Annotated in this window: 50 protein-coding genes and 2 pseudogenes (1 of these 52 cut by a window edge); 24 read left to right on the top strand and 28 right to left on the bottom strand. The window is 59.2% G+C overall.

The features are described from left to right. Together ACTJJN_RS10145 and ACTJJN_RS10140 are read left to right on the top strand one after the other, a co-directional pair. Nucleotides 1-38, top strand: partial view of a heavy metal response regulator transcription factor gene (locus ACTJJN_RS10145; RefSeq protein WP_003253457.1) — the 3' end only. 637 nt of this gene lie to the left of the window's left edge; the window shows 38 of its 675 coding nt (coding positions 638-675); its start codon lies beyond the left edge, outside the window; it ends in the stop codon at nt 36-38. Beyond that, complete coding sequence (locus ACTJJN_RS10140; RefSeq protein ID WP_011953107.1) at nt 35-1453, top strand: heavy metal sensor histidine kinase; 1419 nt, start codon at nt 35-37, stop codon at nt 1451-1453. Before ACTJJN_RS10145 ends, ACTJJN_RS10140 begins: the two co-directional genes overlap by 4 nt. A gap of 57 nt (nt 1454-1510) precedes the next feature. On the opposite strand, the gene ACTJJN_RS10135 is transcribed toward ACTJJN_RS10140, so the two are convergent. Beyond that, on the bottom strand, nt 1511-2098 hold the full coding sequence (locus tag ACTJJN_RS10135) for a hypothetical protein (protein WP_010951442.1): 588 nt from the start codon (nt 2096-2098) through the stop codon (nt 1511-1513). Nucleotides 2099-2364: 266 nt separating this feature from the next. On the opposite strand from ACTJJN_RS10135, the gene ACTJJN_RS10130 reads away from it, so the two are divergent. Then, a complete protein-coding gene (locus ACTJJN_RS10130; protein ID WP_010951443.1) occupies nt 2365-2586 on the top strand; it encodes a hypothetical protein in 222 nt (73 codons plus the stop codon). Nucleotides 2587-2668: 82 nt separating this feature from the next. Here the strand turns inward: ACTJJN_RS10130 and ACTJJN_RS10125 are convergent, their stop codons facing one another. From ACTJJN_RS10125 to ACTJJN_RS10115, 3 genes are read right to left on the bottom strand one after another with little or no spacing between them, the layout of a single operon-like run. Continuing rightward, nucleotides 2669-4123: a phospholipid carrier-dependent glycosyltransferase gene (locus tag ACTJJN_RS10125; RefSeq protein WP_010951444.1), complete on the bottom strand. Its 1455-nt coding sequence runs from the start codon at nt 4121-4123 to the stop codon at nt 2669-2671. Further along, on the bottom strand, nt 4117-5100 hold the full coding sequence (locus tag ACTJJN_RS10120) for a glycosyltransferase family 2 protein (RefSeq protein ID WP_010951445.1): 984 nt from the start codon (nt 5098-5100) through the stop codon (nt 4117-4119). The genes ACTJJN_RS10125 and ACTJJN_RS10120 overlap by 7 nt, the downstream gene beginning before the upstream one ends. Then, a complete protein-coding gene (locus ACTJJN_RS10115) occupies nt 5066-5485 on the bottom strand; it encodes a GtrA family protein (protein ID WP_010951446.1) in 420 nt (139 codons plus the stop codon). The genes ACTJJN_RS10120 and ACTJJN_RS10115 overlap by 35 nt, the downstream gene beginning before the upstream one ends. 257 nt (nt 5486-5742) lie before the next feature. Here ACTJJN_RS10115 and ACTJJN_RS10110 point away from each other — a divergent pair, with 257 nt between their 5' ends. From ACTJJN_RS10110 to ACTJJN_RS10095, 4 genes are all read left to right on the top strand, one after another. Then, the gene (locus tag ACTJJN_RS10110) at nt 5743-6711 is read left to right on the top strand and encodes a LysR family transcriptional regulator (RefSeq protein ID WP_011953108.1); all 969 of its coding nucleotides are present in this window, start codon (nt 5743-5745) and stop codon (nt 6709-6711) included. A gap of 210 nt (nt 6712-6921) precedes the next feature. Next, on the top strand, nt 6922-8229 hold the full coding sequence (locus ACTJJN_RS10105) for an OprO/OprP family phosphate-selective porin (protein WP_009395904.1): 1308 nt from the start codon (nt 6922-6924) through the stop codon (nt 8227-8229). Nucleotides 8230-8527: 298 nt separating this feature from the next. Beyond that, the gene (locus tag ACTJJN_RS10100) at nt 8528-9553 is read left to right on the top strand and encodes a hypothetical protein (protein ID WP_011953109.1); all 1026 of its coding nucleotides are present in this window, start codon (nt 8528-8530) and stop codon (nt 9551-9553) included. 127 nt (nt 9554-9680) lie between these two features. Further along, nucleotides 9681-9905 (top strand): hypothetical protein, encoded by a 225-nt coding sequence (locus tag ACTJJN_RS10095; RefSeq protein WP_010951451.1) that lies wholly within the window; start codon nt 9681-9683, stop codon nt 9903-9905. A 52-nt stretch (nt 9906-9957) separates the two neighbouring features. Here the strand turns inward: ACTJJN_RS10095 and ACTJJN_RS10090 are convergent, their stop codons facing one another. The 5 genes from ACTJJN_RS10090 to ACTJJN_RS10070 form a co-directional block, all read right to left on the bottom strand. Beyond that, the gene (locus ACTJJN_RS10090; RefSeq protein ID WP_010951452.1) at nt 9958-11955 is read right to left on the bottom strand and encodes a heavy metal translocating P-type ATPase; all 1998 of its coding nucleotides are present in this window, start codon (nt 11953-11955) and stop codon (nt 9958-9960) included. Nucleotides 11956-12157: 202 nt separating this feature from the next. Then, on the bottom strand, nt 12158-12481 hold the full coding sequence (locus ACTJJN_RS10085) for a DUF2790 domain-containing protein (RefSeq protein WP_003253432.1): 324 nt from the start codon (nt 12479-12481) through the stop codon (nt 12158-12160). A 162-nt stretch (nt 12482-12643) separates the two neighbouring features. After that, nucleotides 12644-15805: a CusA/CzcA family heavy metal efflux RND transporter gene (locus ACTJJN_RS10080; RefSeq protein ID WP_010951454.1), complete on the bottom strand. Its 3162-nt coding sequence runs from the start codon at nt 15803-15805 to the stop codon at nt 12644-12646. A 24-nt stretch (nt 15806-15829) separates the two neighbouring features. Further along, nucleotides 15830-17080, bottom strand: a complete 1251-nt coding sequence (locus tag ACTJJN_RS10075; protein WP_010951455.1) for an efflux RND transporter periplasmic adaptor subunit — start codon at nt 17078-17080, stop codon at nt 15830-15832. 68 nt (nt 17081-17148) lie between these two features. Next, nucleotides 17149-18420, bottom strand: a complete 1272-nt coding sequence (locus ACTJJN_RS10070) for a TolC family protein (protein WP_010951456.1) — start codon at nt 18418-18420, stop codon at nt 17149-17151. A gap of 403 nt (nt 18421-18823) precedes the next feature. Here ACTJJN_RS10070 and ACTJJN_RS10065 point away from each other — a divergent pair, with 403 nt between their 5' ends. The 3 genes from ACTJJN_RS10065 to ACTJJN_RS10055 all read left to right on the top strand — a co-directional run bounded on the left by ACTJJN_RS10065 (nt 18824) and on the right by ACTJJN_RS10055 (nt 21771). Further along, on the top strand, nt 18824-20167 hold the full coding sequence (locus ACTJJN_RS10065) for an OprD family porin (RefSeq protein WP_003253422.1): 1344 nt from the start codon (nt 18824-18826) through the stop codon (nt 20165-20167). A gap of 488 nt (nt 20168-20655) precedes the next feature. Further along, on the top strand, nt 20656-21330 hold the full coding sequence (locus ACTJJN_RS10060) for a heavy metal response regulator transcription factor (protein ID WP_003253420.1): 675 nt from the start codon (nt 20656-20658) through the stop codon (nt 21328-21330). Nucleotides 21331-21447: 117 nt separating this feature from the next. Then, on the top strand, nt 21448-21771 hold the full coding sequence (locus ACTJJN_RS10055) for a hypothetical protein (RefSeq protein WP_010951457.1): 324 nt from the start codon (nt 21448-21450) through the stop codon (nt 21769-21771). A gap of 101 nt (nt 21772-21872) precedes the next feature. On the opposite strand, the gene ACTJJN_RS10050 is transcribed toward ACTJJN_RS10055, so the two are convergent. The 5 genes and pseudogenes from ACTJJN_RS10050 to ACTJJN_RS10030 all read right to left on the bottom strand — a co-directional run bounded on the left by ACTJJN_RS10050 (nt 21873) and on the right by ACTJJN_RS10030 (nt 27040). Continuing rightward, on the bottom strand, nt 21873-22400 hold the full coding sequence (locus tag ACTJJN_RS10050) for a hypothetical protein (protein ID WP_012269855.1): 528 nt from the start codon (nt 22398-22400) through the stop codon (nt 21873-21875). A 925-nt stretch (nt 22401-23325) separates the two neighbouring features. Next, nucleotides 23326-23988: a hypothetical protein gene (locus ACTJJN_RS10045; RefSeq protein WP_226342902.1), complete on the bottom strand. Its 663-nt coding sequence runs from the start codon at nt 23986-23988 to the stop codon at nt 23326-23328. Then, nucleotides 23985-24470 carry a hypothetical protein gene (locus tag ACTJJN_RS10040; RefSeq protein ID WP_440781219.1) on the bottom strand — a complete coding sequence of 162 codons (486 nt, stop codon included), beginning with the start codon at nt 24468-24470 and terminating at the stop codon, nt 23985-23987. Before ACTJJN_RS10040 ends, ACTJJN_RS10045 begins: the two co-directional genes overlap by 4 nt. A 738-nt stretch (nt 24471-25208) precedes the next feature. After that, nucleotides 25209-25616: pseudogene (locus tag ACTJJN_RS10035) on the bottom strand (RcnB family protein). 131 nt (nt 25617-25747) lie between these two features. Further along, nucleotides 25748-27040 (bottom strand): sigma-54 interaction domain-containing protein, encoded by a 1293-nt coding sequence (locus tag ACTJJN_RS10030; RefSeq protein WP_003253147.1) that lies wholly within the window; start codon nt 27038-27040, stop codon nt 25748-25750. Nucleotides 27041-27262: 222 nt separating this feature from the next. Here ACTJJN_RS10030 and ACTJJN_RS10025 point away from each other — a divergent pair, with 222 nt between their 5' ends. From ACTJJN_RS10025 to ACTJJN_RS10015, 3 genes are read left to right on the top strand one after another with little or no spacing between them, the layout of a single operon-like run. Next, nucleotides 27263-28147, top strand: coding sequence for an MBL fold metallo-hydrolase (locus tag ACTJJN_RS10025; RefSeq protein WP_003253146.1), 885 nt, complete (start codon nt 27263-27265; stop codon nt 28145-28147). Between the two features lie 40 nt (nt 28148-28187). After that, nucleotides 28188-29456: an NAD(P)/FAD-dependent oxidoreductase gene (locus ACTJJN_RS10020; RefSeq protein WP_088512646.1), complete on the top strand. Its 1269-nt coding sequence runs from the start codon at nt 28188-28190 to the stop codon at nt 29454-29456. Then, a complete protein-coding gene (locus tag ACTJJN_RS10015; protein WP_014589206.1) occupies nt 29453-30271 on the top strand; it encodes a sulfite exporter TauE/SafE family protein in 819 nt (272 codons plus the stop codon). The genes ACTJJN_RS10020 and ACTJJN_RS10015 overlap by 4 nt, the downstream gene beginning before the upstream one ends. Here ACTJJN_RS10015 and ACTJJN_RS10010 read toward each other — a convergent pair. Further along, the gene (locus tag ACTJJN_RS10010) at nt 30260-31147 is read right to left on the bottom strand and encodes a LysR family transcriptional regulator (protein ID WP_088512647.1); all 888 of its coding nucleotides are present in this window, start codon (nt 31145-31147) and stop codon (nt 30260-30262) included. The genes ACTJJN_RS10015 and ACTJJN_RS10010 overlap by 12 nt on opposite strands. A gap of 234 nt (nt 31148-31381) precedes the next feature. Here ACTJJN_RS10010 and ACTJJN_RS10005 point away from each other — a divergent pair, with 234 nt between their 5' ends. Further along, nucleotides 31382-33028 (top strand): GMC family oxidoreductase, encoded by a 1647-nt coding sequence (locus tag ACTJJN_RS10005; protein WP_088512648.1) that lies wholly within the window; start codon nt 31382-31384, stop codon nt 33026-33028. Between the two features lie 97 nt (nt 33029-33125). Beyond that, the gene (locus ACTJJN_RS10000; protein ID WP_011953118.1) at nt 33126-34745 is read left to right on the top strand and encodes an MFS transporter; all 1620 of its coding nucleotides are present in this window, start codon (nt 33126-33128) and stop codon (nt 34743-34745) included. A gap of 174 nt (nt 34746-34919) precedes the next feature. On the opposite strand, the gene ACTJJN_RS09995 is transcribed toward ACTJJN_RS10000, so the two are convergent. Genes ACTJJN_RS09995 through glyQ form a run of 4 tightly spaced genes read right to left on the bottom strand, consistent with a single transcriptional unit; the run spans nt 34920 to nt 39281 of the window. Further along, complete coding sequence (locus ACTJJN_RS09995; RefSeq protein WP_010951467.1) at nt 34920-35705, bottom strand: lysophospholipid acyltransferase family protein; 786 nt, start codon at nt 35703-35705, stop codon at nt 34920-34922. A 46-nt stretch (nt 35706-35751) separates the two neighbouring features. Beyond that, nucleotides 35752-36279, bottom strand: coding sequence for a D-glycero-beta-D-manno-heptose 1,7-bisphosphate 7-phosphatase (gene gmhB / locus ACTJJN_RS09990; RefSeq protein WP_003253129.1), 528 nt, complete (start codon nt 36277-36279; stop codon nt 35752-35754). Between the two features lie 3 nt (nt 36280-36282). Beyond that, the gene (glyS, locus tag ACTJJN_RS09985) at nt 36283-38337 is read right to left on the bottom strand and encodes a glycine--tRNA ligase subunit beta (protein ID WP_088512650.1); all 2055 of its coding nucleotides are present in this window, start codon (nt 38335-38337) and stop codon (nt 36283-36285) included. Beyond that, nucleotides 38334-39281 carry a glycine--tRNA ligase subunit alpha gene (gene glyQ, locus ACTJJN_RS09980; protein WP_003253126.1) on the bottom strand — a complete coding sequence of 316 codons (948 nt, stop codon included), beginning with the start codon at nt 39279-39281 and terminating at the stop codon, nt 38334-38336. The genes glyS and glyQ overlap by 4 nt, the downstream gene beginning before the upstream one ends. Nucleotides 39282-39364: 83 nt before the next feature. Here glyQ and ACTJJN_RS09975 point away from each other — a divergent pair, with 83 nt between their 5' ends. Next, a complete protein-coding gene (locus tag ACTJJN_RS09975) occupies nt 39365-39916 on the top strand; it encodes a DNA-3-methyladenine glycosylase I (protein ID WP_003253123.1) in 552 nt (183 codons plus the stop codon). 41 nt (nt 39917-39957) lie between these two features. Then, the gene (locus ACTJJN_RS09970) at nt 39958-40845 is read left to right on the top strand and encodes a lysophospholipid acyltransferase (RefSeq protein ID WP_003253121.1); all 888 of its coding nucleotides are present in this window, start codon (nt 39958-39960) and stop codon (nt 40843-40845) included. A gap of 54 nt (nt 40846-40899) precedes the next feature. Here the strand turns inward: ACTJJN_RS09970 and ACTJJN_RS09965 are convergent, their stop codons facing one another. Genes ACTJJN_RS09965 through def form a run of 5 tightly spaced genes read right to left on the bottom strand, consistent with a single transcriptional unit; the run spans nt 40900 to nt 45429 of the window. After that, nucleotides 40900-41214: a tetratricopeptide repeat protein gene (locus ACTJJN_RS09965; protein ID WP_003253119.1), complete on the bottom strand. Its 315-nt coding sequence runs from the start codon at nt 41212-41214 to the stop codon at nt 40900-40902. 11 nt (nt 41215-41225) lie between these two features. Next, entirely contained in the window at nt 41226-42599 is a 1374-nt protein-coding gene (trkA, locus tag ACTJJN_RS09960) for a Trk system potassium transporter TrkA (RefSeq protein WP_003253117.1), read from the bottom strand. Between the two features lie 23 nt (nt 42600-42622). After that, nucleotides 42623-43933 carry a 16S rRNA (cytosine(967)-C(5))-methyltransferase RsmB gene (gene rsmB / locus ACTJJN_RS09955; protein WP_324737271.1) on the bottom strand — a complete coding sequence of 437 codons (1311 nt, stop codon included), beginning with the start codon at nt 43931-43933 and terminating at the stop codon, nt 42623-42625. Then, complete coding sequence (gene fmt, locus ACTJJN_RS09950) at nt 43930-44862, bottom strand: methionyl-tRNA formyltransferase (RefSeq protein ID WP_003253113.1); 933 nt, start codon at nt 44860-44862, stop codon at nt 43930-43932. Before fmt ends, rsmB begins: the two co-directional genes overlap by 4 nt. 60 nt (nt 44863-44922) lie before the next feature. Next, nucleotides 44923-45429, bottom strand: coding sequence for a peptide deformylase (gene def, locus ACTJJN_RS09945; RefSeq protein ID WP_003253111.1), 507 nt, complete (start codon nt 45427-45429; stop codon nt 44923-44925). A 206-nt stretch (nt 45430-45635) separates the two neighbouring features. Between def and dprA the strand changes: the two genes are divergently transcribed. The 3 genes from dprA (at nt 45636) to ACTJJN_RS09930 (ending at nt 48030) form a co-directional block, all read left to right on the top strand. Next, on the top strand, nt 45636-46733 hold the full coding sequence (dprA, locus tag ACTJJN_RS09940) for a DNA-processing protein DprA (RefSeq protein WP_011953121.1): 1098 nt from the start codon (nt 45636-45638) through the stop codon (nt 46731-46733). A gap of 42 nt (nt 46734-46775) precedes the next feature. Further along, entirely contained in the window at nt 46776-47333 is a 558-nt protein-coding gene (locus ACTJJN_RS09935; RefSeq protein ID WP_003253107.1) for an L-threonylcarbamoyladenylate synthase, read from the top strand. Nucleotides 47334-47712: 379 nt separating this feature from the next. Further along, a complete protein-coding gene (locus tag ACTJJN_RS09930) occupies nt 47713-48030 on the top strand; it encodes a hypothetical protein (protein WP_011953123.1) in 318 nt (105 codons plus the stop codon). Between the two features lie 126 nt (nt 48031-48156). Here the strand turns inward: ACTJJN_RS09930 and ACTJJN_RS09925 are convergent, their stop codons facing one another. Continuing rightward, nucleotides 48157-49134 (bottom strand): NADPH:quinone reductase, encoded by a 978-nt coding sequence (locus ACTJJN_RS09925; protein WP_011953124.1) that lies wholly within the window; start codon nt 49132-49134, stop codon nt 48157-48159. Between the two features lie 134 nt (nt 49135-49268). Between ACTJJN_RS09925 and hemF the strand changes: the two genes are divergently transcribed. After that, on the top strand, nt 49269-50180 hold the full coding sequence (hemF, locus tag ACTJJN_RS09920) for an oxygen-dependent coproporphyrinogen oxidase (RefSeq protein WP_011953125.1): 912 nt from the start codon (nt 49269-49271) through the stop codon (nt 50178-50180). Between the two features lie 25 nt (nt 50181-50205). Then, a complete protein-coding gene (gene aroE / locus ACTJJN_RS09915; protein ID WP_440781218.1) occupies nt 50206-51030 on the top strand; it encodes a shikimate dehydrogenase in 825 nt (274 codons plus the stop codon). Nucleotides 51031-51097: 67 nt separating this feature from the next. On the opposite strand, the gene ACTJJN_RS09910 is transcribed toward aroE, so the two are convergent. From ACTJJN_RS09910 to betC, 3 genes are all read right to left on the bottom strand, one after another. Beyond that, on the bottom strand, nt 51098-52663 hold the full coding sequence (locus ACTJJN_RS09910; RefSeq protein ID WP_440781217.1) for a SulP family inorganic anion transporter: 1566 nt from the start codon (nt 52661-52663) through the stop codon (nt 51098-51100). A gap of 144 nt (nt 52664-52807) precedes the next feature. Further along, complete coding sequence (choX, locus tag ACTJJN_RS09905) at nt 52808-53731, bottom strand: choline ABC transporter substrate-binding protein (RefSeq protein WP_014754947.1); 924 nt, start codon at nt 53729-53731, stop codon at nt 52808-52810. Between the two features lie 14 nt (nt 53732-53745). Next, nucleotides 53746-55263, bottom strand: a complete 1518-nt coding sequence (gene betC / locus ACTJJN_RS09900) for a choline-sulfatase (RefSeq protein WP_011953129.1) — start codon at nt 55261-55263, stop codon at nt 53746-53748. Between the two features lie 108 nt (nt 55264-55371). On the opposite strand from betC, the gene ACTJJN_RS09895 reads away from it, so the two are divergent. Further along, on the top strand, nt 55372-56271 hold the full coding sequence (locus tag ACTJJN_RS09895) for a choline sulfate utilization transcriptional regulator (protein WP_014754949.1): 900 nt from the start codon (nt 55372-55374) through the stop codon (nt 56269-56271). Nucleotides 56272-56348: 77 nt separating this feature from the next. Then, a pseudogene (locus ACTJJN_RS09890) lies at nt 56349-56483 on the top strand (choline sulfate utilization transcriptional regulator); the annotation flags it as partial. Nucleotides 56484-56530: the final 47 nt, after the last annotated feature.

Here is a 56530-nt window from a genome sequence, read left to right as displayed (position 1 = left end):
TTCGTGGCGTTGGGTACGTTTTTGAGGAACGCGCATGAGGCCATTCAGCCTGGCTGCAAAGCTGGGGTTAAAAGTTGGGTTGATGAGCGCAGCGTTGCTGCTTCTGTTCGCCACCTTTGGCTATCTGATGGTAGGCAAGGCTCTGGAAAGAAATGCCAGAGCAGACCTGGAAGTAAAGATGGCGGGGATGGCTCACAACCTGTCCACCATCCCGGACATCTCCGGCGTCAACGCGGATGCGCATCAGCTTGTCGATTTGGTCATGGGCCACAACAACCTGTATGTGAGCATATTCGATACCTCACAGAATCAGACTCCCCTGCTCTCGATTGGCTCGAAACAGGTCAATCTGGAGGTGCACAAGTTTCAGCCGGCGGCCCAGCCCAAAGAGCACGAATGGCGTGATACGCAGGACCGTCCTCTGCTGAGTGCTTCTCGAATCATGCGTTTGGGCGATGGAACAGAGGTCAGCGTCTATATGACCATGGACCAGTCATCCAGTGAGGCGCTGCTCGATGCGTTGCTGACCTGGGCCTTGATGATGTCCCCCGTCATCCTCGCACTGATCTTGGCCATTGGCTGGTGGACTGTGCGCAGAGGCCTGCTACCACTGACCAAGTTCCTCAAGATCGCCTCGAAAATCTCAACCGAGAGCCTCGACCATCGCCTTCCAACTGATGGGATGCCGGCAGAACTCAAAATGCTCGCCGACGGCATCAACATCATGCTGGCTCGCCTGGATGATGGGGTTCAGCAGCTCTCGCAGTTTTCTGACGACCTTGCTCACGAACTTCGAGCACCGCTTTCCAACCTGATGGGCAAGGCCCAGGTTGCCTTGACCAGAGAACGATCGCTTTCCGAGTACCGGGAGGTTCTGGAGTCGTGCACAGAAGAGCTGGACCGCATGAGCCGCATGGTTTCCGACATGCTGTTCTTGGCCCAGGTCAGTCATCCAGCATCAATGGTGGAGTTCGAATCCGTCTCCTTGGTCGACGAGGTTCAGCGAGTGTGCGAGCTCTTCAGCATTTCAGCAGAAGAAGGCGAGATTCAGCTGCAGATCTCCGGCAGTGATGACGTGGTGCGCGGGAATCGCCTGATGGTTCAACGTGCCGTCTCGAATCTGGTCTCGAACGCGATCCGTTACTGCCCTCGCGGCCGCACGGTCTACGTTAAGGTGCAGCATAGTGCGAGCGGTACGACGTTGAGTGTCGGCAACCCCGGCCGTGGTATTGCCAAGGAACACCACGCGCACTTGTTTGAGCGGTTCTACCGTGTGGACAAGAGCCGAGCACGGAGCGAAGGCGGTACCGGTCTTGGCTTGGCCATTGTGCAGTCGATCATGAGTCTGCACCAGGGATCGGCGAGCGTGGAGGTGACCGAAGAAAACTTCACCTGGTTCCACCTTCACTTTCCGGAAGCCCAGCAAATGCAGCCGGCAATGACCGCCGCTTAAATTGCGCAGACACGATTAGGCCCGTCAATCGACGGGCCTTTTGTTTGCCTCAATGCATCAGTGCCGAAGGACCACAGGGTCCATGGGCGACCGCAGAATCACCGACTTAATAATCTTCTGTTCGTCAGGATTGGCGTTTTTCCACAGGTGTGAGAAGTACTGAGCATTCACTTTCTCTTGAGCACTTACGCTGCCGGCGGCATCGATCAGGCGCATGGTCGAGTAGACACAGATCAGCGCCAGAATGAAGAACGCCGTGGCGACCACCATCACATAACGCTTGGCCAGCACCGGTGCCCGCTTGAGCTCCTGGATAGAGGCGTCCGCCGCCTTTGTCGCTGCTGTAAGCTCCGAGATCAGTGGCTGGATGGCGGTGTCGACTCCGCGGCATGCAGCTGAATACGCTGATGCAGCGGCGCGCAAGGCAACCTCCTCCGCGTTCGACCAAGCCTTCTCCGCCTTTCGCACCTCCTCCTGAATCTGCCGGCCGACAGCGTCCACCTGCTCCACCAGTTCGTTCGACCTCTCCAGAACAGCGCTGGAGGTGCGCGTCTGCGAGGTCAGCTCATCGAGCTGGACAGTGAGTTTTTCAGTGCAGCGGCGAAAGTCACCGATAGCAACTGCCCAGGGCTCTATGTCATTCATGGCTATCTCCTAGGGCGGCCAACAACGCCGCGCTGAATTAACGCGCTAGATATCAAAATTGTAATTTAAGAGAAAATTCGAAGTCGCCCTCGACAGTGCCGAGATAGACATGATCCTTCCAGATTTGAAGATTTAACGCATCCTATCTGCAGCCAAAATTACGGAATTGTAATTATTGACTCACCTTGTCGTTAGCTTCGCGTTCCTAAACTACAAACCAACAAAGGCCGCTAATCAGGTTGGCCTAGTATGAACCGAGGTTCACAATGAAATTTGTCAAATCTATCGCTATTGGCAGCCTGCTGCTGGGTCTCATGGGTACCGCTTACGCTGAAGGCGGCTTCGAGCGAACGAAACAGTTCAACGAGAACTTCCGAACCGAACAGGCTCGCCTATGGAGCGATGACTCTTCGGACCAGAACAAACAACAAGTCGCTCAAGAGCAAAAGAAAGAAAGCAAGGATGGTAAGGAACAAGCCGACAATTAATCGGCGGTTAAATAGGACTTCAAATGACGAAAGAAATCGACAAAAAAGCCAGGGTAAAACCTGGCTTTTTTGTGCTTGGAATTTAGCCTTCGTTCTTGCGAGGCGTTTCCGCATTGCTTTCTCCGGCCAGACCCTCGGCACCTTGTGCGGGGCGTTTCCAATGGCACAGCAGGAGCTGGCTGGCGTTCGCTTCGGTGATCGATGTGCAAGCTAGATCAGCGGGCAGACCATCCTTGCTGTCTCGCAAGCGCCTGGACAGATAGAACGAGCCATCCCGCGGCCACTTGGCAGGATCCTTGATGTTCTCGGACTTCCCGCTGCTGTAAAACTCCGACGAGTATGAGCGGCGGCCAGGATAGATCAGGGGAGCGGAATGAGCAGACTGCACATTGAGCCAGGCTTGAACCACATCCCGCTGATTCTGAGGGCGCTCCTCTAGTACCCCGGCGTAGATGATGCCCGCACCGATGATTGGCAACACCAATGCGCTCGCAGCGGCAGCCCAGGTGGTCTTCGGGCCAACTTCGCTGACCCGTGCAGACAGCAGCAATGCCCACGCTGGCAGCGCGGGTAGCAGGTAGGTCCACAGAATGTTGCCTGCAAATGTGAAGAAGACCGGTGTCGCCAAGGCCCACAGCCAGAGGTAGGCTTTGAAGCGCTGCATCGATCCACGCTTGCGGATCAACAGTGGTAGAAACAAGGCCCATGGCAGTAGCGACAATCCGAGCTGGATCCAGATGCTGCCGTACGGCTTGGCATGAGCACTACCATAGAGGTCCCCTGCCCAGTTACTGACGACGTAGCGGCTCCAGTGCTCACCAACGAAGAAGTACTCCATGAAGCCGGGCGTTTTCATCTCGGCCGCGACATACCATGGCACGGATATACCGAACATGAGTACAAGGCCGCTAATCCAGGGAAGCCTCAGTACCCGTCCCCATTCCTTGTAGATAACGAACCAGGCGAATGCCGGCGCCCCCATAAGCACCAGGGTCAGCGGCCCTTTGGCAAGCAAGCCCAGCCCGAGACCTGCGAACATCAGGTAGGCATCCGCCTTGCTGGCGCACTTCATCCAACGCCAGAAACCGTAGCTGGCCAGCAGAATCGAGAACGACAAAACAGGGTCAGTCAGCACAACACCGCTGGAGACCAGGCCAAGTGTGGTGCTGGAAAAAATAATGGCAGCCCAGATGCCGGCGTTACGAGAAATCTGCTGCGTGCCGAGTTTGATGATGATGAAACAGCTTGCCAGGTGGAGTAGCCACGCTGGGAAGCGCGCAGCGAACTCGTTAACGCCGAAGACCGTCATGCTCGCGGCCTGGGTCCAGAAGGACAACGGAGGCTTGCCCCAGAACGGTACCCCGTAGTCGAACATGGGCGTGATCCAGTCATTCAACTCGACCATCTTGCGAGCCATTTCAGCGTAACGGGCCTCAGATGTGTCCATCAGCGGGTAGATGCCCAGCCCCACCAAACGCAATAGCAAAATCGAACCCAGGACCCACCACAGCGTCCTCTCGTTCTTCAGGTTCAGCATTTCTTACCCTCGATCGAAGCCATCGAAGGGTGGAGTGACACGGGATCTGCCTTGTTGCTGTGCTTCAGGAAATAGAGAGGCCGGCGCTTCACTTCCGCGAGTGTCACGCCCAGGTACTCCCCCACCATGGCGACACCGACGCACATGAATGAAGCCATTCCGACGATCAGGTGATGGATGTCGAAACTGCCTGCCACAAGCGACGCAAGCATGTAGCAGATGCTGGAGACGAAAAGACCGAAACTGATGAGGCTGAAAATGCGCAGTGGTTTGCGAGAGAAGCTGACGATGCTCTCGATGGCCAGATTGAACAGGCCAGCTGCATTCCATTTGGTGCTCCCGGCATGGCGAACAGTGCGATTGTAGGGCAGTTCGATGGTACGAAAGCCTACCCAGCCGATCATGCCTTTGAGAATCCTGGAGCGTTCATCCAGGGCCCGCAGGGCTGCCAGCGGCGCAGGCCCAATCAATCGGAAATCGCTGACATCGGCCGGCATGTCCACCTTCTCCACCAGGCGCTGCATGACCCAGTAGTAAGCCCGGGCACTCATGCGCTTGAACCACGAATCACCGATTCTCAGGTTGCGCTGCATGTTCACCACGTCGTAGCCGCGTTGCCAGTAGTCCACCATGGCCGCGATGAGCTCTGGTGGATCCTGCAGGTCGACATCAATGAAGATCAGCGCACTGCCACGGGCATGGTCTATCCCGGCGCTCAGTGCAGCCTCTTTGCCGAAGTTGCGACTCAGGGACAGGCAACGTACAGATGACCCATCCTGATAGTGGCGAAGAATGTCGGCCGTCCGGTCATTACTGCCGTCGTCGACATAGAGGATTTCGCAGGAGACGGGTAAGCGCTTCACCACGCGGGTGATTCGCTGGTGGAACTCGGGGATGGTTTCCTCTTCCTGGAAGCAAGGGACCACGATGGTTAACAAGGGATCAGGGCGCTCGGGAAAGCGATGTAATGTCTGCATGATTGAATGTCCAAAAACGATGTGCAATGAATCCAAGTGCAGTGAGGCTTAAGGTCACTACGACTTGGGAGATGAGCGGTGACAGATTCGACTTGATGAGGAACCACATACCCACGCCATTGCCGAAGTTTGTGGTTAACGCGACCAGTGCAAACCTGACAGGCTGAAACTTACGAGAGCCATCTGCCACAAAACAGAGCGCCCTATTTCCAATGAAGCTCGCGATTGCGCCAACCATGCCGCCACAGATACTGGCCAGTAACGGAGTAACGAATTCTGTCGTAACCAGCAATAGGAACACCGCATAATGGACTCCCGTTGCTATGAAGCCGATCCCCAGATAACGAATCAGTAAGGTAGTAAGAGGTGGGGTTTGATTTTCCATGCCCAAAGCCTATGGAGGCAAAGGTGAAAAAATAGTGAACTAAATGTAAATGCGTAATTAGCCGAATCTATATATGGTAAGTAACAAGTCGGCGCACTAGGCTAGCACGCTACAATATCAGAGGGATTGCCTGAAAATTACGCTTTCGAAATAAAAGCCTTCCGATAACGCATGCATGACCCGTGGATTACAATGTTGACAAGATAAGGAAACACCGGGTGGCATTGAGATAGATTCCCCGAATTAAGGGGGACCTAATGGTTACACAAAATGAAACATATACAAGCAGCGTTGTTCCTTACAGCCCTGACATATTGGATGATTTGCCAATTGATGATCAGCTGGCCGTAGAGTTTTTCGCAACAGCACGTTGTGCCAGTTTCAAACAGGCTGCCCGAGGGCTCAATGTGCCAGTGGTAGGCCTGCGGAAACGCTTGGAGAAACTGGAAGAGCACATTGGTGCTCCCGTGTTTGTCTACAAACACAACAAGCTTGCCCTGACCCGCACAGGCGAGAGGGTCAGCCATTACCTGTGCCAGCTCTTCGGCCCAGACGGCCTTGGCAAGTCCGGTGAAAAGGAAGTCCCCAGGCTTACCATCGCGATCACAGAGCCAGTGCTGAACGACATCGTAAACCGCGATCTAGTCGCCTACGTGCGTGATCATGCCGAAATGCAGCTGGAAATCCATTCAGAATGCACAACGCAGATGCTTTCTGAGTGTGAAGTCGATGTGGGTATCGCTTTGGTGAGCCCAGATGATAAAGGCGCGCTTGATCGCCATCCTACGTATAGGTTTGAAAGGCTTGGCCGGATTGGGCACGCCCTGTTCATTTCCAGCCGCTATTCAAGAAGCGTCACCCTTCCAGTGGAGAGCTTGGATTTGCACAACTTCATGCTCGTTGTCCCTTGGGATGAAGAGATCTTGGCGGGCTCACGAAAGTGGGCATCGATAATGGCTGAGCATCAGGGCGGTACCACTCGGGTCAAGAGCTACAACCTATCACGAGGCCTTGTCGTTGGCGGTGCGTGTATTGGAGTGCTGCCCGACTACAGCCGAAAACTGGAGAGAAATATCCTACCCGTGCCGGGTTTCCTGGACGACCTGGAGGAGAAAGATGTCTATCTTGTTATCAAAACGAAGCTTGTCCGCAATCCGCAGGTTTTGGAAATTCGAAGATTGATCAAGAAGAGCTTCTTTGATAAGAAGGACTGGCTTGTTCGGTAACAGTTTTGTTAGGTTTCAAACTCCTCCGTTAACACTACAGAAACACAACTGTCATATTCGCTTGCAACCTAGTCAGAGTGCTTAGAACAAAGGCATCTTGTTACAGCGGGTGACAACCGTGGCCTGCTCCCATCTGCAAGATAAATTTAGGCCGGCGCAGGGCGAAATATAACGTCGGTAGCTAAGCACTTAACATACGAGAGGCAAGCAATGATCCGTTCTTCGAACATGCGGGAAAAGCTGTTGGCTGCCGCAATAATAGGCACATTTTCCTCGCAAGCATTCTCCGGAACAGTAACCACTGACGGAGCTGACATCGTTCTGAAGACCAAGGGCGGTCTTGAAGTATCGACTTCTGACAAGGAATTCAGTTTCAAACTGGGCGGCCGAGTTCAGGCCGACTACGGCCGTTTCGATGGTGTCTTCACCAAGAATGGCGATACCGCTGACGCAGGCTACTTCCGTCGCGCCTACCTTGAGCTCGGTGGCGTGCTGTACCGCGACTGGAAGTATCAGCTCAACTACGACCTTTCCCGCAACACGGGCAACGACTCCGACGGCTACTTCGACGAAGCCAGCCTGACCTACACGGGTTTCAAGCCGGTGCAACTGCGCTTTGGCCGTTTCTACACCGACTTCGGTCTTGAGAAAGCCACCAGTTCGAAGTGGACCACCGCCATGGAGCGGAACCTCTCGTACGACCTGGCGGACTGGATCAACGACAACGCCGGCATGGGTGTTCAAGCCACCAGCACCATCGCTGACATGGCTTATGTTTCCGGTAGCGTTTTCAGCGAAACCAATAACAACTCGGATGGCGACAGCACCAAGCGCTACAACGTACGTGGCGTGTTCGCACCGCTGCACAGTGATGGCAACGTCCTGCACGTCGGTGCTCAGTACGCTTACCGCGACCTCAAAAACAGTGCGGTCGATACCCGGATTCGTTCGCGTCTGGGCGTCCGCGGTGTAGATACCAATGGCGGCGGCGATGCCGGCACCAACGGCAACCGCATGCTGTTTGGCGGTGCTGCTGCACAAGATGGCCTGTGGAAGGACGACTCGGTCTGGGGTCTCGAAGGTGCCTGGGCCACCGGCCCGTTCTCGGTTCAAGCGGAATACCTTCGCCGCAAGCTGAAAGCTGACCAGGCCAACAACGACATGAAGGCCTCCGGTTACTACGCCCAGATGGCTTACACCCTGACCGGCGAGCCGCGTATCTACAAGCTCGATGGTGCCAAGTTCGACACTATCAAACCAGAGAACAAGGAACTGGGGGCCTGGGAAGTCTTCTACCGCTTTGACGATATCAAGGTCGAAGACGGCAACCTGGTCACCGCGGCGGACCAATCGAACGAGCGCAAGGCCAAGAGCCACACGGTGGGTGTGAACTGGTACGTCAACGAGGCGGTGAAAGTCAGTGCCAACTACATCAACGTGCGCACCGACAACAACGAGAACACCGTGGGCGACGACAGCGGCAATGCCATCGTGACCCGCCTGCAATACGTCTTCTGATCCCTCTCATCAGTCTGACGTGAGAAAGCCGGAAGCGCTCAACGTGCTTCCGGCTTTCCTGTTTCTGGAGGTGATCAAGCATGGAGCGCCCTCCTCCTACCTGCTTTCGCTTACCGATGACCGCTCTTGCCAAAGCTCGGCGAATCTGATGTGATTGCCGCGTCGGGCTTTGCATGGTGGCCGTGCAAGCAAATCAAACCTGACTCCTATTCATGATTGAACCTGATTCGACGTCCAGCTTCGCGTCTAACGGCCCTACAAGCGCAGCTACCCCAACGTCGCTCATTAGGGGATAGTCATGTCTGCAAAAAAGCTGCTTCAACCTCTCGCTGCTCAGCTGCACGCCTCGTTCTCGGCTTCTGGCCGCCCGTACTCTCATCTGCACCTCCACCAGCTGTTCCACGCGGCCATCGGCTCCGTTGCACCGCAAGTTGCCATCCAAGACAAGCTGCCAATTCAGGTCTGTCGTGACAACGAGACACGGCAGTACAACCTCTACGCGGCGGTCGAGCGGGCGAAAACGTGCTTAGGATTGACCGATCTTCAAGCAGTCGGTGTGGCTGAAGAAGTCATTGAGGTGCTACGAACTGCGGGAATCGGCGTGAACCAGGTTCGCCTGCTCCTTGACCCCTCCTTCAGCTCGAAGACTCGCAAAAAGGCCTTCAAGGCTCTCTGCAAGAACCTGGATCTGAACGAGCTAGGCGATCGCTTCGTCCCCAAGACTGCCACGTTGGCCATCGCTGCTGGTATTGCGCCGCCTCCCAAAATGTCGTGGAAGGATCGCTTCGCCCTGGCTGCAAATTCCCCCATGCGGGGGCCAAGCGAGCTCATCAGCATGGTCAACCGGGATGAGTGTTATCTGTGGGTATTCCCACCGACTGACCATCATGCGACGGCTCCAGCGACGCATGACCGTTTCTTTGGTGAAAAGACCCACCCGAGCGCAGAAATGGGCATGGGGTTCAGCATCATCGATTCCGGCTGGACCCGCCCCAAGTACCCGCTATCCAGGCAGTCACAAGAGACCTTCATCCAGTATTCGCTTTCTGCGCCGATGTGGTCCTGGCGCGCACAAAGTGACACCTGGCGCCTGGGAAACATCCTGCGTTCAAGAATCCTTGACGGGGCTCCTTGGCATAACGAGCCTCTGAGTGACGTGCTTCCGAGCGGCCTTAAATCCCTGCCCCGGATCTATGGGTGCGAAACCTGCCGAACGCTGTTCATTGAGAATCACAGCGACTACCCGGATGTACCCACTCAGTGCCAATGCGGTGAGGCGAGCAGCACGGGTGACCAAAACGAGTCATCTGCTCTCAATAGCTGATTTTCCTTACGGTGGCGGGCTGAGCCCCCCGTTAGGGATTGGCTATGGGAGCGGGATTCGCTCACCCCAAACCTGAAGGCGCCGCCACCTAACCGAGCGATATGAGCTGAATGCTCGCGGAGTAGATATGCAAAAGAGTAAAAACAAACAGGACACCCTGGCGGCGATCAATGCGCTTGTCGAGATTGCGTATGATCAGGGATTTGCGGACGGACACGGAGTCGGCAATCAAGTCGGTTTCGTAGCCGGTGTCATGAGCCTCAAAGCTGCATTGGCCTGCGGCTTACGGCATGGCTCACCTGAGTGCGGAAAGGCCCTTGAAAGCCTCAAGCGCATCGGGATCGACGAGTGAGAGAAAAGTACGGGTCATTTCCCTGCTTAGCTTCATGATTGAAGCTCAGGGATCAGGTGCTTCTGCGGTAGGCCAACAGGCGCAAGGCGTTGAAGACGACCAACAGTGTGGAGCCCTCATGGATCGCAACAGCGGCACCAATGCTCAAGCCCATGATGGTGGACGGAACCAGGATGGCCACAATCCCCAAGCTGACGAACAGATTCTGGTGGATGATCGATCGCGTGTGACGGCTCAGCCCCACCGCAAATGGGAGTTGCCTGATGTCGTCAGCCATAAGCGCGATATCAGCCGTTTCCAGGGCAACATCAGATCCAGCAGCCCCCATTGCGATACCAACGCTCGAACTGGCCATGGCAGGGGCATCATTGACGCCGTCACCCACCATGGCCACCTTGGCGCTAAGGCGCAGGTTTTTGATGGCCTTGACCTTGTCTTCCGGCATCAGGTCTCCCCACGCTTCATCTAAGCCAACTTGTTTGGCTACAGCCTCTGCAACGCGGTTGTGGTCTCCAGAAATCATGACCATGCGTTCGATGCCCATCTCTCTAAGCTTCTGGAGTGCCTCTTTGGCCCCCTCCCGGGGTGTGTCCAATAGCCCGATAGCGCCCAGATCCTTGTCAGCACGCCGTACCACCATGGTGGTACGGCCTGACTGACGTAGACGCTCCGCAGCCTCCAGGGCTGCCTTGCTGAGTGCGGGAATACCATTGGTACCGAACATCTCGACCTTGCCAATCCAGACGAACTGCCCATCAAGCTCAGCACGCACGCCGCGGCCAATCATGTTGCTCATGTTCTTGGCTTGGAATCGGCGCCGTGTGCCAATCATCTCTTCACCGTCACGCACAATTGCCGCAGCCAGCGGATGGTCGCTCATCGACTCCACAGCGATGGCGACGTTTAGCAGATCCTCGATCTGCGTGCCGCCTATGGGTATTACATCGGTGATACGTGGGCGCCCTTCGGTCAGGGTACCGGTCTTGTCGAATGCCATGGCATTCAATGATCCAAGCTCTTCAAGTGGCGCACCGCCCTTGATCAGCACGCCACCTCGGGCTGCCCTGGCGATGCCAGAGAGAATGGCGCTTGGTGTAGCGATCGCGAGCGCGCAGGGGCTGGCTGCAACCAGTACGGCCATCGCCCGGTAGAACGAGTCACGGAACGGCTCGTCAAGGAAAATGCCGGCAAATAGCAGCCCGACTACCAGCAGTAAAACCAACGGGACGAATATGCGTTGGAAGCGGTCCGTGAATCGCTGGGTCGGTGACTTCCTGACTTCGGCTTCACTGACCATCTTGATGACCCGCGCCAAGGTACTCTCCGTAGAGCGCCGTGTTACCTCAACCTCGATGAGCGTTTCGCCATTGATGGTACCGGCGAAGACTTTCGAGGCTGCATCCACTGCATCTGGCTTGCTGCGTGCGAGTTCGGCATCAGGAACAGGTTGCTTGTCCACGGGGACGCTCTCACCGGTTACTGGCGCCTGGTTGATACTTGAGGAGCCTACGACTACAAAACCATCGGCCGGCAGGCGGTCATTGGGGCGCACGATGACAACGTCACCGGGAACCAGCAGCTCCACGGGCATCTCCACCGTGCCATTTGCTCTGCGTACGATCGCGGTGGCTGGTGCGAGCTTGGACAGTGCCTCAATCGCTTTCTTGGCCCGCCCCATCGCGTAGCTTTCAAGGGAATGCCCCAGACTGAACAGGAACAGCAGCAGAGCCCCCTCCGCCCAGGCGCCGATGCTCGCGGCACCGACTGCGGCGAGAAGCATCAGCGAGTCGATCTCGAAGCGTTTCTGACGGATGTTGGTAACCGCTTCCTTAGTGGTGAACCATCCACCGAACACGTAGGCCGACACGTACAGAATCAGAGGCAGACGATCAATCAGGCCAAGTTTTCCTGCGAGAGCTCCGGCACCCAGGAGAGCACCACAGATCAGCGCGAAAATCAGCTCTGTGTTCATTCCAAAAATGCCGCCATGCTCATGGCTATGACCTTCATGCCCGGCTTGGTCATCAGGGCGTTCAAGCAAACTCTTCATAACTCGTCCCTTCTGGGGTCAAGGCTTCCAATTGCCCTCTGCAGTTGGGGAGCCGTCTCTGTTGGTTGGCTAAGATCTATTGCACGGTTTGCCCGAGCCCAGGCGTTAACATTTCGAAGCTATGGGGTATCGGGCGTAATAAAAAATGCCAGGCACTGCCTGGCATTTATGAATTCTCTAATTGTTCTGTTCAAATCGTTTACTACTTGTTGTTGATGCATTGCGAATACATCGAGTAACGAACAGTCTTGAGCGTGCCCTGGGAGTCCTCGAAGGTCATCAACCGTGGATAGACCTGGCAGGTACGGGGGTCCTGCGACTGACGTACGAATTTCGCAACGTCTATCTTCATGCCATATTTGTAATCCTGAATCTCTGGCATTGGCTTGCCATTTTTCTCCGCGTACTTGGCCACTGCGGTCTGGTGTTCCTTGGTGTATTGAAGCTGCTTGCTCTCGGAGAAAGTGTTGGCCTGCGAAGCCACCGAGAAAACAACAAGTGCAGCAGCGATAATTAGCTTTTTCATAAAACCCTCTCAATTTCAAAACTTCTCGGGCGTAACCTTAGCAATGCATAGGCATCACCGGCATGACGAGAAACTTACAATTTTGAAAGGTAAGTGCATCTACTTCACTTTAAACAAAAAAGCCCACAACACGTGTTGTGGGCTTCTCTTTAGCGGAGGCTGTTAGCTAACCACTTCGGCCTCGTCGCCGTCTTCATCCTTGCGGTGTGCCCAGTGATACAGGGCAGGCAGTACCAGCAAGGTCAGTGCGGTGGAGGACAGGATCCCGCCAATCACCACCGTCGCCAATGGCCGCTGAACTTCGGCACCGGTGCCGGTGGCCAAAGCCATCGGGATGAAGCCCAGGGACGCTACCAAGGCTGTCATCAGAACAGGTCGCAGACGGGTCAATGCACCTTCATCGACTGCCTGTCTGAGCGTTCGTCCCTCCTCCCTTAGCCCGCGGATGAAGGCAATCATCACCAGGCCGTTCAGTACTGCAACGCCGGACAGTGCAATGAAGCCGACACCTGCCGAGATCGACAGTGGGATGTCCCGCAGCCACAACGCCACAACACCACCGGTGAGTGCGAATGGAATACCGGTGAAGACCAGCATGCCGTCCTTCAGGTTGTTGAACATCAGGAACAACAAGGTCATGACCAGCAGCAAGGCGACTGGAACAACGATCTGCAGGCGTTTGGCAGCCGACTGCAGCTGCTCGAACTGGCCCCCCCAAGTCGTCCAGTAGCCCGCAGGGATTTGCACCTTCTTGTCCAGCGATGCGGTCGCCTCCTCAACGAAGGACCCCAGATCGCGGCCTCGAACGTTGGCGCTGACGATAACCAGACGTTTGCCGTTCTCGCGGCTGATTTGGTTCGGGCCCAGTTGCAGGTCCAGATTGGCGACCTGGGACAGCGGGATGAAGCCGATCTGATTGGCACCCTGTGCCGCATTGGCAGGTACCGGGATCAGCAAGCTGGACATACCCGCTACGTCGGTGCGAACGGTCTCTGGTAGGCGTACTACCATGTCGAACCGACGGTCGCCCTCATACAGCGTGCCGGCCTGACGGCCACCCACGGCGATAGCGATCGAGTTCTGAACATCCGCGATGTTCAGGCCGTAGCGTGCTGCTTTTTCGCGGTCAATGTTGATGGTCAGCACCGGCAGGCCGGATGTCTGCTCAACTTTCACTTCCGATGAGCCCGGGACCGCTTTGAGCGCTGCCGCGATCTTGTTGGCGGTGTTGTTGAGCACGTCCATGTCATCGCCGAAGACTTTCACAGCGACGTCACTACGCACGCCCGAAATCAGCTCGTTGAAACGCAGTTGGATTGGCTGCGACAACTCGTAGTTGCTTCCTGGAACACCCGCTGCGGCCTTCTGCACTTCAGCAATCAGCTCATCACGAGGCTTCTTCGGGTTAGGCCACTGATCCTGAGGCTTGAGCATGATGTAGGCGTCAGAGGCGTTCGGCGGCATCGGGTCAGATGCAATTTCTGCGGTACCCGAGCGTGCGAACATCCGCTCAACTTCAGGCACCTGCGCAATCACCGCTTTCTCCAGACGCTGCTGCATCTCGACAGATTGAGTGAGGCTCGTTCCAGGCACACGCATGGCCTGCATCGCAAAGTCACCCTCACTGAGGCTTGGGATGAACTCGCTACCCATACGACTTGCCAGCAAACCACTGAGCACGACCAAGGCTACTGCGGCCGAGAAAGCGATGTTCCGATGTCCCAGCACCCATTGCAGAACCGGTTCATAGCGCAGTCGAGCTGTGCGCATGACCACGCCTTCCTCTTCCTTCACCTTGCCAGTGACGAACATGGCAATAGCTGCAGGAACAAAGGTAACGGACAGGACCATTGCACCCAGCAGCGCCATCACAACGGTGAAGGCCATCGGGTGGAACATTTTGCCTTCGACGCCGGTGAGGGCGAAGATCGGCAGGTACACCACCATGATGATCAGCTGACCGAAGATCAGCGGCCGGCGAGCTTCTCGCGCCGCGGCAAAGACCTCGTGGAAGCGTTCGGTTTTGGTGAGCATGCGGCCATGCTTATGTTGCGCATGAGCCAGTCGACGGATCGCGTTTTCTACAATAACCACGGCACCGTCGACGATGATGCCGAAGTCGAGTGCCCCCAAACTCATTAAGTTGGCACTGACCTTGTTGTTGAACATGCCTGTGAAGGTGAACAGCATGGACAGCGGAATCACCATCGCGGTGATCAGAGCCGCACGGATGTTGCCGAGGAACAGGAACAGAATGGCGATAACCAGGATCGCGCCTTCCACCAGGTTCTTCTTCACCGTCGCGATGGCTTTTTCAACCAGGTTGGTACGGTCGTAAACAGTCACAGCCACCACGCCCTTTGGCAGGGTGCGGTTGATGTCCGCCAATTTGGCGGCGACAGCTTGAGATACGGTGCGGCTGTTTTCACCAATCAGCATGAACACGGTACCGAGCACGACTTCGCGGCCGTTCTCAGTAGCAGCACCTGTACGGAGCTCTTTACCGATGCTGACGTCAGCAACGCTGCTGATGCGAATCGGTGCACCATCCACACTGGTGATCACGATGTTGGCGATGTCTTCGATATTGCCTACCTGACCCGGTGCACGGATGAGCAACTGTTCACCATTACGCTCGATGTAGCCGGCACCGACGTTGGCGTTGTTACTTTCCAACGCTGCGACCAGGTCATTGAGTGTCAGCTTGTAGGTAGCCAGGCGCTTTGGATCCGGCGCAACCAGGAACTGCTTGGCATAACCGCCGATGGTATTGATCTCGGCCACACCCGGGACGTTACGCAGCTGAGGCTTGATGATCCAGTCCTGGATCACGCGCAGGTCGGTCGGGGTGTACGGCGTACCGTCCTCTTTGACCGCGCCATCTTCGGCTTCAACAGTCCACAGGAAGATCTCGCCGAGGCCGGTAGATACCGGACCCATGACGGCCTCTACACCTTCTGGCAGCTGTTCCTTCGCAACCTGCAGCCGCTCGTTGATCAACTGGCGGGCAAAGAAGATGTCAGTGCCATCCTTGAAGATCACGGTGACCTGAGACAGGCCAGAGCGAGACAGGGAACGGGTCTGCTGAAGGCCCGGGAGACCGGCCATGGCCGTTTCAACTGGAAACGTGATCCGTTGTTCGGTTTCCAAGGGCGAGTAACCAGGCGCTGCAGTGTTGATCTGCACCTGGACGTTGGTGATATCGGGTACCGCATCGATGGGCAGCTTTTGATAGCTGTAGATACCGATACCCGCCATGATCAGAACGGCGATCATTACTACGATGCGCTGCTCGATGGCGAATCTGATGATACGTTCAAACATGAGAAATCATCCTGTCAGTTCGCATCAGTGACCGTGTTCGGCAGAAGCTTTGCCGAGCTCGGACTTGAGTGTGAAGCTGCCACTGGTTGCTACCTGGGCGCCGGCTTCAATACCGTCGATGATTTCCACGTACCCATTGTCGCGGCGACCCAGTTTTACCGGGCGGGTGTCAAAGCCATCTGGGGTGCGTACGAATACCGAAGGTTTGTCTTCAACGGTCTGCACAGCGTGCTCAGGGACCGCTACGGCAACTCGATCGGTCTGGGAGGTGACCGCAATGTTTACGAACAGGCCTGGACGCCAGGCGCCGTTGGGGTTGGTCAAGGTGACGCGGACAGTAGCTGCACGGTTTTGCTCGCCCAGCAGGCTGCCGACATAACCCACCTTCCCTTCGACCTCGACGTTCATGTCAGGCGAAGAGACTTTCACTGCACGGCCAGTCGTGACCTTGCCCAGATCTGTCGGCGGAACTGCGAAGGTCGCCCAGACCTGATTCAGGTCGGAAAGGATGAAGGCGTTGGTCGCCTCGCTGACGACTTCGCCGACGGTCAGGTGTTTCTCCACTACCACGGCGTCGAAGGGAGCGCGGAGCTCGTAACGATTACCGCCAACGGAGTTAACCGAGGCACCGATTGCGCCGACCTTCTGCTTGGCGTTGGCCAAGGAGATCTCCGCTTCTTGCAGCGCTTGGCGTGCTTGGAGGTAGTCTTGCTCTGCAGAGATCTTGTCCTGCCACAGTTGCTTCTCACGTTCGAAGGTCACACGCGCCAGTTCGACGCGACGCTGTGCGGCCTGTTGTTCGCTGCGCAGGTCAGAGATCTGCTGGCTGGCGATTACCGCGAGGACTTGCCCTTTCTTGACCGTCTCGCCCAGGTTGGCCTGGACAGCCTCAACAACGCCAGGAACACGAGGAACCACGTGGGCAGTACGATCTTCGTCGAAGCGAATTTCGCCAGGGAAGCTCACGACGGTACCGAGGTCACGAGGCGCTGCAGCTTCCAGGGCAACACCAGCGGCCTTGATCTGTTCAGCGCTGAGCGTCAGCTTGCCCTCTTCTTCACCGCCCTCTTCGCTGTGGCCTTCTTCACCATGGCCCTCATCACCTTCCTCTTTGGCGGCAGATGCGGCTTTCTTTTCGTCGCCATGGCCATCGTTAGCGCCATGCTCGGCAGTACTGGCGGCCTGCTGTCCGGAACTGTTGTTCCAGGCAAGGCTGCCAAATCCGAGGGCTGCCACAGCGGCTACCGCGAGGGCGATCTTGCGTTTGTTATCCATTGCTACTCCTGCTGATCGTAGGCACCGGCTTGTTCAAGGCTGTGTGCCGAAGAAAATGTTTGGCCCGTTCAGCGAGTGCCGGCGGTTGAGCCGACTTCGCCATAAACCCTTTCCACCTGCGCACGCGCATTGGTCGCCGCTGCCAACGATTCGAGGTATTGGCCACGAGCGACGATCAAGGTGCGCTGGGCATCCAGCACTTCGATGAAACCGAATTTGCCCATCTCGAAGCCGCGGGTTGCGGTCTCTACGGCTTGTTGGGCTGAAGGCAGAATGGTCTTGTCGTAGGACTCGACCTCCTGCATGGCGGTGGACCATTGGTTCAACGCGGTTTGGGTTTCGGTGCGCAGGCGCAGCTCAACAGCATTGCGCTGGTCCCGGGCCTGATCTGCACGACGAGAAGCGGAAAGAATGTTGCCCTGGTTACGATCGAACAGCGGCAAAGGCATAGACAGGCCCACAGTGTTGACCCGCTCGCGCACAGAGCGGTCGTACTGGCTACCTACACTGACAGTAAGGTTCGGGATACGCTGAGCTTTCTCTGAGCCGAGCGAGGCATCGCTCTTGTCTATCTGCACCACGGCCTGACGCATTTCTGCTGTTTGGTCGAGCTTAGCCAGCAGATCTTCAGTGCGAGGTGGCAAGCCCGGGGAGAGGGTTGGCGATTCGAGTCGATCAAACACGGTGACTGAGCTCCCGGTAATTTGAGCGAGCTGTTGGTAAGCGGTCGCTTTTTCCGTTTCTGCACGTCGAACTTGCAGCTGGGCTTCGGCCAGTTGCACTTGAGCGCGGGTCGCCTCCACTGGGGACGACTTACCTGCGCGAACACGGCCATCGACGATGCGAAGACCGCGCTCAGTCAGTTCGAGAGATTGCTTGGCCAGGTCGAGACCTGTCTGGGCCCGCAACGCGGCGTAAAAGGCTTGGACGACATCTGCACGCAGGCCGTTAACGCGACGGTCTAACTCAAGCTGTGCGGCGGTCTGCCCGTATGTGGCGACGTCAACACGAGCCCCCCGCTTACCGCCCAGCTCAAGGGTCTGGCTGAGAGAGACAGTCGTCTGGCTGGTGTTACGACGGGTGTCTTCCACGTCATACGAGATTGTGGGGTTGGGGATAAGCCCGGCCTGCTTGCGAGCACCATCAGCGATCCCAATTTCTTGCCTGGCCGCGGCCAGGTCTGGGTTGGCATCCATGGCCGTCGAAAGCGCCTGGGGCAAGCTGATGCTTTGGGCAAGGGCTGCAGGCGCCATCAACCCAGAGATGACTGCACAGAGTGCAGCGATCTTCCAGGGCGAGACGGGGGTCTTGGGTAAGACATTGCGGTTATACCGGGGCACTTTGATGGTCCTCGTGCACAAACTTCGATAAAGCTTGGCGAGAACGCCGAAACAGCTGCCAAGCCCCACTTGATTAGGTGATGGCACTCTAATGAGCGGTAGCTATCAGAGGGGTGGCTAGAAAATTACAATTCCGTAAGAATGTCCTGTAATGCCCGAAAATACTGGGAAACCAAACCCGACACGATGATTTCGTTACAAGCAACGGAGATGGCAAACACGCGGTGCGAAGGCCCGAACAACAGGTAGATGACGAAATTGTAATTTTCCTATCACCCCCCCGTTATCTTCGGCCTGCAAATATGAGCTCGCGCTACGCTAGGCGCGCCGCCTGGTCAGAACAATTAACGACACCCGCGCCGGTAAACATAATAAAAACTGCCGTGAATCAAAGGAGCATCGGATGAAAATCAAAGTACCACTGTATTTGGCGGCAGTTTCTGCGCTGTCTGGAAGCTATGCTATTTCGGCACAGGCAGAAGACAAGCCAGAAGGCTTCATTGAAGGCAGCAGCCTTACAGTGCTGAACCGTAACTTCTACTTCAACCGTGATAACCGCGACAGCACTGCCCCCACTTATAACAGTGGCAAGGGCAACACCAACGGCTACTCCGAAGCCTGGGCGCACGCGATCATCAGCAAATTCAACTCTGGGTTTACCCAGGGAACCGTTGGCTTTGGCGTTGATGCCTTCGCCATGATCGGCCTCAAGCTCGACACCGGTGATGGGCGCAACGGCGGCCGTAGCTCCTTCGACGTGCTACCCGTTGATAACAAGGGCGAAGCTCGCGACGAATACACCAAGGTCGGCGGCGCAGCCAAAGTCCGCTTGTTCGATACCATCGTGAAAGTAGGTGATGTTTTCCCATCGACTCCGGTCGTTGCATCCGGCGACTCTCGCCTGCTGCCAGAAAGCTTCCGCGGCGTGACCGTTGAGAACACCAGCATCCAAGGCCTCACCCTGCAGGGTGGTCGTCTGCATGCGATGAGCCAGCCGGTCTCAAGCAACCTGAACGACAACTTCGTGACGTTCTACGGCGGCCCGGTCAACTCGCCATGGATCGGTTACGGTGGCGGTGACTACTCGATCAACGACAACTGGACTGTGAGCGTCTACGCCAGCCAGCTGAAAGACGTCTGGAATCAGTACTACGCCGGCACCAGCGTGGTTTACCCGCTGAGCGACGATCTGGCGCTGATCGGTGGCTTCAACTACTACAAAGCCGTAGATGAAGGTAAGAAGCGCCTGGGTGAATTCGACAACAACATCTGGAGTGCCAAGGTCGGCGTGCGTTACGGTGCCCATACCCTAGCCCTGTCGCACCAGCGCAACAACGGCGACGACGATTTTGACTACCTGCGTCAGTCGGACTCGATTTTCGTCGACAACTCCATCCAGTACAGCGACTTCAACTCGCCGAAAGAGCGTTCCTGGATGCTGCGCTATGACCTGAACTTCACCAGCTACGGCATTCCAGGCCTGACGTTCATGACCCGCTACGCCAGAGGCTCGGGCGCGGATTACTCGAACGCTAACCAGTTCTACATGCGCACTGATGACAACGGCAACCCGCTCGACAATCAGAAGCGTTGGGAGCGTGACGTCGAAGTCAAATACGTTGTCCAAACCGGTCCAGCAAAAGATCTGTCCTTCCGGTTGCGCCAGGCAACCACACGTGCCACTGCATTCGAATCGGATCTGGATGAAACCCGTGTGATCATTGAGTACCCGCTTTCGATTCTGTAATTCGCTAACTGGACCAGTTATTCATTAACTGGTCCTATTAGTAAAACGAGCATTACGAATTCACCTTGAGTGGCTTAAGTGCTCCTTTGGTAAAAGGTGGATATTTGGCGCCCATTGGGCGCCTTTTTTTGCCTAAAATTCAAGTAGGCGTTCGATTGTACGCATCGCATGCCGGTGAAGTTCATGACTACACCAATGACCAGTCTCTTCAATGTGAGCGACCTCGCCGTCATCTGAGCGGAACGAAGCCAGCACAAAGAAGAAAATAACCCAATACTTCATAAGGTCAAATCACCTGCTGGAGAGAGGGCCCGCAACTGTCAAACCCAAACCGCGACAAGATATACCGCCAGACTATCAACTGTATTACCTAGAAATTACAAATCCGTCATTTGAGCCCCGGCACGCTCATTTTGATTTACCATCCCTTTCAATAATGCCGGCGCGCGTGCGCGGTTAATTGCTCAGTGATATCGAGACAAAATCCCATGCGAATTCTGGTAATTGAGGATGAAGTAAAAACTGCGGAGTATGTGCGTCAAGGTCTGACGGAATGTGGCTATGTCGTAGATTGCGTCCACACCGGGTCAGATGGATTATTCTTGGCTAAGCAGCACGAATATGAGCTGATTATCCTGGATATAAATCTGCCAGAGATGGACGGTTGGCAGGTCCTTGAGTTGTTGCGTCGTAAAAACTGCCCTTCCCGTATCATGATGCTGACGGCGAGAAGCCGGCTGGCGGATAAGGTCCGGGGGCTGGAGAACGGAGCAGATGACTACCTGATCAAGCCATTTGAGTTCCCTGAGCTGCTGGCCCGGGTTCGCGCCTTGATGCGCAGGTCAGATCACCCTGCATCCGTAGAGGTCATTCGCGTCGCTGACCTGGAGCTTGATCAGAGCCGGCACAGGGCATTCAGGGACGGTCAGCGCATTGACCTGACCACGAAAGAATTCGCGTTACTGCATTACCTGATGCGTAATACCGGTGTGGTGCTGAGCCGCACCCAAATTATTTCGCAGGTTTGGGATATGAATTTTGACTGCGACACAAACGTTGTAGAGGTGTCGATTCGAAGACTCAGAGCCAAGATAGATGACCCTTTCGAGACCAAACTGATACATACGCTTCGGGGCGTAGGGTATGTGCTTGAAAAACGATAGTTGCCAAGCTCTCTAGTACCGAAAATCCGCTACATGCTCCCGTCGCTTGCGAACTTGAGGTTTCTGTTTACGATCCGCGGCGCTGATTCCTCACTCAACAAATGAGGTAGGCTGTACATGAGGTATAGCATTGATTATCAGCAGGTTTCGCAAGGACAATCCGATGCCAGCATTGATGCCTGTCCAGCTGACATTGTCTTCAACAGCGACCATGGCCTAGCTCTTATCCCGTGCGTTGGCGATGTTATCAACCTCCCCTCTACGGCGGTCAAAGAAGGGGTTTGCGGCATCGTTAGATCAAGGATTTTCAATTATCTCAGAGGTCCTGAAGAGCTGTACTGTCACGTCAATATTCTCGTTGAGGAGGCGGACATCAATTTCGAAAGTCTCATCTCGGAATACATGCGCAATCAGTCACGTGCTCGCTCGCCTTCTTCATAAAGTCGAAGGCGGGCCAGTCCATTAATGGTTGTGTATGGGTGAGGGTTCAGCAGAGCGAGCGCCTACTGAGCACCAGAGATGAATAGTCACAGCCTAGTGGTTTAACGCGGTACTGCTGGTGTACGCAGGGCCGGACTCATTGTTTTTTGAATGGCGCATTGCAGCACATAGAAATATAAAACCCCGGAAGCAAATACGATTGCGGACAGATAAGCAAACTCAGAGTCTAAAACCCCGGAAACCATATACAATTTAATCGTGATAGAACCCATAATAATTCCGGTACAGTACATGACGCCTGTGAACTGATTGCCCAAAAAACTCAGTATGCCGCTGAAGGCATTGTTCGCACTCAACAGCATTGCTTTCAGTATCGTCCAGCCGAGAACTGGCAGAAAAGCCTTGATCATGAAGGCGAATAACATCGACGATGCAAACAGTTTTATCGGGGTTTCTGCCCACGGCTTGATGGTGCCGTCTACTTCAACGCCGGTATACAAGATGATATTCAGAATAATCGCCATAAGGGTGCATATGCCGAGGCGTATCATTTCCCGCTTAAGCGGGGCCATCATTATCACTGCGTGAATCTTGTTTCCAAAGTATCGTTTTAGTCCTTGGATCGACATTTTTCTTCCTATGCTCTCGGGTATGACGCTGTTGTAGCGTTGTATGACGGTCATGCTTTTACCCGAAGAGAGGTGACGCTTCAACGGTCCTGAATTGCGCAGGGGATCTCATGTCCTTCCCCTGGCTGGGTAGCTTGCTGAGAAATTCTCATCTACCTGCGTGGCAACGATGCGGCCACCCCGCCGCCGTCAGAGCTCTGGAGGACTGGCTGCTGTCAGCAACTCATCGAGTGACGGAACCTTAGCGTTTGCACTGAGGACGAGTGTTCTGGATCGGAGTATGGATACATCAAAGAAAGATTCGCACTCGACTCTTCCGTTTACTTCTCTCCAGTGGGTGACTTCTGGTATCAACTCATTAGGCACCGGGTATAGTGCCATAGGGTTATGGAATACCTCCACTTCAGCAGACCACGGCTCGTAGCCATATTGCGGCCAGAGCTGACCGTAGTCGCTGGACGCTACATCCAACAGAAATGGGATACCTCGTGATGCTCCCGGAGAACGGTCGAAAAACTCACCAAACCGCAAGTATCGGTACCCGTCTAGATGAGCTCCACCTGAGATCGGCACTCGGCTGAGCTTTGGCACTGTGCAGGCATTGGTGAAAATGACCGCTGAAAGATGGGCATTTTCCATTAGCGTAAATAGGCCGTTGGGGCGCCCTGATAGCAGAGATGTCTCTTCCTCCACAGTTATCAGGTGCGTACCACGATGCGCAGATGAGTGAACTGCAAAGCCATAGAGATAGCTGATGAGCGACTCCCTGCTCCACAGCATTGAACTGGGCGCATGGAAATCGGCTAAGGCCAGAATGAGCGGCTTACCCTCCACGTGCGGTAGGGATTCGTAACGCTTGTCCAATTTGTTTTGGATGGTCCTCGCAAACCTTTCTGCAGCCGCTCCTAAGAAACGCTCATGTCGGTCAGCGGGTGGGGGGGACCGGCGAGGCGCCAAAATGCTCATACCGCTCTTCCGGGTTGGCTGTCACTGCTTCAACCCAGGCCTCATCTCCCAGCCTATTCTCGATGTGAAAATCGGGTGATTCTTTAGGCTGGGTGACCAAGAGTCCCTGTTCACGAAAAATCGCTAATAGGTGGGCTTCCCAGAGGCGGGTGTGAAAATTCTCAGTCTGGCAATCGGGAACCCAATTTCTGTCTGGGGATGGCAGTGCGAGATACAGTTGATTCAGCGCCCACGCCCCAATACGGCGGCTTGGATCAAATAGTGATTTGAACACCACGCTTGGTGTGCGCTTACCCATTCTGCTTAGAGGAGCACGTCGTCGTTCACCTGAAGGGAGTGGAAGCGGATGGGCTTGGGTATAGAGAAAATGGCTGATTGAGGCGCGGGCTTCAGACTCGCCAGTGGTGCGCTCACTATGGCTGAGGAGCACCCACACGCTATCGACACGACGCCGCAAGGTGACAATTCCGAAGCTGCCGGAATGGATATTTCGGGTTAGAGCGGCACAAGAAATTCCGTCCTCACTAAGCCATGCCCCTACTGGCGGGCTGTCCCCAAACCCCAACCCTCGTGGAAGCGACAAAGCGATTAGATCGAACATCGGCGCAGCAATTTCTTTCATTCGCTGATCTCGGCAGCCGTCAAAATGCATTCCATCAATGCCTCGGAGCGTGCCCGCCGGCGATGGCATCGGTGGAGGTACCTATTGAAGAAGGGGGCCTTGTTCCACCAGGACATCTCGGTTGGTGAAGATGGTCTCAATGGTTGCAGCCTCGGCAGCCACATGAGTCTTTCGCGTGATCTCTTCAAGGGCCAGTTCGAGCCGGTAGTCTTGGAAATACTCGTACAGCTTTTCAGAGCTCTCGGATATCTCCTCCCACCATTCTTCGCGAACAAGATGTGGATGATCGCTGCGAGTGGGAGAGAGATGTCGAGATCCTTCTCTTCTGCATCTGAATCCGAGTTCAAACCGTCGAAATACCTCTCCAGATGACTCTGGAGCTCCTCAAGCCAGAACTGAGATAGGTTGCTTGGAAGGGAGCTTTCAGGCCCGGTCAGAAGGACTTCATCTCTGAATAGAGCCAGCAGATTGGGGTTTGCCATGGAGGACCTCACGATTAGATTTGAGAGCAACTGGTCAGCATAGTCCACCTCAAGATGACCACCTCCTTGACGCCCATCCTGGTGCTCCTGAGCATCAGACGAGTGAATCGCCCCGAAACCTGTAGATACAAAATGACCGCTTCTCGCCGTTAGCTGCCTTTCTTGAAGGACAGCTTTGGGTCGATAGCGGCCTTCGTGGAGGTTGGTGTCTACGGGGTCGGTTTAGTCAATCTGAATCTCCGGTTTCACCTCCGTGAGGCCGGCCATCGTCATGCATCAGATCTTGATTGACACGCGTGCCGCTTTGGATAGCCTTGCAATTGAGGGCTGCAACTGCGCATTTGTCGGGCCTGGGTACCAGCATGAGCCCCCCGCAATTTTGGCAGCAGAGGAAGCTGGTTCCTCTGAAGTAGTGACGGCGGGCATTGCCAGTCGGATTCTGAACCCAAGGTCGCCAGACTAGGAGCTAAAGGATCGCTGCGACTACTCCTCATCCCTTACCGAAAAGTCACGCGTCGGTCGTAAACGGCCCTTTCCAGGCCAATCAACTTTTGTGATTGGTGAGTAGGGATTTCTCGGCTTTTCTGTGAAAAGCACCCCTTCATTTCACAAAAAAAATGGCGAAGATTCCAATTTCACGGGGTCTGGCCTATCACCTATTTTGTGAACCTACATCAGGTGTAATTCGCCAGACACTAAAAAGCCCGCTGATGCGGGCTTTTTAGTGTCTGCAAAAAATCAGTAGCCGGTGAGAATGTTCACGATCACACCGCTGGCAATAGCCACCAGCACATAGTCGCCATTCACATATAGCCAACGATGATCACGAGGTGGCGCATACAGGTGGCGCGCTTTCCAGTCAGTTACCCAGTAACGGTCTCCACGGTAATGTGGATCAACGGCATGACCCCGCTGTCACTGCTTATGAGGTATCGGCATGCCTTGTTGTGGGTGGAAGTTTGGATCACGGTAAGCAGGACCGCGGCCATTGTCATGTCGGCCCTGGTGCTGTGGTTGACCCTGTGGCGGGTTGCCTTGGTGCGATGGGCCGCCATCATGCCGATCAGGCGGGCCCGGTTGCGCGAAGCTTGCCAGCGGTGTGCTGAGCATGAGCGCGGCGCAGATCACGGTTAGGGCTTTCTTCATTTTGATGCGGTCCTCTGCCTGTTAATCGCCTGGCAAGTATTGATTGCCAGGTTCGGTTAACTGATCAGACCACGATTTTTCCCTTTCAATGTCAGGGCGCAGGTAAAGGTCCGGTAAAGTCTGGCGTTCTTTCAGTTCAGCCCGAGCGCTTTCAAGCGGCGATACAGCGTGCGTTCACTCATGCCAAGATGACTGGCCAGTTCACTGCGCGAGCCTTTGAACTGCTCCAGCGCCTGCGCCAGCTCACCCAGGTCATTGCGACGGCCGCTTCCTTTAGCCGCGCCAGTCAGTCCAGTGTCTTCCGGTAAATGCTCTGGCCTGATCACACCGTCATCGGCAAACAAACGCGCGCGTTCCAGAATGTTGCGCAGTTCGCGGATATTGCCCGGAAACGGATGCAATGCAAGTTGCTGCAAGGCGTCTTCACTCAGCCTGGGCGTCGGCTGGCCGGCCATGCGCTGCAGCAGGCTCTGTGCGAGCAGCGGCAGATCTTCCACCCGTTCGCGCAATGCAGGCAGACGAATCGGGAAGCCGCTGATGCGGTAATACAGGTCTTCTCGGAAGGAGCCATCCGCGACCATTTGTTTAAGTGGTTTATGGGTGGCCGATATCAGGCGGAAATCCGAATGCACAGTGCGCAGGCTGCCCACGGGACGGAAACTCCCGGACTCTATCAGGCGCAGCAACTTCACCTGCATCGCCAGCGGCACTTCACCAATTTCATCGAGGAACAAGGTGCCGCCATGCGCCGCCTCGGCCAAGCCGATCTTGCGCTGATTCGCCCCGGTGAACGCGCCCTTCTCATAGCCGAACAGTTCACTCTCGAACAACGACTCGGTCAGGCCGGTGCAGTCGACCACCACCAGTGGGCCGTTGGCCCTGGGGCTGCCCATGTGCACTGCACGGGCGAACAGCTCCTTGCCGGTCCCTGATTCACCCTGCAGCAACACCGGGATCTGCGCCGGTGCCGCACGCTGCAGGCTGGCCAGCGCGGCCTTGAAGGTTGGCGCGCGGCCGACCAACCCCTGCTCCTGTGGCTGGGCCGAAGCGAGGGTGATGGTGGTGAGGCGTTCGACAAAGGCCACTACCTTGCCCTGCTCATCCAGGATCGGCCGCAACTCCACATCCACATGCTCCGGGCCACGTGGTGTGTGATGAATGTGCAATACCCGCTCCGGTACCTTGCTGTCCCACGCCTTGCGCATCGGGCAATGTTCGCCAGCCTGGTCGCACGGCACAGCGTAGTGGTGCGAAACCCTGTGGCACTTCTCGCCCAGTGGGGCCTGATCATGCCGGCCAAACTGACGGCGATAGGCCGCATTGGCGGCGAGGATGTTGTAGTCGGTGTCCAACACGATGGTCGGAAGGGCATCGTGCTCGAGGTAGGAAACCAGAGCTAGGATGAGAGGATGGGCTTCAGGCATGTCGGCACCGTATGGATGACCGACGCAGGGTAACAAGGACTGCCAAACACTGCCATTGGCTGTCAGTCGACTGCCACCTGGGCTGCCAGTTTTGCCCGCAGCGGTCTGCAACTGGCCGGTTTTATTGGCCAGTGAGTGGCAAAAAGCCTGGCATGCATCTTGATAAAGCTCCTGTCACTGCCTACGCCTGTACAAGGCGGGGCGGATAAATTGGAGAACGTGATGATCATCGGCAACAACCTTCACGTGGACGCCTTCTACGACGAGGCGACCTCGACCATCAGCTACCTGGTCATGGACCGTGAAACCCGACAATGCGCATTGATCGACAGCGTGCTGGATTACGACCCCAAGTCCGGGCGCACCTGTAGCGCTTCGGCTGATCGCTTGGTCGAGCGTGTGAATGAACTGAACGCCAGCGTGCGGTGGGTGTTGGAAACCCATGTGCACGCTGACCACCTTTCAGCGGCTGCCTACCTGAAAGAAAAGCTGGGCGGCCATACCGCAATTGGCGCGCACATTACCCAGGTGCAGAAAGTGTTTGGCGCCTTGTTCAACGCAGAGCCCGGCTTCGCCCGTGATGGCAGCCAGTTCGATGTGCTGCTCGAAGATGAGGAAGGTTTCCGTATTGGCAACCTGCAGGCCCGTGCGTTGCACACGCCTGGGCACACACCCGCGTGCATGAGTTTCATGATCGAAGATGCCGGCGAGATCGCGGTGTTCGTTGGAGACACCTTGTTCATGCCCGATTACGGCACCGCCCGCTGCGACTTCCCCGGGGCCGATGCCCGCACCTTGTACCGCTCAATCCGTCGCCTGCTGGCTTTCCCCGACCAGACTCGGTTGTTCATGTGCCACGACTACCTGCCGGGTGGCCGCGACATGCAGTACGTCACAACTGTCGCCGAGCAGCGCGCCAGCAACATTCACATCCATCAGGGTATCGATGAGGACAGCTTCGTTGCCATGCGCGAAGCCCGTGACAAGACGCTCGAAATGCCCGTACTGATCCTGCCTTCGGTGCAGGTGAACATGCGTAGCGGCCAACTACCCCCTCCGGAGGCGAACGGCGTGAGCTATCTGAAGATCCCGCTGAACAAGCTGTAACCGCCCTGCCCCCATAATCAGATTTCCAGGATTTGCCGCCATGCCTGCCTTGTTGTCCCCTGCCAATACCGACCACCACAAGGTGGTCATCGTCGGTGCCGGTGCCGCCGGGATCGCCACTGCTTCCAGCCTGATCAGCCGCGACCCATCATTGGACGTCGTCTTGATCGACCCTGCCGAAGTGCACTACTACCAACCCGGCTGGACCATGGTCGGTGCCGGTGTGTTCAAGGCACCCAGCACTGCTCGCACCATGGCGTCGACCATTCCTCGCGGTGTGCGCTGGGTCAAGGCGCGGGTAAAAGGATTCGACCCGTTGGGCCAGTTGGTCATCCTCGATGATGCTCGCGCCATCAGCTATGAACAGCTGATCGTCTGCCCCGGCCTCAAGCTGGACTGGGCGGCCATCGATGGGCTCAGCGAGACCCTGGGCCGCAACGGTGTCACCTCCAACTACCGCTACGACCTGGCGCCCTATACCTGGGAACTGGTGCAAAAGCTCAAGCAAGGACGCGCGCTGTTCTGCCAGCCGCCCATGCCGATCAAGTGCGCCGGTGCACCACAGAAGGCGCTGTATCTGTCTTGTGACCACTGGCTGCGCCATGGCCATCTGGGGGCGGTGAAAGCCAGCTTCTACAATGCGGGTGCCGTACTGTTCGGTGTCGCGGATTACGTGCCCGCGCTGATGAAGTACATCGAAAAATACGCCGTCGACCTCAACTTCTCCCACAGGTTGGTTGCCGTAGACGGCCCGGGAAAGCGCGCTACATTCTTGCGTACCCTGCCCGATGGCAGCAGCGAAACGCGCATCGAGGCCTTCGACATGCTGCACGTGGTACCGCCACAGGTGGCGCCAGACTTCATTCGCGAAAGCCCCTTGGCTGATAGCGCCGGCTGGGTTGACGTCGATCCGCATACCCTGCGCCATCGCAAATACACCAACGTTCATGCCTTGGGTGACGTGGCTAACACCAGCAATGCCAAGACCGCCGCTGCGGCCCGCAAGCAGGCACCGGTGGTCGCCAACAATGTGCTGGTGGCGCTGGGCAGGCTGGCGACCCTGGCCCAGTACGACGGCTATGGCTCGTGCCCGCTTACCGTCGAGCGCGGCAAGATCGTCCTGGCCGAATTCACCTATGGCGGCAAGCTGGCACCGAGCTTCCCCAACTGGTTACTCGATGGCCGCAAGCCGACACGCCTGGCCTGGCTGCTCAAGGCACAGGCGCTGCCACCGTTGTACTGGCAAGGCATGCTCAAGGGGCGCGAGTGGTTGGCACGCCCGCAGCTGGTAGCCGAGGGTGGGCAGTGATCGAGCATCAACTGTTAGGGGCGGGCCTTGGCGCAATCATCGGCGCTGTGCTGGCGCTGACCGGCGCAGGCGGTGGCATTCTCGCTGTACCCTTACTGGTGTTCGGCCTGGGGTTATCGATGGTCGAAGCGGCACCGGTGGGCCTGTTGGCTGTAGGTTTGGCTGCAGCGGTTGGCGCAGTGCTGGGCTTGCGCCAAGGGCTGGTACGTTATCGGGCTGCGCTGTTCATTGCGTTGGTTGGTGTGGCAGCAGCGCCGTTCGGGCTGATGCTGGCGCACCGCCTGCCGAATGCACCGTTGCAGGTGGTATTCGCTGGCGTGCTGGTTTATGCCTGCCTGCGCATATGGCGCAAGGCGGCCAAAGAACTGCGTGGCGAAGCCAATGACGCTCATCGCTTTATCGAGCCGTGTGTGCTGAACCCGTTGCAGGGGCGTTTGCGCTGGACCCTACCCTGCGCGCGCGCATTGGCATTCACGGGTGCCTTGTCCGGGTTGTTGTCCGGCCTGCTCGGCGTGGGTGGGGGGTTCGTCATCATCCCTGCCCTGAACCGCTACACCAACCTGCGCATGGCCAGCATCGTTTCCACTTCGCTGGCGGTGATTGCCTTGGTCTCTACCGGCAGTGTGGTCAGCGCCAGCCTTGCGGGCGTCATGCACTGGCAGGTTGGCGCCCCGTTTGCCGTCGGCGCGGTGCTCGGTCTGCTGCTGGCGCGACCCTTGGCAGCCAGGTTGGCCGGGCCGCGTCTGCAGCAGATGTTTGCCGTGGCAGGTTGGGCCGCTGCCCTGTTGTTGGCGGGCAAAGCGCTACTCGGCTAGCAACTCGCTCTGTTCGGCCGCGCACAACGCCAGCAGGTAGTCCCACACCACCCGCAGGCGCACAGACTTGTGCAGCTCGCGTCGGGTGCAGATCCAGTAGCTACGCTGGATGGTCTCACCCGGCAGCACGCGCACCAGTGTCGGGTCGTGGCGGGCCATGTAGTTGGGCAGCACGGCGATGCCCAGCCCGGCGCGGGCGGCAGCTTGCTGGGCGATCACGCTCGTACTGCGAAACACCACGGTGGGTGCTCGGCAGAAACTGTTGAGAAACAGCAGTTCCTGGCTGAACAGCAAATCGTCGACGTAGCCGATCCAGCTGTGCCGGGCCAAGTCTTCGCGGTTGCGCAGTGGCGGTGCGCGGTCCAGGTAGTCCTGGCTGGCGTACAGCGCCAAGCGGTAGTCGGTGAGTTTGCGGGTGATCAGCAGGTCGGCGTTGGGTCGCTCCAGATGGATGCTGATTTCTGCCTCGCGGTTGAGGATGCTGACGAAACGCGGCACCGCTACCAGTTCCACCTCCAGGCCGGGGTAGCGCTCGAACAACGCGTTCATGCGTGGGGTGAAGAACATGATGCCGATGCCTTCGGTTACCCCCAGACGAATCTTGCCCAGCGGGGTGATGGCCTGGGTGATTTCCTCTTGTGCCAGCAAGGCGACGTTCTCCATGGCTTCGGCATGCTTGAGCAGGGCTTGGCCCGAGGGGGTCAGCTCGTAGCCCTGGGCATGCTGCACGAACAGCGCGGTCCCCAGGCTCTGCTCGATGCTCTCGATATGCCGGGCCACGGTGCTGTGGGTAGTGTTCAGGCGCTTGGCGGCGGTCAGCAGGCGGCCGCTGCGCTGCAACTCGAGGAAAAACCGCAGATCATTCCAGTCGAACATGCTTGTCCTTTATGGCAGTTCGTTCCGGCCTCTTCACGGGCATGCCCCACAGGTGCGGTGAACACCCTGAAGGTAACGTGATCCCTGAGGTGCGGGCGAGCCCGCGAAAAGGTCGGTATAGGCTTGCCACTGTGCTAAAACGCACAGCGGCTGCGCGAAATCTCGTGTTTCATCCACGAAATTACTCACTAAGATGGATCGGGACAAGAATAAAAAACAGGCGCGAGGTTGCACATGCCATCAGCCGATTCTGTCTTCGACTACGTGGTCGTAGGGGCCGGTCCCGCCGGATGCCTGCTGGCCAATCGTTTGTCCGCCGACCCTTCCTGCCGCGTGCTGCTGCTGGAGGCGGGGGGCCGCGACAATTATCCCTGGATCCACATCCCCGTCGGTTACCTCTACTGCATCGGCAACCCGCGCACAGACTGGTGCTTCAAGACCGAGGCACAGCCTGGCCTCGGCGGTCGCGCTTTGGGTTATCCAAGGGGCAAGGTGCTAGGTGGCTGTTCGTCGATCAACGGCATGATCTACATGCGGGGCCAAGCCGCCGACTATGACCATTGGGCCGCGCAAGGCAACGACGGCTGGGCGTGGAAAGATGTGTTACCCCTGTTCAAGGCCAGCGAAAACCACTTTGCCGGCGCCAGCGAGCACCATGGCGCGGTGGGCGAATGGCGGGTCGAGCGCCAACGCTACAGCTGGCCGATTCTTGATGCTTTCCGTGATGCCGCCGAGCAGAGTGGTATTGGCAAGGTCGACGATTTCAACACCGGCGACAACCAGGGTTGTGGATATTTTCAGGTCAACCAGCGCAGTGGTGTGCGCTGGAACGCTTCCAAAGCTTTCCTGCGGCCGATCAAGGATCGCGCCAACCTCACTGTGCTGACCGGCGTGCAGGTTGACCAGGTACTGCTCGACAACACCCGCGCACGGGCGGTGAAGGCGCTCTGGCAAGGGACCTGGCATGAGTTTGCGGCGCGCCGCGAGATCATTCTCTGTGCTGGGGCGGTTGGTTCTCCGGGCATCCTCCAGCGCTCCGGCATCGGCCCGCGTCAGTTGCTGGAAAGCTTGGGTATTGGTGTTCGCCACGATATGCCAGGCGTTGGTGGCAACTTGCAGGACCACCTGCAACTGCGCCTGATTTACCAGATCCGCAACACCCGTACCTTGAACCAGATGGCCAACAGCCTGTGGGGCAAGATGGGCATGGGCCTGCGTTACCTCTACGACCGTAGCGGGCCGCTGGCCATGGCGCCGAGCCAGTTAGGCGCGTTCGTGCGTTCAAGCCCTGAACAGGCCACCGCCAACCTTCAATATCACGTGCAGCCGCTGTCACTGGAACGCTTCGGTGAGCCGTTGCATCAGTTCCCGGCCTTTACGGCTTCGGTGTGCAACCTGCGCCCGGCTAGCCGCGGGCGCATCGACATCTGCAGCACCGACATGAACAGCACGCCGCTGATCGACCCCAATTACCTCAGTGCTCCGCAGGACTTGCGGGTTGCTGCCGATGCCATTCGCCTTACCCGGCGCATCGTCCAGGCCCCTGCCCTCGCCGCTTTCGAGCCCAAGGAATATTTGCCGGGCCCAGCGCTGCAAAGCGAGGAAGAACTGTTCGAGGCCGCTGGCAAGATCGGCACCACCATCTTCCACCCGGTCGGTACCTGTCGCATGGGCAACGGTGCCATGGACGTTGTGGATAACCAGCTGCGCGTGCATGGCATCCCCGGTCTTCGTGTCGCTGATGCTTCGATCATGCCGCAGATAACGTCCGGCAATACCTGTTCCCCCACCCTGATGATCGCCGAAAAGGCGGCGCAACTGATCCTCAAAGGAGCGGCTACCCAGACCTACCTGAACGAAGACGCGTTACCGACGCCCTGACCCGGGTGCGTGCAGTACCGGCGGCTTGCGGTCAGAAGTCGCCGACAGTGGAACAACAAGAATAATCACTGTGGCCTAAGGGCCGAGGACAGCAACGATGTCGGATTACATCCAAGAGCAGGGTGCGGCGGCCAGCAGCTCCAGCCGCCGTGAAGAACGCAAGATCATTTTCGCGTCATCCCTCGGGACGGTTTTCGAGTGGTATGACTTTTTTCTCTATGGTGCGCTGGCAGCGGTCATCAGCAAGCAGTTCTTCGCTGGCGTGAACGATACCACCGCTTTCATCTTCGCCCTGATGGCCTTTGCTGCGGGCTTTCTGGTGCGGCCGTTTGGCGCGCTGGTGTTCGGCCGCCTGGGTGACATGATCGGGCGCAAGTACACCTTCCTGGTCACCATCGTGCTGATGGGCCTGTCCACTTTCGCTGTGGGGTTGTTGCCCACCTACGCCAGCATCGGCATCGCCGCACCGATCATCCTGGTGATCCTGCGCATGCTTCAGGGGCTGGCGCTGGGCGGTGAGTATGGCGGTGCCGCCACTTACGTGGCCGAGCATGCGCCGCCCGGCAAGCGTGGCTTGCATACCGGTTTCATCCAGTCCACCGCAACGTTGGGCCTGTTGTTGTCGCTGTTGGTGGTGCTGGGTAGCCGGTATGTCAGTGGCGACCAGTTCGAAACCTGGGGCTGGCGCTTGCCGTTCCTGCTGTCGATCGTGCTGCTGGCGATCTCCACCTGGATTCGCATGAGCATGCACGAGTCGCCGGCCTTTGTGAAAATGAAGGCTCAGGGCAAGGTCAGCAAGTCGCCCATCCGTGAGTCATTCACCTCCTGGCCAAACCTGAAAGTGGTGCTTACCGCCCTGTTCAGCATCAACGCGGGGCAGGCTGTGACCTTCTACACGGCGCAGTTCTACGTTCTGTTCTTCATGACCCAGATGCTGAAAATGGACTCGGCTCAGGCCAACACCCTGCTCATCATCAGCGTTGTGATTGGCGCGCCGTTCTTCGTGTTTTTTGGCTGGTTGTCCGACCGTATCGGCCGCAAGCCGATCCTGATGCTCGGCCTGTTGCTGGCCACGGTACTGTACTTCCCACTGTTCAAGGCGCTGAGCCACTACGCCAACCCGCAGATCGACGCTGCCAGCCGTCAGGCGCCGATCGTGGTCACCGCCGACCCGCAAGGCTGCACATTCCAGTTCGACCCAGTGGGCAAGGCTCGTTTTGACAGCCCGTGCGACAAGGTCAAGACCTTCCTGGTCAAGCAGGGCCTGCCGTACAGCTCGGTAAGCGTGGCCGGCAGTGAAGTGGTGGTCAACATCGGTGACAAGACCATCAACGGCTTTGACGAAACCGCCATGCGTGCTGCAATCGAGCAGGCTGGTTACCCGGCCAAGGCCGACCCTGCGCAGGTTAACCAGGTAATGGTGGTGGTACTGATCGTGGCGATGATCCTGATCGCGACCATGACCTATGGCCCGTTGGCGGCGGTGATGGTCGAGCTGTTCCCGACCCGCATCCGCTACACCTCGATGTCGCTGCCCTACCACATTGGTAATGGCTGGTTTGGTGGTTTCCTGCCTACCGTATCGTTTGCGCTGGTGGTCTATACCGGGGATATCTTCTACGGGCTGTGGTACCCGGTGCTGGTGACCGGGATCAGCCTGGTGGTTGGGATCTTCTGTCTGAGAGAAACCAAGGATGTAGATATCGACAAAGTCTGATGTCCACATGCCATAAAAAAACCGGCTGTAAAAGCCGGTTTTCTTATGCCTCAAAAAAACTTATGCACGATTTTCAGAAAAAATTCATACAAAGAAATAACTAGCAAATTCATAGACTTAGCTATCAATTCAAGCATTTAATCCAAAAACTGCACACAAGTTATCCACAGAAGGTCAAGCCATCTGCTCCTGAGGTTTTTCCGCAGCTGGCGGCAGCGATCCCATGGCCCGCTGGGTCGCTTCGTTCCAAGCTGCAGCGCGGTCGTTGAGTTCGGCAATGGCACGTGGCCCCGTGCCGTTGGCGTACATCGGCTCACCAATTACCACTTCGATTGTACCGGCACGCTTGCCCCAACCGGTCTTGGGCCAGAACTTGCCAGCGTTGTGGGCAATCGGCAGCACCGGCAGCCCGGCATTCACGGCCAGGGCGGTACCGCCGCGCGAGAACTTGCCGATGGTGCCGAACGGCACACGGGTGCCTTCTGGGAAAATCAGCACCCACGTCTTCTGCTTGAGCAGTTCGTCACCCTTGCTCGCCACCTGGCGCAACGCTTCCTTGGGGTTGTCGCGGTTGATCGCGATGGGCCGCAGCATGGCCATGGCCCAGCCGAAGAACGGTACATACAGCAGCTCGCGCTTGAGCACCTGGCTAAGCGGCGAGAAGTACTGGGACAGGAAGAAGGTTTCCCAGGTGCTCTGGTGATTGGACAGAATCACGCAAGGCTCAGCTGGCACGTTCTCGGCGCCAGTGATCTTGTAGTCGATGCCCAGGATGGTGCGCACCAGAAACAGCGCGCAGCGGCACCAGTACACATTGATGAACTTGTAGCGCTTGGGGAACGACAGGAACGGCGCGACGAAGAAGCTCAGCGAGCACCACAGCAGCGAACTGGTGCCCAGCAGCAGGTAAAAAAGAAAGATTCTGATCGCCTGCAGGATCGACATAGTGGCTTGTACCATTGCGGGGCATGCCCGCCTGAGAAAAATGCGCCAGAAGGCGCACTGTTTAAATTAGTTCTCTGGCGATAGCTGCCAGATCGTCGAAAATCAGTGTAGTTTCCGGGACGCCTTTTTCCAGGGTCCGCTCGCCCTTGCCGGTCTTCACCAGCACGGGTTGTGCACCGACGGCCAGGGCGGCCTCCAGGTCACCTTTGCTGTCGCCGACGAACCAGACGCCTTCAAGGCCGATCTGGTAATGCTCGGCGATCGCCCGCAGCATGCCGGGCTTGGGCTTGCGGCAATCGCACCCTTCGTCCGGCCCATGCGGGCAATACACGATGTGGCCCACCTCGCCGCCCTGCTCGGCCACCAGCGCGCGCAGGCGCGCGTGCATGGCCTCAAGGGTTGCCAGCGGGTAGTAGCCACGGGCAATGCCGGACTGGTTGGTGGCCACGGCCACCGTCCAGCCCGCCTTGCTCAACTGCGCGATCGCATCGACCGAACCGGGGATCGGCACCCATTCTTCCAGCGTCTTGATATACGCATCGGAGTCGTAGTTGATCACCCCGTCACGGTCGAGAATCAGCAGTTTCAAGGCTTACCCCAGCAGCGAAATGTCAGCCACGCCCAGGAACAGGCCGCGCAGACGGCTGAGCAGGGCATAACGGTTGGCACGTACCTTGGCGTCTTCGGCGTTGACCATGACCGCCTCGAAGAAGGCATCGACCGGGTCACGCAGGGCCGCCAGGCGGGCCAGCGATTCGCTGTACTGACGTGCCGCAGCCATCGGTTGCACGGCCTGGTCGGCCTGCTGGATGGCCGAGTACAGGGAGAACTCGTTGGCATTGTCGAAGTACTTCGGCTCGACCTGCTCGGCGATGGCACCTTCGGCCTTGCTCAGCAGGTTCGACACGCGCTTGTTCACCGCGGCCAGGGCCTCGGCTTCCGGCAGTTTGCGGAACGCCTGCACGGCTTGTACGCGCTGGTCGAAGTCCAGGGCGGAGCCTGGCTGCAGTGCGCGTACCGACAGGTACGTGGCCACGTCGATGCCTTCGTCTTCGTAACGCGCGCGCAGGCGGTCGAAAATGAACTCCAGTACTTGCTCGGCCAGGCCGGGGGCCTTGACCTTGGCGCCGAACTGCTTGACCGCAAACTCGACTGCACCGGTCAGGTCCAGGTCCAGTTGCTTCTCGATCAGGATACGCAGCACGCCCAGAGCCGCACGGCGCAGGGCGTACGGGTCCTTGCTGCCGGTAGGCAGCATGCCGATGCCGAAGATGCCCACCAGGGTGTCGAGCTTGTCGGCGATGGCCACGGCAGCACCGGTGAGGGTCTGCGGCAGCTCGGCACCAGCACCGCGCGGCATGTACTGCTCGTTCAGGGCCAGGGCTACGTCTTCCGGCTCACCGTCGTTGAGCGCGTAGTAGTAACCGGCAACACCCTGCATTTCAGGGAATTCGCCGACCATCTCGGTGGCCAGGTCGCACTTCGACAGCAGCCCGGCACGGCCAGCGCGCTGGGCGTCGCCGCCGATCAGCGGGGCAACGAAGGCGGCCAGCCTGGAAACACGTTCGGCCTTGTCGTACACGGTGCCGAGCTGAGCCTGGAACACCACGTTCTTGAGGCGCTCGTTGAAGGTTTCCAGCGGCTGCTTCTTGTCCTGCTTGAAGAAGAACTCGGCGTCGGTCAGGCGTGGGCGCACGACCTTTTCGTTGCCTTGCACGATCTGCTTCGGGTCGCGGCTTTCGATGTTGGCCACGGTGATGAAGCGCGGCAGCAGCTTGCCTTCGCTGTCCAGCAGGCAGAAGTACTTCTGGTTGTCCTGCATGGTGGTGATCAGGGCTTCCTGCGGCACCTCGAGGAAACGCTCTTCGAACGAGCACACCAGCGGCACTGGCCATTCGACCAGAGCAGTCACTTCGTCCAGCAGCGCCGGCGGCACGATGGCAGTGCCCTCCTGCTGCATGGCAAGCTCGGCGGTACGCTTGCTGATCAGCTCGCGGCGTTCGGCGAAGTCGGCCAGCACGTGAGCTTTACGCAGGTCTTCGACATAGTTGGCCGGGGTAGTGATGACCACGGTTTCCGGATGATGGAAGCGGTGGCCACGGGATTCACGGCCGGCCTTCTGCGACAGAATGGTGCAGTCGACCACCTGGTCGCCCAGCAGCATTACCAGCCATTGGGTTGGGCGCACGAACTCTTCACGGCTGGCCGCCCAGCGCATGCGCTTGGGGATCGGCAGGTCGTTCAGCGAATCTTCGACGATGGTCGGCAGCAGGTCAGTGGTGGCCTTGCCCGGGATGTGCTGGGAGAAGCGCAGCTTGGGGCCGCTCTGGTCGATCTCGGCCAGTTCCACACCGCACTTCTTGGCGAAGCCCAGCGCAGCCTGGGTCGGCTCGCCTTCGGCGTTGAAGGCAGCCTGCAGGGGCGGGCCGTCGATGTTGATGCTGCGGTCAGGCTGCTGCACGTCCAGCTGGCGAATCAGCACGGCCAGACGACGCGGCGCGGCGTACACCTGCTTGCCGGTGTAGTTCAGGCCAGCAGCCTGCAGGCCTTTTTCGATACCGGCCAGGAAGGCGTCGCCAAGGCTGGCGAGGGCCTTGGGTGGCAGCTCTTCGGTGCCCAGTTCTACCAGAAAATCTTGAGCACTCATTGTGCAGCCTCCAGCTTAGCCAACACTTCGTCACGCAGTTCAGGGGTGGCCATCGGGAAGCCCAGGCGTGCGCGGGCTTGCAGATAGCTTTGCGCCACGTCCCGGGCCAGGGTACGTACACGCAGGATGTAACGCTGGCGCTCGGTTACCGAGATGGCGCGGCGGGCGTCCAGCAGGTTGAAGGTGTGCGAGGCCTTCAGGACCATTTCATAGGTCGGCAGCGGCAGCTCCAGCTTGATCAGGCGGTTGGCTTCGCTTTCGTAGAAATCGAACAGTTCGAACAGCTTGTCGACGTTGGCATGTTCAAAGTTGTAGGTCGACTGCTCCACCTCGTTCTGGTGGAACACGTCGCCATAGGTGACCTTGCCGAACGGGCCGTCGGCCCACACCAGGTCGTACACCGAATCGACGCCCTGGATGTACATGGCCAGGCGCTCCAGGCCGTAGGTGATTTCACCGGTGACCGGGTAGCACTCGATGCCGCCAACCTGCTGGAAGTAGGTGAACTGGGTCACTTCCATGCCGTTGAGCCAGATTTCCCAGCCCAGACCCCAGGCGCCGAGGGTCGGCGATTCCCAGTTGTCTTCGACGAAACGAATGTCGTGCACCAACGGATCCAGGCCGATGGCTTTCAGCGAGCCGAGGTACAGCTCCTGGAAGTTGGCCGGGTTCGGTTTGAGCACCACCTGGAACTGGTAGTAGTGCTGCAGGCGGTTGGGGTTTTCGCCATACCGCCCGTCGGCAGGACGACGGCTCGGCTGCACATAGGCGGCGTTCCAGGTTTCTGGACCCACGGCGCGCAGGAATGTAGCGGTGTGGAAAGTGCCGGCGCCTACTTCCATATCGTAGGGCTGAAGTACCACACAACCTTGAGCTGCCCAGTAGTTCTGCAGGGCAAGGATCAGGTCTTGGAAGGTACGCACGGCTGGCGTAGGCTGGCTCACGAAATTCACCTGTATCTGGGGATGCGGATGTAAAGAGCGGGAGTATAACCTGATTCGCCTCGCCCTCTACTCATTGGAGCCTTATGCCACGCTGCTTTTGGTGTACCGACGATCCGTTGTACCAGGCCTACCACGACCAGGAATGGGGGATGCCACAGCGCGACCCGGCGTTGCTCTTCGAGATGCTTTTGCTCGAAGGGTTCCAGGCAGGGCTTTCATGGATTACCGTTTTGCGCAAACGCGAGCGTTATCGCCAGGTGATGTACGGCTTCGACCCCGTGAAGCTGGCGGCCATGGGCGACGAACGCATCGAAGAATTGATGCAGGATGCAGGCATCATCCGCAATCGCCTCAAGCTCAAGGCTGCGCGGCGCAACGCCCAGGCCTGGCTGGCTGTGGATAACCCTGCCGAATGGCTGTGGTCGTTCGTCGGCGGCTCGCCGAAGATCAACCACTTCAAGGCGCGCGGCGACGTGCCAGCTGTTACCGATGAAGCCAAGGCAATGAGCAAGGCCTTGCAGAAAGCTGGCTTCACGTTCGTCGGTCCGACCATCTGCTACGCCTTCATGCAGGCCACCGGCATGGTCATGGACCACACCACCGACTGCGATCGCTACGCCGCCTTGTTGCGCTGAGGGGTTACAATGCGCGCCTTGCTGAAATAAGGAATTCGCCTGTGGAAAAGTTCAAGGGCGCCCTGATGGTCGGGGTGCTGCGCCTGTTTGCCAAGCTGCCCTGGGGCGCTGTGCAGCGTGTCGGCGCCGGTATTGGCTGGCTGATGTGGAAAATCCCCAACAGTTCGCGCAACGTGGTACGGATCAACCTGGCCAAGTGCTTCCCGGAGATGGACCCGGTTGCCCGTGAGCAACTGGTGGGCCAGGCGCTGCGGGATATCGGTAAATCCTTTGTCGAAAGTGCCTGTGCCTGGATCTGGCCGCCACAACGCTCGCTGGAGCTGGTCAAGGAAGTGCATGGCCTGGAAGTGCTGGAGCAGGCTTTGGCCTCAGGTAAAGGGGTGGTCGGCATCACCAGCCACCTGGGCAACTGGGAAGTGTTGAACCACTTCTACTGCAACCAGTGCAAACCGATCATCTTCTACCGCCCGCCGAAGCTGAAGGCGGTGGATGATCTGCTGCGCGAGCAGCGCGTGCAGATGGGCAATCGCGTGGCACCGTCGACCAAGGAAGGCATCCTCAGCGTGATCAAGGAAGTGCGCCGTGGTGGCCAGGTGGGTATTCCTGCCGACCCGGAGCCGGCGGAATCGGCGGGCGTGTTCGTACCGTTCCTCGGCACCCAGGCGCTGACCAGCAAGTTCGTGCCGAACATGCTGGCCGGTGGCAAGGCGGTAGGTGTGTTCCTGCATGCGCTGCGGTTGCCGGATGGCTCGGGCTTCAAGGTGTTCCTGGAGGCGGCGCCAGAGGAGATGTACAGCACCGACGTGAATGTGTCGGCGGCGGCGATGAGCAAGGTGGTCGAGCGCTATGTGCGCGAGTACCCCAGCCAGTACATGTGGAGCATGAAGCGCTTCAAGAAGCGCCCGGCTGGCGAGCCGCGCTGGTATTAAGCCATTCACCGCCCTCTGGTAGGAGCGGGTTTNCCCGCTCCTACAGGGACCGCGTCAACCCGCTGCTCTGTTGAGCTTCTTCAGGAATACGGTCATTTCTTTTTCGGCCTGCTTGTCACCATGGGCCTGCGCCGCCACGATCCCGTCTTCCCACGCCTTGCGCGCCGCCGCCAGGTCGCCCTGCAACTGATAGGCCTTGCCCAGCAGCTTCCATGCTGCCGAGTATTTCGGATCCTGCTCTACACAGCGCGCCAGGTGCACCGCTGCTTCAGCGCCGTTGCCTTCATCCAGCCAGGCCTTGCCCAGGCCAAACCTCAGCAGCGGGTTATCCACACCTTTGGCCAGCATCTTCTCCAGCGATTCGCGCATGCCCTCTTCTCCTAGAAGAAACTCAAGCCGACGTGGAACAGCTTCTCCACATCACGAATGTGCTTTTTATCCACAACGAACAGGATCACATGGTCACCCGATTCGATCACGGTGTCGTCGTGGGCAATCATCACCTCTTCGTCACGGATGATCGCGCCGATGGTGGTTCCCGGTGGCAGGGCAATGTTCTCGATCGCCTTGCCGACCACCTTGCTCGACTTCGAATCGCCATGTGCCACCGCCTCGATCGCTTCGGCCGCACCACGGCGCAGCGAGTGCACACTGACGATGTCGCCGCGACGGACGTGCGCCAGCAGGGTACCGATGGTAGCCAGCTGCGGGCTGATGGCAATGTCGATATCGCCGCCCTGCACCAGGTCGACATAAGCCGGGTTGTTGATGATGGTCATCACCTTGCCTGCGCCCAGGCGCTTGGCCAGCAGCGACGACATGATGTTGGCTTCGTCATCGTTGGTCAGGGCCAGGAAAATATCGGCGTCGGCGATGTTCTCTTCGAGCATCAGGTCTTTGTCCGAAGCGCTGCCCTGCAGCACTACCGTGCTTTCGAGGGTATCGGAGAGGTGCCGACAACGCGCCGGGCTCATCTCGATGATCTTCACCTGATATCGGCTTTCGATGGCTTCCGCCAGGCGCTCGCCGATCTGCCCGCCGCCCGCGATGACAATGCGTTTATTGGTCTCGTCGATGCGGCGCAGTTCGCCCATCACCGCACGGATATCCTTCTTCGCGGCAATGAAGAACACCTCGTCGTCGGCTTCGATCACCGTGTCGCCACGCGGGGTGATCGGCCGGTCGCGGCGGAAGATGGCTGCCACTCGGGTGTCGACGTTGGGCATATGCGCACGGATCTGGCGCAATTGCTGGCCGACCAGCGGGCCGCCATAGTAGGCCTTCACTGCCACGAGCTGGGCCTTGCCCTCGGCGAAGTCGATCACCTGCAGCGAGCCTGGGTGTTCGATCAGGCGCTTGATGTAATTGGTCACCACCTGCTCGGGGCTGATCAGAACGTCGACCGGGATATGGTCGTTGTCGAACAGCTCTTCGCGGGTCAGGTAGGACGATTCGCGCACCCGTGCAATCTTGGTCGGGGTATGGAACAGCGAATAGGCCACCTGGCAGGCAACCATGTTGGTCTCGTCACTGTTGGTTACTGCCACCAGCATGTCGGCGTCGTCGGCACCGGCCTGACGCAGCACCGTCGGCAGTGAGCCGCGGCCCTGGACGGTGCGGATGTCCAGGCGGTCGCCAAGGTCGCGCAGGCGGTCGCCGTCGGTGTCGACCACGGTAATGTCGTTGGCTTCGCTGGCCAGGTGTTCAGCCAGCGTACCGCCTACCTGCCCTGCGCCGAGGATGATGATCTTCATGCGCTACTCCCTATCCTTTGTTCTTATCCGCGCGAGGCGGCGATCTTGATCAGCTTGGCATAGTAGAAACCGTCGTGACCGCCTTCCTGGGCCAGCAGCTGACGGCCGTGGGGCTGGCGCAGGCCGGCTTCGGTCGCCAGGTCCAGCTCACGGGCGCCCGGGGTGCGGGCGAGGAAGGCTTTGATCACTTCAGTGTTTTCGGTCGGCAAGCTGGAGCAGGTGGCGTATAGCAGCATGCCGCCCACTTCCAAGGTCGGCCACAGGGCATCGAGCAGCTCGCCTTGCAGCGTGGCCAAAGCCGGGATGTCGTCGGCTTGGCGGGTCAGCTTGATGTCCGGGTGGCGGCGAATCACGCCGGTGGCCGAGCACGGCGCGTCGAGCAGAATGCGCTGGAATGGCTTGCCGTCCCACCAGCTGGCAGTGTCGCGGGCATCGCAGGCGATCAGCTCGGCGTCCAGCTGCAGGCGGTCGAGGTTTTCTCGCACGCGGGTCAGCCGCTTGGCTTCGAGATCGATGGCCACCATGTGCGCCAGGCCAGCCTCGGCCTCCAGCAGGTGGCAGGTTTTGCCGCCCGGTGCGCAGCAAGCATCGAGCACGCGTTGACCGGGGGCCAGTTCCAGCAGGTCGGCAGATAGCTGCGCAGCTTCGTCCTGCACGCTCACCCAGCCTTCGGCGAAGCCTGGCAGGCCGCGCACGTCGCAGGCTTCGGCCAGCACGATGCCATCCCGGCTGTACTGGCATGCGCTGGCGCCGATGCCGGCTTCGGCCAGCAGTGCCAGGTAGGCATCGCGGCTATGGTGACGGCGATTGACCCGCAGAATCATCGGTGGGTGGGCATTGTTGGCGGCGCAGATGGCTTCCCACTGCTCTGGCCAGAAAGCTTTCAGCGCTTTTTGCAGCCAGCGCGGGTGCGCGGTACGCACCACCGGGTCGCGCTCCATGCCGGCGAGCAGCTCCTCGCCTTCGCGCTGTGCACGGCGCAGTACGGCATTGAGCAGGCCCTTGGCCCACGGCTTCTTCAGTTTCTCGGCACAGCCCACGGTCTCGCCGATGGCGGCATGGGCCGGAATGCGCGTGTAGAACAGCTGGTACAGGCCGACCAGCAGCAGCGCCTGAACATCGGCATCGGCTGCTTTGAAGGGTTTTTGCAGCAGCTGTGCGGCCAGCAGGTCGAGGCGTGGCTGCCAGCGTGCGGTACCGAACGCCAGGTCCTGGGTCAGGCCGCGGTCGCGTTCATCTACCTTGTCCAGTTGCGCCGGCAGCGAGCTGTTCAGCGAAGCCTTGCCGCTGAGCACAGCAGCAAGCGCACGGGCGGCGGCGAGGCGTGGGTTCATTGGCCCAGCACCTTGCCGGCGGCGAACTTCTCGCGGCGGCTGTTGAACAGGTCACTGAAGCTCAATGCCTTGCCGCCAGGCAGTTGCAGGCGGGTCAGGCTCAGGGCTTGGTCACCGCACGCAACTACGAGGCCGTCCTTGCTGGCGGAAAGTATCTCGCCCGGGGCGCCTTGGCCTGTGGACAGGTTGGCGGCCAGCACCTTGACGCTTTCACCGTCCAGCATGCTGTGGCACACCGGCCATGGGTTGAAGGCGCGGATCAGGCGTTCCAGCTCGACGGCCGGGCGGGTCCAGTCGATACGCGCTTCGTCCTTGTTCAGTTTGTGCGCGTAGGTGGCCAGGGCATCGTCCTGTATTTCGCCTTGCAGCGAACCGTCAGCCAGGCCGGCGATGGCCTGAACGACTGCGGGCGGGCCCATTTCGGCCAGGCGATCGTGCAAGGTGCCGCCGGTGTCCTCGGCGCTGATCGGGGTGACGACCTTGAGCAGCATCGGCCCGGTGTCCAGGCCGGCCTCCATGCGCATCACGGTCACGCCGCTTTCGGCGTCGCCGGCTTCCACGGCACGCTGGATCGGCGCGGCACCGCGCCAGCGTGGCAGCAGGGAAGCGTGGCTGTTGATGCAACCCAGGCGCGGGATATCCAGCACCACCTGCGGCAGGATCAGGCCGTAGGCGACCACTACCATCAGGTCTGGTTTCAGTGCGGCCAGTTCGGCCTGCGCATCGGCATTGCGCAGGGTCTGCGGCTGGAACACCGGGATGTCATGGGCCACGGCCAGTGCCTTGACCGCACTTGGCATCAGCTTTTGGCCACGGCCGGCCGGGCGGTCGGGCTGGGTGTAGACGGCCACGATCTCGTAGGGGCTGTCGAGCAGGGCCTTGAGGTGTTCGGCGGCAAACTCTGGAGTGCCTGCAAAGACGATGCGCATGGAGTTCTCGCTTCAAAAAAGAAAAAGGCTTGCCGGAGCAAGCCTTCAGGAAGGTGGGGATCAGGCTTGCTGGCGATGCTGCTTTTCCAGCTTCTTCTTGATCCGGTCGCGCTTGAGCTGCGACAGGTAGTCGACGAACAGCTTGCCGTTGAGGTGATCGAATTCGTGCTGTACGCACACCGCCAGCAGGCCTTCGCATTCCAGTTCGAATGGCTTGCCGTCGCGGTCCTGGGCCTTGACCCGGACACGCAGCGGACGGTCGACGTTCTCGTAGAAGCCCGGTACCGACAGGCAGCCCTCCTGGTACTGGCCCATGTCATGGGTCAGCTCTTCGACCGACGGGTTGATGAAGACGCGCGGTTCGCTGCGGTCTTCGCTGAGGTCCATGACCACAACCTGCTTGTGCACGTTCACCTGGGTAGCGGCCAGGCCGATGCCAGGGGCTTCGTACATGGTTTCAAACATGTCGTCGATCAGCTGACGCAGGGCGTCGTCGAACTCCGTCACCGGTTTGGCGAGGGTGCGCAGGCGCGGGTCCGGGAATTCGAGAATGTTCAAGATGGCCATAAGGTCAGGCAGTCACTGTGCGTTCGGTTGAAAACTGAGCACACATAATAAAGGGAAACGGGGATTTCGGCACCTGGCAAGCTCGTCTAGGGTGACTATGGGCTTGATAGCCCCCAATCAATGGACAGCTTTTCAAAGTGTTACTCACAGAGTTATCCACAGGTTGTGCCACATAGATGGCCCTGTTTCGATCAAGGACGATCCCCATGCCCAGTTACCATTCGTCGCTCTGCCCGCCTGCTGAACTGGAGGCCCGATTACGCCTGCATCGCTTGCCCGAGACAGGATTGCGACGTTTTCGCACCTTGCTGGATGCGTTCGGCAGCGCCTCTAGTGCGCTTAGCGCTCCCGGTTCGGCCTGGCGAGCGTTGGGCATCCCCCAAGCCACCATCGATGCCCGGCGCAGTGCCGAGGTACGCGAGGGCGCGCTCGCCGCAATGGCCTGGTTAGAGCGCCCTGGCCAGCATTTGCTGATGTGGGACGGCCCAGACTACCCAGCCTTGCTGGCAGAAATCGACGATGCTCCGCCGCTGCTTTTTGTCGCTGGCGAACCTGCCTTGCTCGATCGTCCTCAGCTGGCGATCGTGGGCAGCAGACGTGCCACACCCCCGGCGCTCGACACCGCCCGGGCATTTTCCCGCTACCTCGCGCAGGCTGGTTTCACCATCACCAGCGGGCTGGCGGTAGGTGTCGACGGTGCCGCTCATCGGGCCGCGTTGCAGGCCGGTGGGTGCACGATTGCCGTACTCGGTACGGGGCTGCAAAAACTTTATCCACAGCGCCATCAAGAGCTTGCGCAGGCGATGATCGACAACGGCAGTGCGCTGGTTTCCGAGTATCCGCTGGACGCCGGGCCACTGCCCGGCAACTTCCCACGGCGCAACCGCATCATCAGTGGCCTGTCGCTAGGTGTACTGGTGGTTGAGGCGAGCCTCGCCAGTGGCTCGCTGATCACGGCGCGCCTGGCCGCAGAGCAAGGCCGTGAGGTGTACGCCATTCCGGGCTCCATTCATCACCCGGGGGCCAAGGGCTGCCACCAGCTGATTCGTGATGGGGCGCTGCTGGTGGAAACTGTGGAGCAGATCCTGGAAAGCTTGCAGGGCTGGCAGAACCTGCCGCCTGCGGTTGTGGACAGGTTCGACCACCCCCTGCTCGCCCTGCTGCATGCCGCACCCCAGACCAGTGAAAGCCTGGCCCACTGCAGCGAGCAGCCGCTGGCCGACGTGCTGGCGCAGTTGACCGAGCTGGAGCTGGAAGGCCGGGTCAGCAATGAAGCCGGGCGTTGGTTTGCCCGCGCGGGCTAAGTACACTGCGCACAAGCAAGGTATTCAGGCGGAGAAACAGCAATGGTGAGCAGTTTTCGTGTGCAACAAGCCGCACGTGAGATCCGGGCGGGCGCAGTAATCGCCTACCCGACGGAAGCGGTCTGGGGCCTGGGCTGCGACCCATGGAACGAGGACGCGGTGTATCGCCTGCTGGCGCTGAAGTCGCGTCCTGTGGATAAAGGGCTGATTCTGATCGCTGACAATATCCGTCAGTTCGACTTCCTGTTCGAGGACTTCCCCGAAGACTGGATCGACCGCATGGGCAGCACCTGGCCGGGGCCGAACACCTGGCTGGTGCCGCACCAGGACCTGTTGCCCGAATGGGTGACCGGGCAGCATGACACGGTGGCGCTGCGGGTCAGTGATCACCCGGTGGTGCGTGAGCTGTGCGCGCTGGTGGGGCCGCTGATTTCCACCTCGTGCAACCCTGGCGGGCGCCCGGCGGCGAAGACCCGCTTGCGGGTTGAGCAGTACTTCCATGGCCAGTTGGACCTGGTGCTTGGCGGTGCGCTGGGCGGGCGGAAAAACCCGAGTGTGATTCGCGACCTGGCAACCGGCGAAGTCGTTCGCCCGGGTTGATACCTATCCACAGGCCTGGCTCGGGACTCGGGCCCCTGTGGGCATGCCCACAGGTTAGGGCCAAATCCACCGCAGGGTTTTCTGATTTTTACCAAAATGTCTGTCCAGCTGGGCACTTCGGAAATATCCTACGAATCGCGTCTCCTTCCATCACCTTCTAAGTGGGAACCTCTGCCTCTAGGCTCTATCCGTCGCCGAATAACTTGGCGATCGGGTGTGGTAGCCCGGACGCATTTTTTCCATGACAGTCTATGGTGGCTGTGCGTGGGAGGCTTTCGAGCCTGCCTGGATTGGAAAATGCCCGGGTCTACCACCTCGCGTACAGTCGCCACCCATTCACGTGGTAGTGAGGGTTGGCGGCCTTGAGGAGCATTTTCCAATGATGAAGAAAATAGTCCCCGATCCACCTCTCCCATGCACCTCCACCCGCCCCTTCGGCCGCTGCGATGCCGGCCACGATCCACTCTTCACCGTCAACCCAAACATTTCTGCCGAGGACGCTCTGGTCCACGTAGCCCTGTACCTGCGCAGCGCTTACGAAACCGGCTACAAAGCTTTGGACTACATGCGTGAAGAAGGCCGTGGCATGTTCTGGTCGAACCTGCATGCGATTGAGATGGCAGAGGGTGTGATCGAGGCGATACTCGATGGCATCGAGTCGACTCCACCGCTGACAAACCGACCCTCACAGGCATAGCGAAGCTATCGAAGCCGACGCAGTACCTGTGGGAGCGGGCTTGCCCGCGAACACCGGCAAAGCCGGTGCCATCCATCGCGGTGGCTTCTTCGCGGGTAAACCCGCTCCTACATGGATGTGTGTGGCTCAGGGGATTAGTACAGTCGATCCTACAGTCCGCCGCGCCGACAGCTCTGCCTGCGCCTTGGCCGCCTCGCTCAGTGGATACCGCTGCTGGATGTCCACAACCAGCTTCCCGCTCGCAATCATCGCAAACAGGTCATCGGCCATGGCCTGAGTGTTCTCGGCATTGTTGGCATAGGTGGCCAAGGTCGGCCGGGTGACATACAGCGAGCCCTTCTGCGCCAGGATCCCCAGGTTCACCCCGCTCACCGCACCGGAAGCATTGCCAAAGCTCACCATCAACCCACGCGGGCGCAGGCAGTCCAGCGAGGTCAGCCAGGTGTCGGCACCCACGCCGTCGTACACCACCGGGCATTTCTTACCGTCGGTCAGCTCCAGTACGCGCTTGGCCACATCTTCACGGCTGTAGTCGATGGTCGCCCAAGCCCCCAGCGCCTTGGCCCGTTCGGCCTTCTCGGCAGAGCTCACGGTGCCGATCAGCTTGGCGCCCAGGGCCTTGGCCCATTGGCAAGCCAGCGACCCTACACCACCGGCTGCGGCATGGAACAGGATCACATCACCCGCCTTCACCTCATAGGTCTGCTTCAGCAGGTACTGTACGGTCAAACCCTTGAGCATCACCGCTGCCGCCTGCTCGAAGCTGATGGTGTCCGGCAGCTTGACCAGGTTGGCTTCCGGTAGCGTATGCACCTCGCTGTAGGCGCCCAGCGGGCCGCCGGCATGTGCCACACGGTCTCCTACCTTCAGCCGGGACACGCCTTCGCCCACGGCCTCTACCACACCTGCCGCTTCGGTACCTAGGCCAGAAGGCAGGGACGGCGGCGCATACAGCCCGCTTCGGAAGTAGGTGTCGATGAAGTTCAGGCCGATCGCATGGTTACGCACACGCACCTGCTGTGGCCCGGGCGGGGTGGGTTCGAATTCCACAAACTGCAGCACTTCCGGGCCGCCATGCTGGCTGAACTGGATACGCTTGGCCATCTCGCACTCCTGTAGTCGGGATCGGGAAAGGCCTTCTATCGGACGCCTTTGCTTGGTCGTCGTCAACTGCGGCGCGCGCGCTGGCGGTGGTATGCTACGCGGCGAATTCTTCCCTGCCCGTTCCTGGTGACCCGATGACTAGCCGCACCGAGGCCGTGAAAGCCTACCTGCTCGACCTGCAAGACCGCATCTGCTCTGCCCTCGAAACAGAAGACGGCGGTGCCCGCTTCGTCGAGGACGCCTGGGTGCGCGAAGCCGGTGGCGGGGGCCGCACGCGGGTGATCGGCGACGGTAAGGTGATCGAGAAAGGCGGGGTCAACTTCTCCCATGTGTTTGGTGCCGGCCTGCCTCCCTCGGCCAGCGCCCACCGCCCCGAGCTGGCAGGCCGTGGCTTCGAAGCCTTGGGCGTGTCGCTGGTGATACACCCGTACAACCCGCATGTGCCGACTTCCCACGCCAACGTTCGCTTCTTCATCGCCGAAAAGGAAGGTGAAGAGGCCGTATGGTGGTTCGGCGGCGGCTTTGACCTGACGCCATACTATGGCAACGAAGAAGACTGCGTTCACTGGCACCGAGTGGCCGAGCAGGCCTGCGCGCCGTTTGGCGCCGATGTGTACCCACGCTACAAGGCCTGGTGCGACCGCTACTTCCACCTCAAGCACCGTGGTGAGCCACGTGGTATCGGCGGCTTGTTCTTCGATGACCTGAACGAGTGGGACTTCGACACGTGCTTCGCCTTCATCCGCGCCATCGGCGATGCCTACATCAACGCCTACCTGCCGATCGTCCAGCGCCGCAAAGACACGCCTTACACCCCGCAACAGCGCGAGTTCCAGGAATACCGCCGCGGCCGCTACGTGGAGTTCAATCTGGTCTACGACCGTGGCACCCTGTTCGGCCTGCAATCCGGTGGCCGTACCGAGTCCATCCTCATGTCGCTGCCGCCTCAGGTGCGCTGGGGCTACGACTGGAAGGCTGCACCCGGCAGCGAAGAAGCGCGCCTGACCGAGTATTTCCTGCAGGACCGCGACTGGCTCGGCCAGTAAGCCTGTGGATAACCAAGGAGCCGTCATGGACCAGTACGTCGTTTTTGGTAACCCCATCGGCCACAGCAAGTCGCCGCTGATCCACCGCCTGTTCGCCGAGCAGACCGGTCAGGACCTGGAATATGCCACGCTGCTGGCGCCGTTGGACGAGTTCAGCGACTGCGCGCGCGGCTTCTTCAAGCAAGGCAGTGGCGGTAATGTCACCGTGCCGTTCAAGGAAGAGGCCTACCGCCTGTGCGACAGCCTGACCCCGCGTGCCCGGCGCGCAGGCGCAGTGAACACGCTGAGCAAGCTGGCTGATGGCACCCTGCAGGGCGACAACACCGACGGCGCTGGCCTGGTGCGCGACCTGACGGTGAATGCCGGGGTCGAGCTGGCTGGCAAGCGCATTCTCATCCTCGGTGCCGGTGGCGCCGTGCGCGGCGTGCTGGAGCCTATTCTGGCGCACAAGCCGCAGTCGCTGGTGATTGCCAACCGTACCGTGGAAAAGGCCGAGCAGCTGGCGCGCGAGTTCGATGAACTGGGGCCGGTGGTGGCCAGCGGGTTTGCCTGGTTGCAGGAACCTGTGGATGTGATCATCAACGCCACCTCGGCGAGCCTGGCCGGGGAGTTGCCGACTATTGCCGACAGCCTGGTCGAGGCGGGTCGTACGGTTTGCTACGACATGATGTATGGCAAGGAGCCGACGCCGTTTTGCCAGTGGGCTACCAAGCTGGGGGCTGCCAAGGTATTGGATGGGCTGGGGATGCTGGCTGAGCAGGCGGCTGAGGCCTTCTTTATCTGGCGTGGCGTGAGGCCGGATACGGCGCCGGTGTTGGCTGAACTGCGCCGGCAACTCGCTCGGGGCTGAGATGGCCGGGGCCGCTTTGCGGCCCTATCGCGNCGATAGGGCTGCAAAGCAGCCCCAGGACCCAACCTCATTCCTCAAACCGGATCGGGCACAACTCCACCCCTTCCAGCTTCTGCAACTCCTCGATCACTTGGGGCCTGGCCCGGTGCAAGGTCAAACTCCCCCCCAATCGCCGCAACCTTCGTGCCTCACGGTGCAACATATCCACACCCGAGTAATCGATGAAATTCACCTGCCGGGCATCGATCACTACATGCGGCCCTTGGCAGCGCTGCAAGCGCACCTGCAGGTAATGCGCCGCACCAAAGAAAATCGACCCACCTACCCGCAAGACATCCGCGTCCCCTTCACGGCTTTGTTGGATCCGTGGTCGTGAGGTGCGCTTCAAATAGAAGAACAGCGAAGCCAGCACCCCGGCATAGATGGCCGTCTGCAGCTCCAGCAGCAATGTCGCTGCAGCCGTCAGCGCCATCACCAGAAACTCCGAGCGGCTGACCCGGAACAATGCACGGATCCCTCGGTGGTCCACCAACCCCCAGCAGATCAGCAAAATGCTGCCGGCCATTGCCGGTATCGGCAGGTGCGCGATCAGGCCGGCGCCGGTCACGGCGAACAACGCCACCCACAGCGCAGAAAACACCCCGGCCATCGGTGAGCGGGCGCCCGCCTCGTAGCTCAGGCCCGAGCGGGTGAAGGAGCCGGCAGACAGGTAACCAGAGAAAAATGCACCGGCAATGTTCGACAGGCCCTGTGCGCGTATTTCCTGGTCCGGGTCGATCAGCTGTTCTGAACGTGCCGATAGCGAGCGGGCAATCGACAGGCTGGTGACCAACCCCAGCATGCCTACCGCAACGGCGCTGGGCAGTAAACGCAGCATGAGCTCCACGTCCAGCAAAGGCAGCGGGCTGAAAGGCGGGAGTTGCCCGGTGAACGCTGCCACCCGCGGCACATGGCCAAAGAAGCCCGGCAACAGCCAGGCCAGCAAGCTGACCAGGATCAGGCTTATCAACAGGCTCGGCCAGCGTGGGCGCCAGAGCTTGAAGGCCATGCCGATCACTACGGTGGCCAGGCCCAGCAGCAAGGAAGGCAAGTCGACCTCGCCTGCGTGGCTGGCCAGGTCTTGCACGGTCTTCAGCGCGGTGGCCTGGCTGGGCAGGGCCATGCCCAGCAGGTTGGGTAGCTGGCCCAAGGCAATGACGATGGCGGCACCCAGCGTGAAGCCGAGCACCACGGAATGGGAGACGAAGTTGACCAGCGCGCCGAAGCGCAACAGCCCGAGCAGCAGCTGGAAAATGCCGCCAAGGAAGGTCAGCAGCAACACCAGCGTGATGTAGTCAGCGCTACCGGCCACGGCCAGCGGGCTGATGCTGGCGTAGAGCACGATGGAAATGGCAGCGGTCGGGCCGCAGATCAGGTGCCAGGAAGAGCCCCACAGGCAGGCGATCAGTACCGGCACGATGGCGGCGTAAAGCCCGTATTCGGCGGGCAGGCCGGCGATCAGGGCGTAGGCGATGGATTGCGGCAGGGCGAGGATGGCGCCGCTCAGGCCTACCAGCAGGTCCTGGCGCAGGCTGCGGCCCGATTGGCGGGGAAGCCAGCTGAGGAAGGGCAGCAGTAAAGAGAGGCGATGCATGGGTTATCCACAATCCTTAAGGGGTCGCCAAGCCCTGTGGGAGCGGGCATGCCCGCGAAAAAGCCAACGCGTTGCTTGGCACCGGCTTCGCCGGTGTTCGCGGGCGCGCCCGCTCCCACAGGGTTGGTGTGTTGCTTTGTGAGATTACAGTTTGGCTTTGACGGCCTCCAGGGCATCACCATCGGCCTTGGTGGTAACCCCGGCCAACCACCCATCCAACCGTTCAGGGTGCGCTTTCACCCAGGCCTTGGCCGCTTCATCGAAGCTGATCTTCTTGTCCACAACCTCTGCCATGATGCTGTTTTCCATGTCCAGTGTGAACTTGAGGTTACCTAGCAGCTTCGCCGCATTCGGGCAGGCTTGTGGATAACCCTTGCGCGTCAGCGTGTATACCTCGCCCTTGCTGCCGAACCATTTTTCCCCACCGGTCAGGTAATGCATTTTCAGTTTCACGTTCATCGGGTGCGGGGTCCAGCCAAGGAAGGTGATGAATTGCTGCTTCTTCACCGCCCGGTCGACCTGAGCCAGCATCGCCTGCTCGCTGGACTCCACCAGCTTCCACGGGCCGAGGTTGAATTCATTCTCTTCGATGATTTTCTTGAGTGACAGGTTGGCCGGGGCGCCGGAGCCGATTCCGTACAGTTTTTTGTCGAACTGCCCGGCGTGTTTTTGCAGGTCAGCGAAGTCCTTCACCCCGGCATTCCACACATAGTCGGGCACTGCGAGGGTGAACTCGGTTCCCTCCAGGTTGCGCGACAGCTGCTGCACGTCGCCGTTGGCGATGAACTTGTCATGGAAGCCTTGCTGCGCCGGCATCCAGTTGCCGAGGAAGGCGTCAACCTGGCCGTCCTTGAGGCCGCCGTAGATGATCGGTACGGCCAGACTGTCGATCTTCACCTGGTAACCCAGGCTTTCCAGTAACAGGCGTGCCACGGCATTGGTCGAGGCAATATCACTCCAGCCGGGGTCGGCCATTTTCACGGTACTGCATTGCGCATCGCTGTCTGCGGCGTGGGCCGTGGTGGCGCTCAGGGCCAGGACGAACACGGCGGCGGAGAACTTGTGCATGGCGGCCTCTCTTCTCAATCCAGGGGGGCGGGCTGTGGATAACGTGCCTTGCGCTCGAGGTCATCGAGATCGATGTGGTTGCGCATGTACTGTTGGCTGGCGTCCACCAGTGGTTGGTGATCCCAGCTTTTCAGCTTGCCGATGGCCAGCGCTTCGGCCACCAGCCGGCGGCGGCGCTGGCTGGCCAGCACTTGCTGGCGCAGGCTGGGGATGTCCCAGCGCTGTTGTGCTTCATCGACAAATGCCTGCAGCAGCACCTGGTGGTCCGGGCTGCCGGTGAGGTTCTCCCGCTCGTGCGGGTCGCGGCTCAGGTCATAGAGTAGGCATGGGTCGTCTTCGCTGTACACGAACTTGTAGGGCCCGCGGCGGATCATCATCAGCGGGCCGACGGTGCCTTCGGCCATATACTCGCCGATCACCTCGTCGTGACCGCCCTGCCCTTGCAGGTGGCCCAGCAGTGAGCGGCCGTCCAGCTGCAGGTCTTTATCCACAGCGCCGCCAGCCAGTTCGACCAAGGTTGGCAACAGGTCGCAGGTCGACACCGAGGCAGTGACCCGGCCCGCTGCGAAGCGCTTCGGCGCATGGATCAGCAGCGGCACCCGCGCCGACATTTCGAACCAATGCATTTTGTACCAGAGGCCACGCTCGCCAAGCATGTCGCCGTGGTCGCCGGAAAACACGATCAGTGTGTCATCGGCCAGGTTGCATTCCTCCAGGGTCTGCAGCAATTGGCCAATATTGTCATCGATATAGCTGCAAGCGCCGAAGTAGGCGCGGCGGGCGTCGCGGACCTTGTCCACAGGCAGCGGCTTGTTCCACAGGTCGTAGACTTTCAGCAGGCGCTGGGAGTGCGGGTCGAGTGCTGCCTGGCTGAACTCGGCACGGGGCATGGGGATATCCACACCTTCGTAGCGGTCCCAGTAGCGTTTGGCAATGGTGTAGGGGTCGTGCGGGTGCGTCATCGAAACGGTCAGGCAAAATGGCCGGCCATCGTTTTCGCGCACATGGTCGTACAGGTACTGGCGCGCCTTGAACACCACCTCCTCGTCGAAATCCAGCTGATTGGTGCGCACGCACGGACCGGCCTGCAGCACCGAGGACATGTTGTGGTACCAGCTTGGACGCACATCGGGTTCGTCCCAGTTCACCGCCCAACCGTAGTCGGCCGGGTAGATGTCGCTGGTCAGGCGTTCTTCGTAGCCGTGCAACTGGTCCGGGCCGCAGAAGTGCATCTTGCCCGACAGCGCGGTGCGGTAGCCCAGGCGACGCAGGTAATGGGCGTAGGTCGGCACATCGGCAGGGAAGTCGGCCGCGTTATCGTAGGCGCCAATGCGGCTGGGCAACTGACCGCTGACCAGGGTGAAGCGTGATGGCGCGCACAGTGGGCTGTTGCAGTAGGCCGAGTCGAACACCACGGCTTGCTCGGCCAGGCGGCCGAGGTGCGGCATCTGGATGGGCGAAGGGCCGTAGATGGGCAGCAAGGGCGCGGCCATCTGGTCGGCCATGATGAACAGGATATTCGGACGCGTCATGGTGGCTCCCATCGTTGAGGGTTATGCGAACTGCTTGCCTACCAAGATGCGACTGTGGATAACATGGGTAAAGCCCATGGCGGGCAATGACTGGGATTAGCCAAGCTTATGTTTGACCACCTTGCCGGGTTGTCGCTGGATACCTTGCGCGTATTCGAGGCTGCTGCGCGCCTGCGTGGCTTTACCGCTGCGGCGCTGGAGTTGGGTACCACGCAGCCGGCAGTGAGCCAGCAGGTGAAGCGCCTGGAGGCACAGTTGGGCACGCGCCTGTTTGACCGCATTTACCGGGGCATCGAGCTGACCGAGGCTGGCCAGGTGCTGTTCGAACAGGTGCATCAGGGGCTGCAGGCCATGGATGACGGTATTGCCCAGGTCAGCGGGCGCGGCCAGCGCGAAGTGCTGCAGGTCGCAACCGACTTTGCCTTTGCGGCGTTCTGGCTGATGCCAAGGCTGCAGCGCTTTCATCAGGCTTATCCACAGGTGGATGTGAGCCTGGTGACGGGTGAGCGCAGCCAGGGCATGTTGCGCCCGGACATCGATGTGGCGGTGCTGTTTGGCGATGGACGCTTTCACCAAGGAGAAAGCCGCTGGCTATTCGATGAGGAAGTGTTCCCGGTGTGCAGCCCCCATCTGATTCATGGCAAAGCCTTGTCAGCTGTGGCTTTGCAACGATTGCCGCTGCTGCATCTGAAGGGCGAGCAGGCCAGCCGCTGGTTTGACTGGGCGGGGGTATTTCGTGGGTTTGGTGTGGACAGCCCACCGCCGGCGGGGCAGTTGCGGTTTGATAACTATACCTTGCTGATTCAGGCAGCGATTGCCGGGCAAGGGGTGGCGATTGGCTGGGCTCACCTGGTGGATGGATTGGTGGAGCAAGGGTTGCTGTGTCGGCCGCTGGAGGGGAGCTTGCGCTCGGAACGCGGCTATTACGCAGTTTTGCCGCCGCGCAAGCGGCGGGGAGCGTTGATCGAGCGGTTCGTCGATTGGTTGGAGCAGGAGCGCAGCCTTTGAGATTTTGGGGCCGCTTTGCGGGCCATCGCGACACAAGGCCGCTCCCACAGTGGCACTGCGCACGCCGGCCCATGTGGGGGTCGCTGTGTCGGCCGCTGGAGGGGAGCTTGCGCTCGGAACGCGGCTATTACGCAGTTTTGCCGCCGCGCAAGCGGCGTGGGGCGTTGATCGAGCGGTTCGTGGATTGGTTGGAGCAGGAGCGCAGCCTTTGAGATTTTGGGGCCGCTTTGCGGCCCATCGCGACACAAGGCCGCTCCCA

It is taken from the genome of Pseudomonas sp. 22515 (assembly GCF_052044625.1).
In the GTDB taxonomy this organism is placed as follows: domain Bacteria; phylum Pseudomonadota; class Gammaproteobacteria; order Pseudomonadales; family Pseudomonadaceae; genus Aquipseudomonas; species Aquipseudomonas alloputida.
The sequence above is the reverse complement of the archived record's forward strand: the minus strand, read 5'-3'. Positions and strand labels throughout refer to the sequence as shown.

What these genes read in the sequence shown, in the direction of transcription:
- ACTJJN_RS10040 (WP_440781219.1), bottom strand. Translation starts at nt 24,470, where the DNA reads ATGGCAAACCCCAATCTGCTGGCTCTATTCAGAGATGAAGTCCTTCTG.
- def (WP_003253111.1), bottom strand. Translation starts at nt 45,429, where the DNA reads ATGGCCATCTTGAACATTCTCGAATTCCCGGACCCGCGCCTGCGCACC.
- aroE (WP_440781218.1), top strand. Translation starts at nt 50,206, where the DNA reads ATGGACCAGTACGTCGTTTTTGGTAACCCCATCGGCCACAGCAAGTCG.
- fmt (WP_003253113.1), bottom strand. Translation starts at nt 44,862, where the DNA reads ATGCGCATCGTCTTTGCAGGCACTCCAGAGTTTGCCGCCGAACACCTC.
- ACTJJN_RS10080 (WP_010951454.1), bottom strand. Translation starts at nt 15,805, where the DNA reads ATGTTTGAACGTATCATCAGATTCGCCATCGAGCAGCGCATCGTAGTA.
- ACTJJN_RS10095 (WP_010951451.1), top strand. Translation starts at nt 9,681, where the DNA reads ATGCAAAAGAGTAAAAACAAACAGGACACCCTGGCGGCGATCAATGCG.
- ACTJJN_RS10130 (WP_010951443.1), top strand. Translation starts at nt 2,365, where the DNA reads ATGAAATTTGTCAAATCTATCGCTATTGGCAGCCTGCTGCTGGGTCTC.
- ACTJJN_RS10025 (WP_003253146.1), top strand. Translation starts at nt 27,263, where the DNA reads ATGATCATCGGCAACAACCTTCACGTGGACGCCTTCTACGACGAGGCG.
- ACTJJN_RS10120 (WP_010951445.1), bottom strand. Translation starts at nt 5,100, where the DNA reads ATGCAGACATTACATCGCTTTCCCGAGCGCCCTGATCCCTTGTTAACC.
- hemF (WP_011953125.1), top strand. Translation starts at nt 49,269, where the DNA reads ATGACTAGCCGCACCGAGGCCGTGAAAGCCTACCTGCTCGACCTGCAA.
- ACTJJN_RS10090 (WP_010951452.1), bottom strand. Translation starts at nt 11,955, where the DNA reads ATGAAGAGTTTGCTTGAACGCCCTGATGACCAAGCCGGGCATGAAGGT.
- ACTJJN_RS10065 (WP_003253422.1), top strand. Translation starts at nt 18,824, where the DNA reads ATGAAAATCAAAGTACCACTGTATTTGGCGGCAGTTTCTGCGCTGTCT.
- choX (WP_014754947.1), bottom strand. Translation starts at nt 53,731, where the DNA reads ATGCACAAGTTCTCCGCCGCCGTGTTCGTCCTGGCCCTGAGCGCCACC.
- ACTJJN_RS10020 (WP_088512646.1), top strand. Translation starts at nt 28,188, where the DNA reads ATGCCTGCCTTGTTGTCCCCTGCCAATACCGACCACCACAAGGTGGTC.
- ACTJJN_RS10060 (WP_003253420.1), top strand. Translation starts at nt 20,656, where the DNA reads ATGCGAATTCTGGTAATTGAGGATGAAGTAAAAACTGCGGAGTATGTG.
- ACTJJN_RS10055 (WP_010951457.1), top strand. Translation starts at nt 21,448, where the DNA reads ATGAGGTATAGCATTGATTATCAGCAGGTTTCGCAAGGACAATCCGAT.
- glyS (WP_088512650.1), bottom strand. Translation starts at nt 38,337, where the DNA reads ATGAGTGCTCAAGATTTTCTGGTAGAACTGGGCACCGAAGAGCTGCCA.
- ACTJJN_RS10045 (WP_226342902.1), bottom strand. Translation starts at nt 23,988, where the DNA reads ATGAAAGAAATTGCTGCGCCGATGTTCGATCTAATCGCTTTGTCGCTT.
- ACTJJN_RS10005 (WP_088512648.1), top strand. Translation starts at nt 31,382, where the DNA reads ATGCCATCAGCCGATTCTGTCTTCGACTACGTGGTCGTAGGGGCCGGT.
- ACTJJN_RS10075 (WP_010951455.1), bottom strand. Translation starts at nt 17,080, where the DNA reads ATGGATAACAAACGCAAGATCGCCCTCGCGGTAGCCGCTGTGGCAGCC.
- ACTJJN_RS09995 (WP_010951467.1), bottom strand. Translation starts at nt 35,705, where the DNA reads ATGGTACAAGCCACTATGTCGATCCTGCAGGCGATCAGAATCTTTCTT.
- ACTJJN_RS10000 (WP_011953118.1), top strand. Translation starts at nt 33,126, where the DNA reads ATGTCGGATTACATCCAAGAGCAGGGTGCGGCGGCCAGCAGCTCCAGC.
- ACTJJN_RS09925 (WP_011953124.1), bottom strand. Translation starts at nt 49,134, where the DNA reads ATGGCCAAGCGTATCCAGTTCAGCCAGCATGGCGGCCCGGAAGTGCTG.
- ACTJJN_RS10100 (WP_011953109.1), top strand. Translation starts at nt 8,528, where the DNA reads ATGTCTGCAAAAAAGCTGCTTCAACCTCTCGCTGCTCAGCTGCACGCC.
- dprA (WP_011953121.1), top strand. Translation starts at nt 45,636, where the DNA reads ATGCCCAGTTACCATTCGTCGCTCTGCCCGCCTGCTGAACTGGAGGCC.
- ACTJJN_RS10140 (WP_011953107.1), top strand. Translation starts at nt 35, where the DNA reads ATGAGGCCATTCAGCCTGGCTGCAAAGCTGGGGTTAAAAGTTGGGTTG.
- ACTJJN_RS09935 (WP_003253107.1), top strand. Translation starts at nt 46,776, where the DNA reads ATGGTGAGCAGTTTTCGTGTGCAACAAGCCGCACGTGAGATCCGGGCG.
- ACTJJN_RS09930 (WP_011953123.1), top strand. Translation starts at nt 47,713, where the DNA reads ATGATGAAGAAAATAGTCCCCGATCCACCTCTCCCATGCACCTCCACC.
- rsmB (WP_324737271.1), bottom strand. Translation starts at nt 43,933, where the DNA reads ATGAACCCACGCCTCGCCGCCGCCCGTGCGCTTGCTGCTGTGCTCAGC.
- ACTJJN_RS09975 (WP_003253123.1), top strand. Translation starts at nt 39,365, where the DNA reads ATGCCACGCTGCTTTTGGTGTACCGACGATCCGTTGTACCAGGCCTAC.
- ACTJJN_RS10115 (WP_010951446.1), bottom strand. Translation starts at nt 5,485, where the DNA reads ATGGAAAATCAAACCCCACCTCTTACTACCTTACTGATTCGTTATCTG.
- ACTJJN_RS10050 (WP_012269855.1), bottom strand. Translation starts at nt 22,400, where the DNA reads ATGTCGATCCAAGGACTAAAACGATACTTTGGAAACAAGATTCACGCA.
- ACTJJN_RS09965 (WP_003253119.1), bottom strand. Translation starts at nt 41,214, where the DNA reads ATGCGCGAATCGCTGGAGAAGATGCTGGCCAAAGGTGTGGATAACCCG.
- ACTJJN_RS10125 (WP_010951444.1), bottom strand. Translation starts at nt 4,123, where the DNA reads ATGCTGAACCTGAAGAACGAGAGGACGCTGTGGTGGGTCCTGGGTTCG.
- ACTJJN_RS10105 (WP_009395904.1), top strand. Translation starts at nt 6,922, where the DNA reads ATGATCCGTTCTTCGAACATGCGGGAAAAGCTGTTGGCTGCCGCAATA.
- ACTJJN_RS10085 (WP_003253432.1), bottom strand. Translation starts at nt 12,481, where the DNA reads ATGAAAAAGCTAATTATCGCTGCTGCACTTGTTGTTTTCTCGGTGGCT.
- ACTJJN_RS09895 (WP_014754949.1), top strand. Translation starts at nt 55,372, where the DNA reads ATGTTTGACCACCTTGCCGGGTTGTCGCTGGATACCTTGCGCGTATTC.
- betC (WP_011953129.1), bottom strand. Translation starts at nt 55,263, where the DNA reads ATGACGCGTCCGAATATCCTGTTCATCATGGCCGACCAGATGGCCGCG.
- ACTJJN_RS10010 (WP_088512647.1), bottom strand. Translation starts at nt 31,147, where the DNA reads ATGTTCGACTGGAATGATCTGCGGTTTTTCCTCGAGTTGCAGCGCAGC.
- trkA (WP_003253117.1), bottom strand. Translation starts at nt 42,599, where the DNA reads ATGAAGATCATCATCCTCGGCGCAGGGCAGGTAGGCGGTACGCTGGCT.
- ACTJJN_RS10030 (WP_003253147.1), bottom strand. Translation starts at nt 27,040, where the DNA reads ATGCCTGAAGCCCATCCTCTCATCCTAGCTCTGGTTTCCTACCTCGAG.
- ACTJJN_RS10110 (WP_011953108.1), top strand. Translation starts at nt 5,743, where the DNA reads ATGGTTACACAAAATGAAACATATACAAGCAGCGTTGTTCCTTACAGC.
- ACTJJN_RS09910 (WP_440781217.1), bottom strand. Translation starts at nt 52,663, where the DNA reads ATGCATCGCCTCTCTTTACTGCTGCCCTTCCTCAGCTGGCTTCCCCGC.
- ACTJJN_RS10135 (WP_010951442.1), bottom strand. Translation starts at nt 2,098, where the DNA reads ATGAATGACATAGAGCCCTGGGCAGTTGCTATCGGTGACTTTCGCCGC.